This is a genomic window from Legionella sp. PATHC032 (genome assembly GCF_026191185.1).
Taxonomy (GTDB): Bacteria; Pseudomonadota; Gammaproteobacteria; order Legionellales; family Legionellaceae; genus Legionella.
The window spans coordinates 2,229,804-2,287,474 of record NZ_JAPHOV010000001.1; the positions used below are offsets into that span (position 1 = coordinate 2,229,804).

The following is a 57,671-nucleotide window of genomic DNA, read 5'->3' on the forward strand; positions in this document are numbered from 1 at the left end:
ATAATTTATCACGATTGCTGATGTGAAAAAGAACGGTATTGGGCTCAACCGCTTGACCTAAATTGATATTCCTGGCATCAATGAGGCCTGCAATCGGCGCTGTGACCGCAACACTCGGTGGTGGATTGCCCACTAATCTTGATTGGACTGTAGCTAAGCGCTGTCCTGCCTTGACTATATCGCCTAAATTCACATCAATGGCGGTGACACTGCCACTAATCCGAATACTGACATCTGCTTGCGCATCAGGTAAAAGTTGAATTTGGCCATTCAAACCCAACATTTGCTCCATAGGACGATTGGTGGCTTCTGCCACTTTAATCCCCAACATTTTGGTTTGCTGCGGTGTTAAATGCACTGGGCCTTTGGCCCCTCCTTCACTCACTTCAATTTCTTCGCCATGGGCAAAACACCCTTGCATAGAAAGAAATAAACTTAAAAAAATACTGATGAAGGCAAGCCTTCTATTTCGTTGTCGTAACATGTTGACTATCACCATTCCTTTGATAAGCTAAGTAAGGACAAAATCCTTGGGTATTCCCAGGGCCAAGGGCTGTACACAAAGCCACATACACTTGTAAATATTTTTCTCTCGTTGCGAGATAGGTCATTTGCAAATCATTTTGTTGCTTTTGCACTTGCAAGACGTTCAAAAGCGAAATTTGCCCGTTTTCATAAGAATCTTGTGCCAGTTTTATGTTTTCAACCCCTAACTTAAGAGAAACCGTTTCGGTTTCTCTAAGACTCATTTTAAGCGCTTTCAGCTGTCCGTAATTACTCGCTATTTCCGTTTCAATACTTAAATTCAAGGCGCTTAACGCCATCATCGCTTGAGTTGCCGTATGACTGGCTTCTAAAATTCGCCCCTGATTACGATTTAAAAGAGGAAGGGGTACCGAAAGTGTCACACCTAAGGTGCGGTCGGCAGGTTGAGGTGACCCCTCTTCCACCACAATTTTATCTTGTTGGACACCAAGCCCTACCGTCCAATCAGCAAAACGCTCAGCTTTTGCCAAGCGGTGGTCGGCATTGGCACGACTCATCGATAAGACAATGGCTTGGCGGTCAGGACGATGGTTAAGCGCCCATGTTTTTAGGAGGGCTAATTTCGGGAGTTGTCGTCCTGTTGCTAAATCGCCCTTAAGTGATAAAGGAGTATCTGCTTGTCGCCCCATTAATTGATTAAGGGTGGCATTTTGACTGATGCGAAGACTATGCTGTAGATGCTTTTCTTGGGCAATACGCAGGTACTCTATGCGTGCTGCATTCTCATCCAGCTTGGAAATCTCCGCCGCATTATAGCGGTTATGGATGACATTAACTAATTCTTTATTGATTTTTAATAAATAATTCAATTGTTGCAGGCGACGTTCCGTAATCACCGCTGCATAAAAGGCATTCGCTACTTTGGCACTGAGTTGGCGCTCTGCTTCCCCAATTTCGGCCATGGCTTTCAGTACATCAAGGCGTGCAACGGTTTTTTGTTTTGCAATACGTCCAGAAATGGGGAAGGCTTGACTAAAACCTGCACTGCGTGAATATTCCCCTTCATCATTAAATAAGCGATCGTCGTTATTGGAGAGATTAAGACTTGGATTAGGCCAAAGGCCCGCTTGGATTAAACGGGCCTTTGCAATCGCCACATTATAGCGAGCTGCTTTTAAATCCTTGTTATTCGCCAAAGCAATTTGGGTTATTTCTTGAAGAGTCAATGCATTAGCTAAAGAAGAATACAGCCACAAAAGCACCACCCAACAAGAAAAAAGCCAAACCCTATTGTTTTCCATAACCGTAAGACTTAAAAATGACTATTGCTTTGTCTTGCATTGGTAGGCTCTCCCCACCATCCAATGGTCCGCAACCAAATCATTTTTGGGATTGCCTTCATAAGTTTGCTGATGTTCGTTAACGAAAAGAGTATTTGCCCCTAAAAGGGCGGCTTTGTTTCTTAGGATATTCAGCTCATCCTGAATCAAATGTTCATGGGATTGATAGGATTGGCTCATGCCATTGCGATCGTACGCTCTGACTTCCCCTAAAAAAGTGCATGTTTTTAAGCGTTTTTCTGCCTTAAGAAGGATCACTTTTTCGCCTTCTGGCGTGAGTTTGGCATTGTAAGAACAACCCATAAGAACAGCAGGAACGATGAATAGCAGTGCGCTCTTCATTAAAGAGTGAGTCATGAATCAATACCTTTTTTTATTATTCTTTATTTCAGTATCTACTATCCCATAGGATTAAACAAGACGGGTAACAATAAAGACTGAAACGATATCCAGCATAGAACAGTGGCTCATTATCGCACAAGCAGGCTACTGTTGTAAGATGATTGCTTGGTGCATATTAATTTTCTATTCGGTCATTTGCTTGATACAAGAAACCATGTGATTGCTTGTTGTCGCAAGCATTGGACTGTAGACACAAACAGCACCATTTATTTTTCTTTGCTTGGCTGCATAACAGGCCAAATCCGCTTCTTTAATAGCGGCATTCACTGAGACCGAGTGACGGCTCATTTGAGTAATGCCAATAGAACAGCCTAAATCCAATGTATCCAATAGTTCTCCATTAAGGGACTGGGTAGCAGCAGTCACCAGATTTTCAGCAATCTTCTTAGCCTCACTTAAAGAAGTATTTTCCATCAATACAATAAATTCATCTCCGCCATAACGTGCTACCACATCATCTTTTCGTAAACGCTGTCTTAGGAATTGGCCAAAGGTTTGTAAAACAGTATCCCCCGTATCGTGACCAAAGCGATCATTCACTGCCTTAAATCGATCTAAATCGATAAAGAGAACAACGACTTCACCGCCATGGAGTTGTATTTGTTGGAAACGCGTATTCAACATCTCAAAAAGATATTCCCGGTTATTACACCCAGTCAGCGAATCATAAGTCGCATGATGGCGTAACGTTTCATAGCGATTTTTAAAGTCATCCATCAATTCCATTTTTTGCATCGTCTTGGTCATGAGATGACACGATGAATCAATATAGGTGGCACCCAGTAAAAACACAGTGGCGTAAAAATAATTAAGACAATGAGGATCCACCAAAAGACCATAAACAATGCTGGCCGAATAACTCAAAATAAAAACGCCGATAAAAGCAAGATAAACTAAATACTGCCGGCGATAATGATTTGTTTGTTGAAGCAGCTTATTAATCAAATAAGCTCCATTAATGAGAAAACCGATGCCAAGTAGTATCATAAAAACTGGAATAACCATGATGTTGCCTTACAAACAACCAACTACTCCCCTTAGTATAGATCTACTTTTTTTTCTTTTCTTTCATCAATAGTTTTTTTTTTCATAATATTAACCGCCGCAACCTAAGCGCATTAACAATAACTGACACGGAAGAAAGCGCCATAGCAAGTGCCGCAATGATAGGACTTAAAAGTAAGCCTGTCAGTGGATACAAAATACCAGCTGCCAACGGAACACCCAGCATGTTGTAAATAAATGCGAAGAAGAGATTTTGACGTATATTACTCATTGTACTTTCTGACAAACGACGTGCCTTGGCAATACCACGCAAATTCCCATGCAGTAAGGTAATGCCAGCACTTTCAATGGCCACATCGGTCCCAGTACCCATGGCAATACCAATGTCCGCTTTTGCAAGTGCTGGGGCATCATTGACCCCATCCCCTGCCATAGCCACAATGAGACCTTTTTCTTTTAATTCACCTACAATACGGCTCTTATCCTCCGGCATAATTTCAGCCACCACTTTTTTTATGCCCAATTGACCCGCTACCGCTTCTGCTGTTTTTTTGCTGTCTCCGGTGAGCATCACAATGTCGATACCACTTTGCTGCAGCTCGTGAATGGTTTCTGGAGTAGTCGATTTAATAGGGTCTTCTACCACCAAAAGAGCTGCTGTTTTGCCATCCACTGCTATGAACATGACTGAGGCACCTTGAGCGCGAAGCTCATCTGCTTTTTCAAGAAGGGAAGCGTCGTCACTTCCGTGATCCTGCATTAATTTCAGGTTGCCAATGGCAATGCGATGACCATTGACCTTCCCTAGGACTCCCTTGCCGGTAGGTGCTTCAAAGTCTTCAACTGAGCCAAAGGACAACTCCTTTTCTTTCGCAGCCGTTACGATAGCATGACCCAGAGGATGCTCACTTTGATGCTCAAGAGTAGCCGCAAACCCTAAAATAACCTCTTCATCAAACTCACCGTCAGTCACAATGCGGGTCAATTTAGGGCGCCCTTCCGTTAGGGTACCTGTTTTATCAACCACTAACGTATTGACCTTTTCCATGCGCTCCAAGCTTTCGGCATTTTTAATTAAAACCCCATTTTGGGCTCCTTTTCCAACCCCTACCATGATGGACATGGGTGTTGCCAAACCAAGAGCACAAGGACAGGCAATAATAAGTACTGATACGGCAGCAATTAAACCATAGCTTAATGACGGCTGTGGACCTAGCAAGGCCCATAGAATAAAAGACAATAGGGCAACCAAAATCACTGCGGGAACAAACCATCCTGAAACAGTATCCGCTAATCGCTGGATAGGAGCACGGCTTCTTTGGGCTTCACTCACCATTTGGACAATACGAGCAAGCATCGTATCACTGCCCACATGCAACGCGCTCATTACAAAACTCCCCGTCTGGTTAATCGTCGCCCCAATGACTTTGGCTCCTGTTTCTTTAGTCACCGGAATAGGTTCGCCTGTCACCATAGACTCATCGACAAAACTTCGTCCTTCCAGTACTTCCCCATCCACTGGTATTTTTTCACCAGGACGAACTCGTAATTTATCTCCAACCTGAACCTTGTCGAGCGATACTTCTTCTTCACGGCCATCTTCTTTAATAAGATGAGCACGTTCAGGAGCCAATTTCAACAAAGCACGAATGGCGCTACCCGTTTGCTCGCGCGCTTTGAGTTCTAACACTTGTCCTAATAAGACGAGCGTTGTAATCACTGCTGCCGCTTCAAAATACACAGCGACTACCCCTTCCTGATTTCGAAACGCTTGGGGAAATACCCCTGGCCAAAGGACAGCTACCACACTGTAAGCCCATGCCACACCAATGCCCATAGCAATCAAAGTAAACATATTTAATTGGTGTGTTTTTAGAGATTGCCAACCACGCTTGAAAAAAGGCCAGCCGCCCCATAACACCACCGGTGTGGCAAGAAGTAATTGAATCCAACTGGACACATCGCCAGAAATAAAATGCTGCAAACCATGCCCACCCATCTCCAATATCACGATAGGCACCGTCAAAATCAACGCAATCCAAAATCGACGTCTCATATCAAGATACTCAGGGCTCGCAGCTTCCGAAACCATCACTGTTTCCGGCTCTAGAGCCATACCACAAAGAGGGCAATTACCAGGAGCAGACTGGCGAATTTCTGGATGCATGGGGCACGTATAAACAATTGAACCTTCCCTTTTGGAGGAAGGCACAGGAGGCTTGGGGGTCTTATGCTCCTGATGACAAGAAGCATGCTCTTTACCCGAATTAGGATGTCCTTGATGAGGATTTTGTTTCATGAGTCACCTATTTTAATTATTTAATGCCCAACGCCACCATGACTGCCATGTCCACCCGCACTGTGCCCTCCATAGCCCCCATCCGTCTCTTGCGAACTCTGTTTCACAGCATGATTACAAGAGCTCAAAAAGAAAATGGCCGAAAAGCCAATGACCATTCCGATAACCCTGATTATTTTAAAAAGTGACATTTGGCGCTCCTTCGTCAATAAAACCATTTTTTCATCCCTATTTTTTTAACACTTTGGCGAGTTTGTATTTTTCTAAAGTGGTTGCAATCACTTCACTCACGTCAATCGCATTGGTGATATGACGGATGGTGTTGCACGTGATGATTTGCACACCATCCATCCCCGATAATAAAGAATAAGCCTCTTCTGCAAAAAGCGCATGCACCCCAATGCAAATCACGGACTGAGCCCCTGCCTTTTGTAAATGTGTCACCGTCTCCACCATGGTTCTGGCGGTGGAGATGATGTCATCGACTAATACGGGAGTAGACGATTCAAGGTCAGGGATAGTTGGCACAGAAATAGAAACCTCTTTATCTCCACGTCGAATTTTTTCCAAAATCACATAAGGGAAATGGCCTTTTTCAGCAATGTCGGCAACCCACTGCTGACTTTCCATATCAGGACCAATAATCACAGGCTTATTCACATGATTCTTAATCCATGTGGCAATATTGGCTGTAACATGCAAGACAAAAGTAGGTATTGAATAGATTTCATCCAAAGAGTGATAACGATGCAAATGGGGGTCGATGGTCATGAGCCAATCAAATGAAGTAGAGAGTAATTCAGCAAAATAACGCGAGGTAATCCCTTCCCCCTGATGAAAACGTTTATCTTGACGTAAATAGGGAAGATAAGGGGCAATCAAGCCGATTTTTTTAGCTCCTAATTCTTTTGCTGTTTTAGCAAAAAACAGCAAAGGCAGTATTTTTCCATCGGGTTGGTTTAAGCTATCCACTACAATGAGGCTGCGATTTTTAACTGCTGAATTAATTTTTACGTACCACTCTGTATCTGGAAAACAATGCAACGTGACATCACCCACCTCCACTTGAAGCGCTTCTTTTAAGCGTCTACTGATTCCTGAAGCATCAAATAATGAAAATAAAATGGGCTTCAAGGCTTCTCTCCTAGAACAATGGTATTTTGTTTATCGCGAATAAAATCGCGAGCATAAGTCAGTTCCCCTGAAGACTCTGAGTGGATGGTGAACAAAGGCTGCCCTTTTTCAACTTGGTCACCAACATGAACATGCAAATCAACCCCTGCTGATTTAGACTTAGGGGCCCCTGCAAGTTTAGCAATTTTTGCGAGCATTCGATTGTCAATGAGAGATACTTTACCTGCTTTCTCAGCAACCATAGGGTGAGTAAAACGTGCCACCGTCAATTCCCTCATCCCTCCTTGTGCCTCACAAATAGCCTGAAATTTTTTAAACGCTTCTCCGCTATCTAATAATTGTTTGGCTATCGATTGACCTGAGCCTGGTGGTACTGTTGATGAAAATTCCAGTACTGCTCCTGCAAGAGTTAATGATTTTTCACGCAAATCCTTTGGGGCATGAGGCAAACCTTGTAATACCGCCAACACATCGCGTGCTTCTAAAGCCGGGCCAATACCATTTCCTATCGGTTGTGCGCCATCAGTAATTAAGGTATGGACCACAAGACCTAACTGTTTTCCTACTTCTTCAAGGGATTGCTTAAGAAGTAAAGCCCTGGACTTATTCCTGACTTTGGCGGTAGGTCCCACTGGAATATCAATAACCGCATGGGTTGCTCCTGTGGCAATTTTTTTAGAAAGGATTGAGGCGACCAATTGTCCTTCACTATCTAACTCAAGAGCACGCTCCACCCGAATAAGCACATCATCGGCAGGGCTTAAGCTCACAGCCCCTCCCCAAACAATGCATCCGTTTTCCTTATCAACCACTTGACACATAGCCTCTGGGCTAAGTGACACCGGCGCTAAAGTTTCCATCGTATCTGCAGTTCCCGCAGGAGAAGTGATAGCCCGTGAAGAGGTTTTGGGGATGGTCAACCCGAAAGCCGCTACAATGGGAACCACAACAAGGGTGGTGCGATTTCCTGGTAAACCACCAACACAATGCTTGTCTACAATCAAAGGGGAAGACCAGGATAAGCGATCGCCACTGTCAATCATGGCTTTTGTAAGTTTCACGATTTCAATATTGCTTAAACGTTCCGCGGCGCTGGCCGCTAAAAAAGCTGAAATTTGCAAATCAGAAAGACGGCCACTTAAAACGTCATCCACGATGGCCTTGATTTGTTTAAAAGAGAGTTCATTACCATAAATCTTCGTATGCACATAACTTAATGATTCCAGTGGCTTAGGATGTGACAGTTGAATGTCATCCCCTTCTTTGGCATTGAGAAAATCCCACGCAAAATTGGATAAGCTCGCTTCACCAGGCCTTAAAAGCTCTGAGGTCACGACATTGAGCGTGGCAATAATCGAGCGCTGGCCCAAGGTCACTTGGATGCGCGTTTGAACCTCAAATCCCTCCGAATGACAAACATGGCAATCTTCTCGCATGTAGATAATGGCTTCATGATATGTTTTAATTCCTAGGTACTTTAAACGCAACCTATGATGTTCCTTCTGGATCACGACAAATCCTCCTCTTGCAGATAAGAAGGAATCGTACAAGGAAAACCTAATTGGCTTTCAATTTTCTCTTTTAATGATTGAGCGCTGTGGAGTTCACCATGCGTGATAAAGACCTTCTTAGGCGGATGAGTAAAATGCTTTAGCCACTCTAACATCTCGAGATAATCGGCATGAGCAGAGGTACTGCTCATAACCACCACCTGAGCGCGTATGGGAACCAAACCACCATGAATTTTAACCTCCCGCTCCCCATTAACCATCCTGGCACCACGAGTACCTCCTGCCTGAAAGCCAGTAAAAAGAAGTGTGTTTTTAGGATCAGGCGCAAAGGCTTTCAAATGATGTAAAATACGACCGCCTTGAGCCATGCCACTGGCGGCTATGATGATTTGTGGCATTTTATGCCTGTCAATCTCTTTGGACTCCTCAGGCGTATTAATGTAAGTGGCCACATTGCATAATCCACGACATTGTTCCTCATTTAAGTGATGATCCTCTTTATAAGTACAGAGTAGTTTGGTTGCATTAATCGCCATGGGACTGTCTAAAAATACTGGAATCTCTTTAGGAATTTCCCCTTTGCGTTTTAATTCATAAATAAAATATAAAAGACTTTGAGCCCGTCCCACCGCAAAGGCCGGAATAATAACAGAGCCTCCTCGTTTGATGGTGCGATTAATCACCTCACCGATTTGTGGCAAGGGATCGGTGGCATCATGCAGCCGGTCTCCGTAAGTGGATTCCATCACCAAATAATCGGTTTCTTGAATCACGCTTGGGGCTTTCATGACGGGATCATGAGGCCGGCCAAGGTCCCCGGTAAACACCATGGAACCTTTTTTTGTTTTTATTTTGACCATGGCAGCCCCCACGATGTGGCCGGCACGATGAAATTCAAAACTCAACACATTAAATAATGAATGTGGCGTATCAAAATCAATGGTCTCAAAATAATTTAAGGCAACTCGAGCTTCCTGCTCAGTATACAGTGGAAGAGCAGGCCTATGCTTGGAGAATCCATATTTGTTAGCCAATCGTGCTTCTTCCTCCTGGAGATGACCACTATCCGGTAATAAAATAGAACACAGCGCTTTGGTGCCCGTTGTTGCATAAATTTTGCCTTGAAATCCATTTTTAATGAGCAAGGGAAGATAACCCGTATGGTCAATATGAGCATGAGTGATGATGACTGCATCAATGTCGCGTGGATTGACTGGCAAGGGAGCCCAGTTACGCAAGCGCAATTCTTTATAGCCCTGAAAAAGCCCGCAATCAATAAGAATTTTTTTAGAATCTACCGTCAAAAGATATTTTGATCCGGTAACGGTCTCTGTTGCCCCTAAAAAGGTTAATTTCATTTTGCCTCCGTCAGACTTCCTTGTTGTTTCAATTCCACTTGCCAACGCCACATCACATAAACCACGGGAATGACAATGAGAGTCAGTAAAAGGGCGGAAAAAACACCACCCACCATAGGTGCTGCAAGCCTTTTCATGACATCCGCTCCAATGCCCGTGGCCCACATCACCGGCAATAACCCAATGATGTTCGCAAGACCTGCCATCACCATGGGGCGGATACGGGATATGGCACAAAGGTGTACCATTTGAATTAAATCCGGCAGGGTTTTAAGCAACCCTTTCTCTTTTTGCTCATTGTAATCCGAATCAAGGTATGCCAGCATCACCGCACTGGTTTCGGCGGCCACACCGGCTAAAGCAATCATTCCCACCCAAACGGCAATACTCATGTTGTATCCCAAAACATAAAGCAGCAAAAAGCCGCCAAATAAAGCAAAAGGAACACCGAGCATCACCATCAAAGTCTCCGTGATGGTACGAAAGGTAAAATAAAATAAAACAAAAATAATGACTAAGGTGAGTGGTACGAAAATTTTAAGTCGCTCATAAACCCGTTGCATGAATTCGTATTGACCTGACCACGCCAGGGTGTAGCCTGGAGGCAATTTGACTTTGGCCTTGACTGCTTGTTTTAGCTCCTCCACGTAGCCACCAATATCCCGACCACTGATATCAATAAACACATAACCTGCCAACATGGCATTTTCATCGCGGACCATGGCAGGTCCCGAACGAAATGTTAAAGTAACTAATTGTGCAATAGGTACTTCAGCTCCACTTGGTGTTTTAACTAAAATACGATTGAGCTTATCTGGGTCGTCACGTAGCTCCCGCAAATAGCGCACATTCACCGGATAACGCTCACGCCCTTCAATCGTGGTAGTAATGTTTTCACCACCCACGGCCGACTCAATAATGCGATTCACGTCCATAATGGTTAAACCGTAACGTGCCAGCTGGTCCCTATTGATTTGAAAATCAAGAAAATAACCTCCAGCGACTCTCTCTGCATAGACATTACTGGTCCCTTTCACTTCTTTAGCCACCATTTCAATTTCTTTGCCAATGGCTTCAATTTTTTTAATGTCGGGACCAAAAATTTTAATCCCAACGGCCGTTCGAATCCCCGTGGTGAGCATGTCATTGCGTGCTTTAATAGGCATGGTCCAGGCATTGCTCACCCCGGGAAATTGCAAGGCTTTATCCATTTCAGCCACCAAGCCTTCATAAGTCATTCCTTTACGCCAAAATTCCTTGGGCTTTAATTCAACAATCACTTCCATCATGCTAAATGGCGAGGGGTCGGTAGAGGTTTCCGCTCGTCCTGTCTTTCCAAACACATGGGCTACTTCTGGAAAGGCTTTTAATTTCTTATCCATTTCCTGCAGCAAAGCCGTTGCTTGAGTCACTGAAATACCTGGCAAAGTCACTGGCATGTACAAAATCGTGCCTTCATAAAGAGGTGGCATAAACTCAGCGCCAATGAGTTTGTAGAGAGGGATTGTGGCTAATGCCACCACTATGGCAACGCCCACGACAACCTTTCGATAGCTTAAAGCGAGCGTTAACACGGGTGCGTACATTGCTTGCATCAAGCGGGTAATGGGATGTTTTTGTTCAGGAATGATTCGACCACGCACCAAAAGAGGCAATAGTACAGGAATTAGGGTGATGGCCAACAGGGCACTCATGAAAATCGCCAAGTTTTTAGTATAAGCCAAAGGTGAAAACATCCGTCCCTCTTGGGCTTCTAGAGTAAAAACGGGCATGAACGAGATGGCAATCACAAGAAGTGATGAGAAAATCGCAGGACCTACTTCCTTGGCCGAATCGATTAACACTTGGGTACGATCGCCTGGACTTCCTTTTGCCTCCCAATCGGCTAAGCGTTTATGGGCATTATCGACCATGATGATGGCAGCATCCACCATGTCGCCAACCGCCACAATAATCCCACCAATGGACATGATATTAAGCCCAATATGCAAGAAATAAATGGGAATAAAAGAAATCAAAATCGCAAGCGGCAAGGTAATAATGGGGATTAATGCGGAACGAAAATGACCTAAAAATACGATGATGAGTAACCCAACCACCACCAGTTCTTCAATCAAATTCCAATTGGCCGTGGAGATGGCTTCTCGAATGAGATTACTGCGATCATACACAGGAACCATTTTTATTCCTTCGGGGATGGCAGTGGCCAATTCTTTTAATTTCTCTTTAATGCGACCAATCACTTGCAACACATCCTCACCAAAGCGCATGATGACAATGCCGCCCACTGCTTCTCCTTGGCCATTTAAATCGACGACCCCTCGGCGCATGTCCGAGCCAAGCTGCACGGTCGCCACATCACGCAGCAAAATCGGTGTCCCATTGGCATTAGTGCCTATGGCAATTTTTTCAATGTCCTCGGTAGACTTAATGTATCCTCGGCCACGAATCATATATTCCACGCCTGAAAATTCAACCACCCTTCCACCGGTGTCGTTATTGCTCATGCGAATTTTTTCGATGATGTCAGGAACCGACAGGTTGTAGGCAAGAACTTTGACGGGATCCAAATTGACTTGATACTGCCTGACAAACCCACCCACACTGGCTACTTCAGACACCCCAGGAACTGCTCTTAACCAATAGCGTAAATACCAATCTTGAAACGTGCGTAACTCAGCCAGATTATGTTTCCCATTCTCATCCACCAAGGCGTATTGATAAATCCAACCTACAGGGGTTGCATCAGGGCCTAATTGCGGTGTCACCCCTTCGGGCAACTTTCCTGCCAGTTGACTCATGTACTCCAAAACACGAGAACGCGCCCAATAAATATCAGTACCGTCCTCAAAAATGATGTAAACATAAGAAAAGCCAAAATCAGAAAATCCCCGTACCGCAACCACTTTCGGTGCCGACAGCAGTGCTGTCACAATAGGGTAAGTGACTTGGTCTTCCATTAAATCAGGAGAGCGTCCCATCCAGGTGGTGTACACAATCACCTGCGTGTCTGAAATATCAGGTAATGCATCCATGCGGGTATTCTTAAGAGCCATATAACCCATGAAAGAAAGCCCAAGCACAAAGAGCAACACAATAAAGCGATTGCGCGCACAAAATTCAATAATCCGTTCAACCATAAAATCCCTTTATTTCATAGGAATCTCATACATCATCCCTGTTCTTCAAAGGAAGAGCCTTACGAGATAACACTCATAAGCAATTCATCTCTTATTATTTATGCTGCATGCCTCCCATGGCTGCTTTCAACTGGCTCTCCGAATCAATGAGGAAATTGGCAGAGGTAATAATCTTATCTCCCTCCTTAACCCCTTTTACTATCTCAAGCAAATCACCGGCCCGCACTCCAAGAGTGACGTCTCGCCACTCAATTTTGCCATTGCCATGATAAATAAAGACCACCGCTCGCTCACCCGTGAGCAAAACCGCATTTTTAGGAACCACAAGACGTTCACCCAAAGGGATTTTGAGTTCCAGATTAACGTACATGCCAGGCTTTAATTGTTCTTTTGTATTGTCTACTTCGAAACGCACCTTGGCCGTTCGCGTTTTCATATCAATGGTCGGATAAATAAAATCAAGCTTGGCTTTAAATAATTCATTGGGCAAATAGGTAAGCGTCAGGTCGGCAGTTTGTCCTAGTTTAATATAGGGCAACTCGTATTCATAAATATCCCCTAAAACCCACAAGCGTGATAAATCAGCAATCGTATACAATTCATCTCCTGGCTCAATACGCATGCCGATAAGCGCCATTTTTTTAAGAACCGTACCTTGGATGGGTGAGTCAATGGTCATCGTTCGAGTAATTTTGCCAGTACGCTTTAATTGCTCTATTTCCTTTTCAGAAATCCCCCACAACAGCAACCGCTGATGAGCCGCTTGAAAGGCCCCTTGGGCACCACGGGCGGCACTGGAGGTGGTATTTTTGCTTAAGATTTTTTGAGCGTTTAAGGCAAGTAAGTATTCTTGTTGGGTGGCCACCAACTCCGGGCTATATACTGTAAAAAGGGCTTGTCCTTTTTGTACTTTTTCGCCGGTGAAATTGATGAATAATTGTTCTATCCAACCATCAAAACGCACATGAATGTGGGCAACGCGCCGCTCATCGGCTTCAACCCTTCCTACCGTGCGAATTGTTTTTTCAATGTTTTGACGGCGTACCGGCTCTGAGGTAATGCCAATGGCTTGTAAGCGGACTGGATCAATCACAATCTCATTTTTTTGCGTGGATTGTTTCATGTCCATCTTGCTATGTGTATCCGTTGCATTTTGTGCCTGGGTTAACTGCAACAAAGCCAGTAAACTCAAAACGAACACACCCCTTCTCATCACCTTCTGATTCATAAGTACGTCCCTGTGCTTTCTTCGATTTGTGCAATCGCTTTCTCATGCTCAGCGAGTTCACCGTGCCACTCCAATTCGTTTTCTTGCAGGGTCAACAAATTATTTAGCATGGTTAAAAAATCCACTTTGCCAACCCCGTAATTAGCTTGAGAAGAAGTAAACGTTAAAGTGGCTTGCGGAATAATGGTATGTTGAATCAGATGAATAAGCTTTGCCGAGCGCTCTGCTAATAAATAGGCATTTTTTACTTGAAAAGAAAGTGTGCGATAAGTCGTCTGCAAGTCTTCCATATCGGCGTTGTAACGAGCAAGTGATTCCCGTACGGCATTATTTTGTTTTTGCATGAAATAAAGGGGAACGGTTGCTTTTAACAACACTTGATAACCTTTGGTATGCATTCCCGTATCATGAAGTCGTCCCCCCTCAATTTCAACATCGGGGAAATACTCCATTTTACTTAACTTGATGGCTTGTCGTCCTTTTTGCACGTTACGCTGCTGCATGATTAATTGAGGCGCTCGCTGTTTCACGAGCGAATAAAAATACTCCAAATTGTGCCCCATTGGTGTGACAGGGAGTGTTGTTGGAGTACTGACCACCCTTTCTAAGGAACGATTCAAAAGACGGTTGATATCGGCTTGCAGGGATTGGCGTTGTTGCTTTAAGATGACCAAACGCATCTCTAGACGAGAAACTTCCGTTTGGGCGCGATAAATGTCTTGTTGGGGCGTTTTCCCCACACTGTACGTCGCTTCGGCACTTTGCTCCATTTCATGGAGAAGCTCCTGATTTCTTTGCACAATCTCGATGGATTTATTGACAAAGTAAAGGTCATAATAGAGCCGTTTTAGTTCAGCAATGACAGCAAAACAAGTGGCTTGATACTCCGCTTCTGCCCGTTTGGCCTCAAGCGTTGCTATTCTTCCTCGCACAACAAGCTTGCCAGGAAAGGGAATTTCCTGTTGGCCACCCAACATTTGTTCACGTCTTGGATCGACATCCATAGGAATGTTCTCGGACATATTGATATAACCCGCGTTCAATTTCGGGTCAGGAAGGGCTTTCGCTTGAGGAATCACGTGAATTGCAGCAAGCAGGCGGTCGCGTACCGCCCGAATTTGGGGATTGTTTTGCTTAGCTTCCTGAATTAACTGCGATAAACCAGGATTGGGCTTTGCATAAATGAATGACTCCGTAAAGCAGAAACTCAGGAGAACAATCCAAATAATTTTTCTAATACTAAAATGTCTCACCAGGTGCTTTCCTTAGCCATTTTTGAGCTTCAATTACTAACAAAGGCAACGTGCCTATCAAGATCCAGGAAATACATTGGGTAAATGAGATTTGCCCAATGCCAAACAAATCTCGCAGTACGGGAATATGATGAATCAAGACCTGTAGTGAAAAACTAATGCTAATAATTATAAATAAATGCAGATTAGAGAAAAAGCCGAGCTGAAAGATAGTCTTAGTATCACTACGAGCTCCAAATGCTATCAAAAGTCTTGCTGTCACTAATATGGAAAACGCAGCATCTTGCGCTTGAGTTAAATCCTTATAAGCTAAATATTCATAAGCAAAAACAGTTAAAGTTACTAAAGCTGTTACACAACCAATAAAACTCACTCGTTTGAGAAACGCTCTATCTATCATGGATTTTTGAATGGTTCTGGGTGGGCAATTCAAAATTCCTGGCTCTGACCTATCAGTTGCTAAACCAATGGCTGGTAAACCGTCAGTCACTAAGTTAATCCACAGTAATTGAATAGGGAGTAAAGGCAAGGGCCATCCGATTAAAAGCGCTACAAAAACAACCAGCAATTCAGCACTGTTACCTGCTAACAAATAAATGAGTGTTTTGATAATATTATCGTAAATCGTTCGACCTTCTTCAATCCCTGCTACAATTGATGTGAAGTTATTATCCATGACAATAATGTCAGAAGCTTCCTTGGTAACAGAAGCTCCTGTTTTTCCCATCGCAATACCAATAGAAGCTTCTTTTAGAGCAGGCGCATCATTCACACCATCACCTGTCATCGCAACTACTCTGTTTTGTTTTTTCCAAGCACGTACGATTTTTAATTTATGCTCCGCAGTCACACGAGCATAGACCACAATGTCTTTGACGCAATAGTTAAATTCTTCCTCTGACATGTTTTCAAGTTCATTGCCAGTAAGGAGTTGATCACCTTCGCTTAATATCCCAAGTTCTTGAGCAATGGCTCTCGCTGTAACAGGATGGTCTCCTGTAATCATCACCAGTTTGATACCCGCCTTTTTACAGCGGGAAACAGATTCTCTTGCACTGGCATGCGGTGGATCTTGCAGACCAACCAAACCTAAAAAAACGAAATTGCTTTCAATCTCATCAACTTCTTTATCCAGCCATGAAGTATCCAATGGGCGTTGTGCGAATGCCAAAATCCTTAATGCTTCACTAGCCATGAATTCACAGGATTGTCTCATACGCGCTTTATCATTCAGCGTTAATTTTTTAATACCAGTTTTTGTTAAAATATGAGTGCAGCGTTCTAAAACAATTTCTGGAGCCCCTTTTACGTAAACCATGAGCTCATCATTATCATATTGACAAACCACTGTCATTCGTTTGCGTTCGGAACTAAAAGGCAGCTCCTTAATGCGAGGATTAGAAATTTGCAGTTCACTTCGCCAAAAACCTCCTTTAGCTGCTGCAACCAAAAGAGCTACCTCAGTCGGATCCCCTGCTATTGTCATTTGCCCATTTTGTTGTCGAAATTCAGCATTATTGCAGGCTACCATAGCCTGTAATGAGGCCTGCAATAACTTGTCTTCTGAAACATTAATCTCCTGGCCTTGAAGTGAAAATTTTCCTGTGAGATTATAGCCCTCTCCATAAATACTATATACATCGCTTGCTGTCACAAATTTACGTGCTGTCATCTCACCCACAGTTAAAGTTCCTGTTTTATCAGTGCAAATGACTTGTAAATAGCCAAGTGTTTCTACTGCCGATAATCGTCTTACCAACACAGCACGCCGCACCATACGTTGTACACCCAGTGCTAAAGCCACTGTGACCACAGCAGGTAAACCCTCAGGAATCGCAGCAACAGCAAGACTAACTGAACTCATAAACAGATTGAAGATAGGAATATTACGCAGGAGGCCTAAGCCAAAAATAGCCATAACAATGAAAAAGCAAACCCATAATAAACGAGATCCCACTTGATTGAGTTTTTTTTGCAAAGGGGTTTTATCACGAGATGCTTCACCAAGCAGCTGGGCAATACGACCCATTTCAGTTTGCATGCCGGTTGCTACAACCAGTGCGCGTCCCGTACCATCGGCAATGGCCGTTCCCATAAACACCATGTTTTTACGGTCGGCTAATGGGGTTTCTTGAGTGCAAAGGTCCAGGTTTTTACCTACTGGCATGGATTCACCCGTGAGCGGTGCTTCATTGACCTTGAGTGCTGACAACTTAAAAAGACGGGCATCGGCAGCGATTAAATCACCACTTTCAAAAAGGATAACATCTCCTGGGACGATATCCGAGGCAGCAATCATTTTGGCATGGCCATCGCGCAAAACAGTCGCCTTTGGTGCGGCCATTTCCTGGAGTGCTGCCATAGCGCGATCGGCTCGATATTCTAGAGCGAAACCAATAATGGCATTTAAAATAACAATGGCAAAAATGGCAATGGCATCGGCTTTTTCGCCGAGTAAAAAAGAAACGATAACAGCACCTAAAAGCACCCAGATGACTATATTGCTAAATTGCTGAAAGAAGATAATGAGTGCTGATGTTTTTTTCTTTTGACTCAGCAAATTTGGCCCCACTTCTTTTAATCGTTCTGTGGCATATGCTTCGCTTAAACCTACAGTCAGGTCTATTTTAAACTGGGATGCGATATCCTGAATCGTTTTTTCATGCCATTGTTCTGCCATTGTAATTCATCCTTTGAATCCGCTCAGCCAGTATTTTCAAATGACCTTAATTCTTCCTAAAGTAACCTCATATTAATTACAGCATCACTGATGGCTTTCCGTTGTATTACAATCCAAAAACTATAGGGTTAGCGACCACCACCGCCACCATGCCCAACATGGCCTTGAGCCACATGACTATCTAAACTCTCTGTATTTTTAGTCGAGGTACCATTATTCATGCACGCAGCAAGTGCTAAACAACAAGCTAAAATTATCCAATGACGTTGCTTCATGAAGGTCTTTCCCCATGATTTTAAAAGGAAATATGACTACAATATAGACGGTTTCACACAATAAATCAAAGCAGATGGGGGCTGTTGATGGCCTATGAATCAAACCATGATATCATTGTACTTACTGATTTGAATCAATAACAAACAAAATCATTATAAACAATGATACTAATACATCCATGATTGTTTTGGAGACCCAAGTTTTATGAAAAAATTGACCATCACCTTAATGAGCTTATCATCAATCAATTTATATCATCCTATTGCTTTTGCTGAGAATTCCCACCATCACACAATGACCCATGTCTCGTTAGAGTCTTCACAATCAGAGGCTCGTCCTACCATGCAATTATCAATTCAAGAAGTCATGGATAAAGAAAATAAAAAATTAGTATTGATTAAGTTAAGCGATACTAAAAACAATAAACCCATCACCTTAGGCAATCTCATTGAGGCCCATACTCAGAAAATTCATTTGTTGATTATTGATGACCACCTCGTTGACTACAGCCATGTTCATCCAATAGAGACAAAAATACCCGGCGTTTATCAATTTGAATGGCAGCCTACCCTGAAAAATGCCTCCTATCGAGCATGGGCTGATCTAATACCTGCGAATACCAAAAACCAAGAATACGTTGTTGCCGATTTTCCCTCTCCAAAAATCATAAAGAGAATTGAAGATCGAATGGTTAGACAACCATTCTTTGAAAGTACCGTTGATGGTTACAAATTCAAATTAACTTTTGATAAAACACCATTACACGTAGGTCAACCCATCATGGGCAAAATTGATATTGTCGATGCTAATGGAAAGCCTGTTCATACCCTAGAGCCGATTATGGGTGCTTATGCACATATCGTTGGTTTTAATGAAGACTTTAAAACAGTAACCCATGTCCATCCAATGGGTAAAGAACCAACAAATGGCTCTGAAAGAGGTGGACCTGAATTGCAATTTCATATTGAGCCCGATAAAGCTGGTTTTATTAAAATGTTTGCCCAAGTACAAATCAATGGAAAAACACTCTTCGTGCCGTTTGGAATTCTAGTAACCCAATAATAAATTAAGAGATGAAAGTTGTAAGTATACATGCTGATTATCCCACCTGGTGATTCCATGACAACCAGTAGGCTGGTTTTCTTGAGTTTTTTCGGACAGTCTCAAATACTTCCAAGAGTTTTATAGTAAAAACAGCAAATTTAATCTCTTAGTTCCCGACATAAGCTTATCCCACTACCAACAATCAGCACTTTAAATGTGCTAGCATCAACGCGTAAATCAGCCCAATCATTATTAAGTGCAACCAACTCGAACTCTTGCTCCTTCTTGGAAAGGGACAATTGTCTATATTTCCGAACTATCACTTCATTTTCACCTTCAACCAATGCAATCACAAAATCTCCTGGCTTAGGGCATGTATCAGGATCAACAATAATCACATCATCAACTCTAAATTCAGGCATCATACTTTCATCCCTAACCTGTAAAGCAAAAGCATTTTTTCCAATTTTTTCACCAACAGCTTTACTGACCGGTACAAACTCAACTTTGCTATCGATATCATCTTTTATTTTCTGAATATAAGTAACAGGATCAGCTGCTTGTTTGTAATCTAAGACAGGAATCAATGCGCCCATGCCAAGGGATTTTGTCATCTTCCCTTCACGATTATCAGTTAAACACATCAAATAAGAGGCTGAGACTTCCAGGGCATCGGCCAGCAATTTAATTTCAGTTGGACCAGGCGTACGGTCCCCTCGTTCATAATTATTAATGCGTGAGGTTTTCAATTCGCCTGTCAATTCAGCCAATGCTTTTCTCGTTAATCCCTTAGCCTTTCGTTCATTCATAATTCTTTGGCCAATTTTCTCTTTGATGTTCATATCCATTCCACGGTGTTTGGTTAATAAATTAATTCATTTATCTATTGACTATAGCTCAATATGTGTTATTTTGAGATTTATTAACTACTCATTTCGAGTAAATATACTCAATAAGAGCTGTTTTTTATCTTAATTTCTCAAAATGTTATCACAAGTTTCATTGGGCGCTAAGATCTTTAGTTAAGGAATAACGGATTATTTATGTACTTTACAGTGAATGACAAGGAATTGGATGCGCTCTGTGGGCTTTCATATATCCAACAAATTACCTACTTAAGAGGGATTCGACCTTACATGGATCGCAATACTTTCATAGTAGGGATTAAGCGACGGATTAGTTACCAATCGCTGGCTGAGGTACTTTATATTGAACCTCATCAAGGCATTAAAGAGTCAGGAAGTCCTAGCCGTCAGCAAATTCGTCGAGCCATTAAAGGGCTTGAAAGATCAGGGCTAATTGCTATTCAGTCTTTCGATAAACATCTTATTTTAAAATGTCTTTTAGCGGATATCAGTTATTGTGTCCAAAATAAACCCGACACAAACCCGACACAGCAAGCCGACACAAAACCGCATGCTGTATTCCCTGTAAATACAAGGGTTTCTGAGGATACAGAGAGAAAAGCCGACACAGATAAAATCCTAAAAGCCGACACACCTCAAATAAAAGAAAATAATTATATTTATTTATTACGCTACTTCGACCATTTCTGGCATATGTACCCCGAGAAAAAGTCACGTGAACGTGCCTTTGAAATTTTCAAACAAATCAATCCAGATGAGCCTTTGCTGCAATGCATGTTGCAAGCCCTTGCTCAACAAATCAAAGCCCGTACAGCAAAAGAAGCACTTGGGGAATGGGTTCCAGCATGGAAATTTCCAGCCAACTGGTTGTCTCAAAAATGCTGGGAAGATGAAGTCAAAATCGAATTAACTCAGGAGAAAAGGAATGAGAAGTGCGGCACAAATACTAAAAGCAGAGCCATTGATCCATTCTGGAACCCAGAAACAGGAGATGCAAAAATCACCGGTGAAGACGAATACCAGCAATCAAACGTCGTCAACCTGCAATGCTACCGACAGTAGAAAAAAAAGTATTGAGAATCTGTTTACTCGTTTTGCGGTCTTCTACGGACATCTATGGCGCAGTCAGTTTAAAAGTGATGGATTTTTGGAGTTTGCCAAGAAGGAGTGGTTGGAGGGCTTAAATCAATTTAGTGATGAGATTTTGAATCAGGTCATTATTGATTGCCGCGATCATTGCGAAATGCCTCCAACACTGCCGCAAATGATTGGCTTTTGCCGTGATATCAAAAGACGAAATGCTTTTTATGTCGCATCAGAAAAATATCAACCAGCCCGCAAAGAAGTGGTTGAAGAGAATATCAGGCAATGCAGGGCCTATTTATTTAAATAACAGAAGGAGACGCATTATGTTGGTTTTAACAAGAAAAGTTGGGGAATCAGTTGTTATCAGTGAGGAAGTTTACTGCACTGTAGTGGGTTATCGTGACGGTGAAGTTCGCCTTGCTTTCGATGCCCCTCAATCAATCCCTGTTCACCGTGATGAAATTCAAAGACGTATTTATCGAGAACGCCAAAAAGATCAATGGTTCAGCGACTCTCCTTCCAATAAGGAAAGCATTATTGACCGTTTAATTAGCAAATTCAAACATGGCTTGAAGTCAGCTTAAAAACATAAGTAATCGAGGATTATTAGTATGAAAGCACAAGAAGAACAAGGGATAACGGTTAAAGACCGCGCCCGTGAAAAGCTAAGGCGTGACTTGGGTGGCATGATTGAGCAGGCGCTAAGTGATCCTAAAACCGTTGAAATCATGCTCAATGCAGATGGCAAACTTTGGCAGGAACGCCTAGGCGAAACCATGCGTTGCATAGGTAGTATCACTGACGCACGCGCTGAATCCATCATTAAAACTGTTGCGGGCTTTCATGGTAAGGAAGTAACCCGTTTTAATCCGATACTGGAAGGTGAGCTGCCACTGGATGGTTCACGTTTTGCAGGACAGCTGCCGCCAGTGGTCTCAAAACCAACCTTTGCGATTCGTAAAAAAGCCATTTCAGTTTTTACACTGGATGACTATGTAAAATCGGGAATTATGAAAGAAGCACAATGTGCTGTGATTAAAAAAGCCGTTATTGCACATCGAAACATTCTAGTCATTGGCGGTACAGGCTCTGGTAAAACTACTTTAGTGAACGCCATTATCAATGAAATGGTTCGTAGTTCGCCAGCTGAGCGTGTCTTCATTATTGAGGATACGGGTGAAATTCAATGCGCCGCTGAGAATTGCGTTCAATATCACACCACTCTTGATGTCAATATGACCCAGCTTTTAAAAACCACTCTAAGGATGCGGCCAGATCGAATCCTTGTTGGAGAAGTTCGGGGCAGTGAAGCATTGGATTTACTCGATGCCTGGAATACTGGTCATGAGGGTGGTGCTGCAACGTTACATGCTAATAACTGTATTGCAGGACTTCATCGTTTGAAATCACTGATTACCCGTAATCCCTCCGCCCCTGCTGAAATTGAACCTTTAATTGGTGAAACAGTTCATTGTGTGGTGCATATCGCAAGAACTCCGCAAGGGCGCCGAGTTGAAGAAATCATATCGGTCAAAGGCTATGAAAACGGTCATTACAACATCGAAAAACTGATTTAAGGAGAATAGGTATGAACCAAGCAGTCAATATAAATTATCGAAGTATATGGATGATGGGAGCGATTGTTTTATTACTTTTGTTTATAACAGATCCTGCATGTGCATCAAGTGCTGGTGGAGGATTACCTTTTGACTCCTATCTAACCAAAATACAAAAATCCATCACAGGCCCATTTGCCTTTACTGCTGCGATTATTGGTTTAGTTGGTGCAGGAGCCACGCTGATTTTTGGTGGTGAAATGAATGGTTTTTTGCGGACCCTTCTCTTTATTGTGTTGGTGCTTTCATTCTTGGTTGCAGCACAAAATACCATGACAGCGATTACAGGCAAGGGAGCTGAAATTGCTAAACCCTCAGTTTTAACGAGTGCTATGGAGTCGCAGCTATGAGCCTCCGTACCATTCCTATACGCAGATGTGGTAACCGCCCAAGCCTTTTCATGGGTGGTGACCGCGAACTGGTTATGTTTTCAGGCTTACTCTCAGCAATCTTAGTATTCGCAGCCCAGGATTGGCTTGCCGCTATTTTTGGTTTTGCCCTTTGGTTTTTATCTTTAAAAGGTCTAAGGCTTATGGCAAAAGCTGATCCTTATATGAGGGCAGTTTATCTGAGACAAAGAGGCTATCAGGCTTATTATCCAGCACGTTCTACCCCTTTTCGTAATAATAAAGGGGGTTATCTATGATTGGATTCATTACCTTTTTAATCAGTATTACTGGGCTTTTGTTGTTAGGTACATTGTTTAGCGCAGCTCAAATGAAAAGCCGTAAGCACCATGTCAGGAGACATCGAAGTCATACAGCGGGACTGGTTGATTTACTGAATTACGCAGCAGTAGTCGATGATGGTGTGATTGTAGGTAAAAATGGCTCTTTTATGGCAGCCTGGGTGTATCAAGGTGAAGACATAGCCAACACTACAGATGAAGCCCGTGAAATGATGGCTTTTCGAATCAATCAGGCAATGTCCTCATTGGGTAATGGCTGGATGATTCATGTCGATGCCATAAGACGTGCTGCTCCAGGTTACAGTGAGCAGAGTGCTTCATACTTTCCGGATCCGATATCAAAAGCTGTTGATGAAGAAAGAAGACAGTACTTTGAAGGTATAGGGGCATTGTATGAAGGTTATTTTATTATCACATTAACCTGGTATCCACCTGTATTGGCGCAAAAACGTTTTGTTGAATTGATGTTTGATGATTCAGGGGAAAAATTAAACCATAAAGCGAAAACCCATCAACTGATTGAAACCTTCAAGCAATCGTGCAGAAACTTTGAGTCACGTATGAGTGCTGCACTTCACCTTGAAAGGTTAGGCTCAGAACTAGTCATCAATGAAAATAACAAAGTCACTCAGGATAACTTTTTAAGACACATTCAATATTGTGTCACTGGGATTAATCACCCTGTGAATCTGCCCAAAAATCCAATTTATATGGATGCTTTAATAGGCGGTCAAGAATTAACTCCAGGGATTACACCTAAAATTGGCCGAAAGTTCATTCAATGTGTTGCTATTGAAGGATTCCCCATGGAGTCTTACCCAGGTATTTTAACACTGTTGACTCAACTGCCTGTGGAATATCGCTGGAACTCTCGCTTCATATTCATGGATCCCCATGAGGCTGTAGCTCATTTCACTAAATTCCGTAAAAAATGGAAACAAAAGGTCAGAGGCTTTTTTGACCAAATGTTTAATACCAACTCGGGTGTCGTTGATGAAGACGCGCTCGGCATGGTTAATGATGCGCAAGCAGCTATTGCCGAAACCAATTCCGGAATGGTAGGCCAAGGTTACTATACATCGGTTGTGGTGTTAATGGACGAAGATAGAGCGAACGTTGAAAAAGCAGCCCTATTCATCGAAAAGAATATCAATGCGTTAGGGTTTAGCGCACGTACAGAAACCATTAATACCATGGATGCCTATATGGGCAGCTTGCCAGGCCATGGTGTTGAAAACATCAGACGACCGCTGATAAATACCATGAACCTAGCGGACTTGTTACCAACATCCAGCATTTGGACTGGTGAGAATAAAGCACCATGCCCACTGTTCTCACTCCATTCACCTCCGTTGATGCATTGCGTCACAAGTGGTAACGCACCATTTCGGTTGAATCTTCATGTGAGAGATTTAGGCCATGGCATTATGTTTGGCCCCACTCGTTCTGGTAAATCAACTCACCTGGGTTTACTGGCATTGTCCTGGCGTCGATACAAAGATGCACGTATTTATTCTTTTGATAAAGGCATGTCCATGTATCCAACATGTAAGGCCACAGGTGGGGAACATTTCACCATTGCTGATAAAGACTCTCGTCTTGCCTTTGCACCCTTACAGTTCTTAGAAACTAAAGCTGATAGAGCTTGGGCTATGGAGTGGATTGATACGATTTTAGCTTTGAATGGTTTGAATACCACACCAGTTCAGCGCAATGAAATCGGCCATGCCATTTTAAGCATGCACCAAAGTGGTTCTAAAACCGTATCTGAATTTGTCATGACTATTCAGGATGAGCCGATTAGAGAGACATTAAAGCAATACACCATTGATGGATTGATGGGCCATTTAGTAGATGCTGAAAGTGATGGTTTAGGCTTGTCCTCTTTTATGACATTCGAAATTGAGCATTTAATGTGTTTAGGTGAGAAATTTGCTTTACCTGTATTGCTCTATCTCTTTAGGCGTATTGAAACCTCGTTAGATGGTCGCCCTACCCTAATCTTGCTTGATGAAGCATGGCTAATGCTGGCTCACCCTGTGTTTAAAAACAAGATTGCTGAATGGCTTGATTCCATGGCTAAGAAAAACTGTGTGGTGTTTATGGCAACCCAACATTTATCACATGCAGCCAACTCTGGAATCCTAGATATTATTGTTGAATCAACCGCTACCAAAATCTTTTTACCAAATCTGTATGCAAGAGATCCTGAAACACAAACCATTTATGAGCGTATGGGCTTAAATCCGCGTCAGATTGACATCATCGCAGCAGCCCAACCCAAGCGTGATTACTACTATGTCAGTGAAAAAGGCCAGCGTCTTTATCAATTAGCGCTTGGACCTTATGCCTTGGCGTTTGTTGGAGCTACTGATCCTGACTCCATAGCGAGAATGAAACAACTGGAGTTTAAGCATGGGGATGCGTGGGTCTCTCAATGGCTTTTAGAAAAAGGTATTCGCATGAATCAATACGGAGAAGCAGCATGAAAAAAAGTATAACGAATAATCCTTATCTCAATGCGAGACGAGCATGGAATGTTCATACCGCAGGACTGATGAAATCACTCCAAGTTTGGCAGTTGGTTGGTTTAAGTAGCCTCTTAATCGCATTGGCGGCAGTTGGTGGACTTATTGTAATAGGTAGTCAGTCTAAATTTATCCCTTTGGTGTTTCAACAAGATGCCAATGGCAATACCTTATCGGTTACTCGTGCTGATAGCGTTGGTGAGGCAAGCATCGATGATTATCGCGCTGCAGCTGCTCATTTTATTGAAAACATACGCATGGTAAGCCTTGATGTAGAACTACAAAAGAAGGCAGTGTTTCAAGTGTATTCCTATTTAAATACCAATGATGCAGCCCTTGCCAAGGTTCAAGAATTCTACAGCGACAAACAACAATCTAATCCCTTTGAAAGAGCAGCTTTTGAGATTGTGAGCATAGACATTCGTTCAGTACTTCAAGAGTCAAATGAGACCTGGCAAGTCGACTGGATTGAAACAGTGAGAAATCGTGATGGCTCACTTAAAGAAAAGCCTCGCATGATGAAAGCGATGATTACTCTGTATCAAGAGAATGAAATCAACGATGCCACCAGTGAGTCCATTTTAAAAAATCCCCACCTGATTTATGTGCGTGATTTTAACTGGTCATACGAATTAAAGCATGGAGAACAGCAATGAAAAGAATAATGCAGCTATTTTGTTTATTAACACCGCTCACAAGTTTTGCATTGGATAACACGATTCTGGCTGAGCATTATTTTTCAGATACTGTCCCCAAGCTATCGAGTCAAGAAAAACAAGGTTTAGATATTGCAGAGCGCACACAACAAGGAGAAAAAACAAGTATACCCTTTGCATCAAGCGATGGTTCAGTCAGTTTTATTTATGGATCAGGGCAAATCAGGGTAGTTTGTGCCCCTTTACAAGTGTGTGATATTGCCCTTCAACCAGGTGAGCAGTTTAACGACATGAACGTTGGTGATCCACGCTTTGTTGTTGAACCATCTCTCACAGGATCTGGAGCTATGCAACAAATCCATCTGCTAATAAAACCTAAAGATGTAGGGCTTGATTCTTCTTTGGTAGTCACCACAGACAGAAGAACATATCACTTTAGATTAAAGTCAGATAGAACCGAATTTATGCCTTACATTTCGTTTACTTATCCTGATGAAGCCAAAGCAAAATGGCAGTTACTACAACGCATTCAGGCTGAAAGAAGAAAAGTAGATACCTTACCAGAAACCAATGAATATCTAGGCGATCTTAACTTCAATTATCGAATTCAAGGCAATGCCCGATTTAAGCCAGTTAGAGTTTATAACAATGGTGTCAAAACGATTATTGAGATGCCAAGAACCATGGCTCAAAGTGAAGCGCCTGCGCTGCTGGTTTTAAGAAGTCTAGGGCTATTTAAAAAATCGGAGTCCGTCATGGTCAATTATCGTCTTCAGGGTTGTCGTTACATCGTAGATGGGGTTTTTGATAAAGCCATCTTAGTTATCGGCAGCGGTTCCTCTCAAGAAAAAATTACGATTACAAGGTGCTGAAGATGAAAAAATTAAGTGTTTTATTGGCTGCTGTCTTGTTATCAAGCTGTGCCAGCATGCGTTATGGCAATTTCACTCAAATGTCTCAAGGCAAAGATGCTTATCTGGCAGCAGATGCAGCTACTCAATTAACGCGAGTATATCCACCTGCTCAAAATACATTTTGTATTGGTCAAAGAGTAACAGATGGCTTTGGCTTAAGTCTTATTCAAAACTTGAGAAAAAAGGGTTATGGCATCAATGAAAATCAATGCCCTGGGAATAAAGCTAATTTTTTCTACGTGCTTGATGAACTTAAACCTCAAAGCTATCGAGTAAGCCTTTTTGTGGGAATACAAACATTGAGCCGTGTGTATGCAAAAAGGCATGAAAATATCATCCCTGCAAGCACATGGACTCATAAGGAGTAAGAGCTATGAATCAAAATAATGATTATTTGTCACCAGACAATTCACCCCAAAAGCTTCAAACAACAGGTGTAAAACGAGTGAATAATGTGCCACTCATAATTACAATTGGTATTTTAACTCTTTTTGTGGTGCTCATCGCATTGGTTGCCAATAAACGAGCTAATGCGCAAAACCAGCCACCAGAAATAGTAAAGGTTAAAAACCCTAAGAAAAATACCATGAGCCTTGCCAATGACGTGGTAGGAAACCATAAATCAGCAGTAATTTCGCCCCAGAGTCTCACGATAGCTAACAGTGAAACAACCCCTTTGCCCATTCCTGAGCAACTTCCACATAAAGAAGACACGCTGACACAAGATGTATCTGAAGCTGAAATCGAGCGTATTCGTCAGGAAAAAACTCAAGAATTTGAAGAGGCTGTCAAAGCTAAGACATCCGTAATGGTCGATAACCCACGATTGAATAATCGCGACACCACCAAAACGTCCATGAATAGCAATGAGATGGCATTAAACATCGACCCTTCATTAGCATTTAAAGAGCAGCTCGCATTATTACAAGGAAGACAGGCCAAACCAATGCCACAAACATTAGGTGGTGAGGAAAATGAAATGCGCTGGCATTTAAATTCAACGCTGCAAAATCCAAACAGTCGATACGAACTAAGAGCTGGCAGTGTGATTCCAGGGGTAATGATTAGTGGTATTTCTTCAGAATTACCAGGTCAAATCATCGCTCAAGTATCACAAAACGTATATGACACCGCTACCGGAAAATATCTTTTGATACCTCAAGGAACCAAGATATTGGGACTTTATTCCAGTGATGTCCCTTTTGGTCAGAACTCTGTATTAGTGGCATGGCAACGCTTGGTTTTTCCAGATAGTAAGGCTCTGGATATTGGCTCTATGCCTGGCGCTGATAGTGCTGGATATGCCGGATTTCGTGATCAGGTAGATCATCATTATGCACGAATTTATGGTTCAGCACTTTTAATGTCAGGCATTATTGCTGGCATTACCTATAGCCAAAATACGAATCAATCTAACCAATTCGGTTACGCCCAGCCCACAGCTGGCAGCGTCATGAGTCAGGCTTTGGGGCAACAGTTGGGTGAGGTCACTTCGCAACTGGTTTCAAAAAACCTGAATGTGTCCCCCACTATCAATGTTCGCCCAGGTTATCGTTTCAATATCATCGTGGTGAAGGACTTAACGTTTAAACAGCCCTATAAGCAATTTGCTTATCAATGAAGGAGAACATAATGAAATTTAAATCCATGATTATTTATTGCTTTGTTTTGCCAGTATTCGCAAGTGGGGCACCTGTGTTTGACGTTGCAAACTGGATTCAAAATGGAAAAATGATTGCAACTCAGATAAGTGAGTATAAAACCCAAGTCGATCAATATAAGAATCAGATGGACCAATATCAAAACATGCTAGAAAACACCAAATCACTGACTTCCTTTGAATGGGATAATGCCAACTCGGTTATCAATAATTTGCTTGAATCGACTGATACCATTGATTATTACAAGCAGGAGGCTGGCAGCCTCCAAGGCTACCTTGACCGATTCCAAAGCCAGGAATACTACCAAAAGACTCCTTGTTTTAATGGCAACGGCCAATGTTCTGCTGAAGAACTTAAAAAAATCAAACAAAGCAGATTAGCAGCTTCCGTTGCTGAAAAGCGCTCCAATGATGCCATGCTCAAAGGGATTGATAAACAACAACAGAGTCTAAAAAATGATTCTGCAAAGCTGCGTACTTTGCAATCTCAAGCACAAAATGCTGCAGGCCAAAAACAGGCTCTTCAAGCCGCTTCCCAATTAGCCAGCAATCAATCTCATCAATTGCTTCAAATCCGAGGTGTGTTATTAGCGCAGCAGAACGCTCAGGCGGTCAAAGATGCAGCGAGTGCCAACAAAGAGGCGATACAGACTGCTGGGGATGAGCATTTCAGATCAGGCGCATACCATAAAAGTTCAGGAAAAAAGTGGTAATCCATCATAAAAAGGAGAGGTAAATGAAGATCTTATGTTTATCAATTATGGTTGTTGCTTGTGTTTTATCAGGTTGCGACAGTGCTGAATCCAAAGCTCAGAAAAAAGCTGAGCACTTGGCCTCCCTTACCTGTAGCAGCCCAAGAGAAGGTCGAACTCAAGAAGAACTGCAGGCTATTGGTGATGCGTGTTTCCGAGGGGGTAGTTACTCCAAAAGCTCTGGTAAGAAGTGGTAATGCTATGAATAAAAAAATATTCCCCTATGTCATTGCGTTTGGTTTATTTGGGTTTTCTGCGTGCTGCCATGCCAAAGGGCATGGCATGGATAGTCGTGATTTACTGGATAATATTTTACAGCGTTTTGCCAGCACATCCGCACTATGGAGCAAAACCATGTTGAGTTATGCCAGGTATCTTTTCTGGTCCTTGGCCTCAATTAGTATGGTGTGGACATACGGCTTAATGGCATTGCGTAAAGCAGACATTCAAGAATTCTTAGCTGAAACAGTACGGTTTTTTGTAGTTGTCGGTTTTTTCTATTGGATTTTAGACAATGGACCTGCCATTGCAAAAGCAATCATAGACTCCATGCGGCAACTTGCAGCCAAGGCTTCTGGAATTAATGAACATGTCTCCCCTTCTGATATTGTGGATGTTGGGTTTGATATTGTCTCAAAAGCCATAGACAGCTCATCTATCTGGTCCCCCGCAGCAACTACAGTAGGATTGCTCGTTGCAGGGGTAATTCTGATTATTCTGGCTTTAGTCAGTATTAACATGCTCATTATCTTAATCACTGCTTGGATCTTAACTTATGGCGGAATTGTTTTATTAGGGTTTGGCGGTGGCCGTTGGACACAGGATATTGCGATTAACTACTACAAAACCGTATTGGGTATTGCATTACAAGCTTTTGCCATGATTTTGATTATTGGTATCGGTAAATCCTTTGTAGATCAATATTATGCAGCGATGTCTGAAAACATCATGCTCAAAGAAATGTTTGTCATGCTAGTTGTTGCCGTGCTGTTGCTGGTTCTTATAGATAAAATTCCACCTGCTTTAGCTGGTATTGTGTCAGGAGGCGGTTCTGGTGGTGGCGGTGGACTAGGTCTTGGTGGTGCAATGGGAGCCGCAGGAATTGCAGGTGTAGCCATGGCGGGTGCCGCAGGTAGCGTACTTGCTCAAAGCGGTGGTGGATTATCTGCACTTAATGCTGCGTTTAAAGCAGCCAGTCAATCAACCAACTCAGGTGACACCAATGCACTGTCTGGGATGGATAAAAGCTCTAAAACCGGTGGCTTAGCTGAAGCGATGGGAAGTGCTGCGAAATTTGCAGGCTCTTTTGGTTCACATTTAGCCTCAGGCACTATGGATGTAGCTCGTGAGAAAGCGAACTCGATTAAAGAAGCAGTTGCTGAAAAAATCGCTGACACAACGGGTGGAAAAATTGCCGAAGCAATTCAGAACAAGGTAGATACATCCGTTTGCGAATCGCAAGAATCTAACGCAAAAAATATTTTATCCATGGGCACACCCTCAGGTAGTCTTAGTTCAGGATTTGAGGCATCCGATGAGATTAGTCAATTTGTGAACCAAAAGGCATCTGGAGAGAGCCAATGAGCCAAAACAAACCTAATAAAGCCATAGGTCCTCAAGTCAGAGAAAAAAATCACGGCAAGATAAATAGAACGTTAATCTTGTTAGTGATTTGTTCTTTCTTAATCAGCATGCACATTGGAACTCAGTTTTTCGCGCATCAATTTCATTATTCTGATGCCCTTGGAGGGACATTCGCACCTATTTATATGCCTTGGCAGATTTTTATCTGGGCTATTAAGTATCAACCCTATTACCCAGATTCTTTTAATGCTGCCTTTGGTCTCATCGTTATGATGGGTTGTCTCTTTTTAATGATCATCGTGTTGGCTTCCAAGTATTTTAAAAAGAACAATGTGAGTGATTACCTCCATGGTTCAGCCAGGTGGGCTAATTGGGAAGACTTAAACAGTGCAAGCCTTATTGGACATGAGGAAGGAGTTTATGTTGGTGCGTTTGAAAATGACAAAGGAGCAATTCATTATCTGCGCCATAATGGGCCTGAGCATGTTTTAACGTATGCACCAACGCGCTCAGGGAAAGGTGTTGGCCTTGTGATTCCAACCCTTCTATCGTGGAAACACTCCTGTGTGATTACCGATTTAAAAGGCGAGCTTTGGGCAATGACCGCTGGATGGCGACAAAAACATGCTACCAACAAGGTTATTCGATTTGAACCTGCAACGTTAAAAGGAAGCGCACGCTGGAACCCTCTGGATGAAATCAGAGTGGGTACAGAATCAGAGGTAGGTGACGTACAAAATTTGGCAACGCTTGTAGTTGATCCCGATGGTAAGGGATTGGAAACCCACTGGCAAAAGACCTCTCAAGCCCTTCTAGTTGGTTTTATCCTGCATGCGATTTATAAATTGAAAACCCAAGGAGAACCAGCCACATTTCCCAACATTGACCGCATGCTGGTTGATCCCAATATTAATATTGCTGACCTGCTCATTGAAATGACCCAATACCCGCATGTTGAGGGTAAAACCCATCCTGTTATATCAGCGTCTGCTCGTGACATGATTGATAGGCCCGAAGAAGAAGCTGGTTCTGTATTATCTACTTTAAAATCTTATCTTGCACTATATCGTGATCCAGTGGTTGCGCATAACGTCTCTGCCTCAGATTTTTGCATCCGCGATTTAATGAACCATGAATGTCCTGTGAGCCTCTATATCGTTACTCAACCCAATGACAAGGCAAGGCTTCAGCCTCTGGTTAGAGTCATGATTAATATGATAGTGAGACTATTGGCCGACAGAATGGAATTTGAGCGTGTATCCGATGACCGAGGATTATCTTATGTAAGTGCTAAAAAAACGTATAAGCATCGATTGCTTTGCATGATTGATGAATTTCCAAGTCTTGGAAAACTCGACATACTGCAAGAGTCATTGGCTTTTGTTGCCGGCTATGGTTTAAAGTTTTACTTAATTTGTCAGGACATTAATCAGCTTAAAAGCCGTGAGCGAGGTTATGGCCCCGATGAAACCATCACTTCAAATTGTCATATCCAAAATGCTTATCCACCCAACAGAGTTGAAACCGCAGAACATCTTTCCAAGCTGACAGGTCAAACAACTATTGTTAAAGAACACATCACCACCAGTGGAAAACGCTTTTCTACGTTCTTAAATCAAATATCAAAAACCGTTCAGGAAATATCTAGACCACTCTTAACCGTTGATGAGTGTCTGCGTATGCCAGGACCTAAAAAAGATGCTAATGGTTTGATAGTTGAAGCTGGGGATATGGTCGTATATGCAGCAGGCTTCCCTGCTATTTATGGTAAACAACCCCTTTACTTTAAAGATCCGATCTTCATGGCAAGAGCATCAGTTGAGGCTCCTGTTCACTCAGATATTTTACGTACTCGTTTAAGTGACGATGAGGTCATCAGGTTATGAAAAAACTGTCAGGCATCATCTCTATGTTCTTGATAAGCCTTATTGTTGTAGGCGCACTATTTCATGGCATGGGTTTTAGGATAAATCTAACTGAATCCATTCCTATAGGCTTATATCGCATCGACAGCAAAGCCCCAATCAAAAATTCTTATGTGATTTTTTGTCCTGATGACAGGGAATCGTTTAGGTTAGCGAGGGATAGAGGTTATATAGACCATGGTCTTTACTGTGATGGATATGGTTACTTAATGAAAAAAGTGGTGGCTGTTTCTGGCGATATCCTCTCTGTGACCAATAAAGGGGTATTTGTTAATCACATACTAACCCCCTATTCAAAACCAAAAATACAGGATGGGATGAAGCGCGCCTTACCTCAATGGCAAGTAATGAATTACCAACTCCAAAAAGATGAAGTGATGACTATGACCAGTCAAAGCGAATGGTCATTTGATGGTCGATATTATGGTCTTGTTCACGCAGGACAAATCAAAGGAATGATCACACCCATATGGGTAATTAATAAACGGGAGAGAACCACATGAATCATGAAACCGAATTAATGGATGTGATTGCAGAAAAATTTGAGGATTTAGTAATCCCTGGATTTCTTCTTGAAGTCAGTCCGATAGAAGCGGACAGCATGGGAGCATTTGTAGAAGATGCACTCAATGAAAAAGATGCGATGGAGGCTATTTATGACTAAAATGCCTTACCATGAAGTCGTTGCTAATCAAATTATTGAAAGCCTAAAAGCAGGAACCGCTCCCTGGTTAAAACCATGGGAGCCAGGTGTTGGCAATGGTCAAATTCCATATAATCCAGTCACCGGGAAGCGTTATCGAGGAATTAATGCATTGTATTTGATGGTGAATCAAAGTAATGACAATCGTTGGTTAACCTACAAACAAGCACAAAGTATGGATGCACAAGTTCGCAAGGGAGAAAAAGGCACCACAATCCAATATTGGAAATTTCATGAGGAACAAACCAAACATGATGATACTGGTAAACCTGTTCTTGATGAACAGGGTAATCCATTAAAAGTGCAGGTGAATCTTGAACGACCCAAAGTGTTTTATGCAACGGTATTTCATGCCTCGCAAATTGATAATATGCCAGAACTCATTGCAAAAGAGCCAGATTGGTCCTTAATTGAAAGAGCTGAAAAACTGCTACATAACTCTGGCGCTAACATTTTTCACTCAGAAGCAGACAGAGCTTTTTACAGATTATCGACTGATAGCATTCATCTTCCCCCTAAAGAGCAATTTAAATCTGCGGCCAACTACTATGCTACTGCCCTACATGAACTAGGTCATTGGAGCGGTCATCCCTCAAGGTTGGATAGAGATTTAGGCCATCCCTTTGGTTCAGATGCCTATGCCAAAGAAGAATTAAGAGCAGAAATCGCAAGTATGCTGTTAGGTGCCGAACTGGGTATAGGCCATGACCCTTCTCAACACACAGCATATATCAAATCATGGATACGGGTTTTGGAAGATGAGCCCTTAGAAATATTCAGAGCATCCGCAGATGCAGAGAAAATAGTGAATCATCTGTGTGCTTTAGAGCAAACCCAAAACCTTCAACTGTCAGAACTTATTGAGATCAAGGATGATAAACTAAAAGAGGAAGTCTATATGGCAACTGACAACATAACTTCTGAAAAAGTCTGGTTAAGCATCCCCTTCAAACAAAAAGAGATTGCCAAATCCACAATTGGAAAACTCCCTGATGGAACGCCAGGTATCGTTTGGGATAAAGTGCAAAAGTGTTGGTATGCAAACCCTGGTGTTCCTGTTGAGAAAATCAAAGCCTGGCTTCCTGAACATCAGGTATTAACTCAGGAAAAAGCGCTTATACCCGAGGATGAATTTAAAGCGGCATTGATAAGCCTTGGTGCTATTGTTGCAGGTGGGCATCCAATTATGGATGGTAAACCTCATCGCATTCCAACGGAGGGCGACAAAAACGGTGAAAAAGCAGGATTTTATGTAGCTCATTTAGATGGTATTCCAGCAGGATATATTAAAAACAACCGAACTGGTGCGGAGCTTAACTGGAAATGTAAGGGCTACATTTTAACTGGTGAACAAAAGGCAGCGCTTAAAGCAGGAGCTCTTGAACATCAACAAACTCGCCAACGTGAGCTTGAAGTCAAACAAAAAAGTACTGCGTTAAGACTCCAACAAAAATTATCTATGATGACAGAGGTTGTTGAACCCACACCTTATATGAAATCGAAAGGTATTCAGGTTCATTCTGGAGTTTATACCGATGAAGAAAAAAAACTAACCTGTATTCCAGCAACAGATTGCGAAGGCACTATTTGGACTGTCCAATATATTTCTGAGGATGGTACTAAAAGATTTGCAAAAGACTCAAAAAAGGAAGGCTGTTTTCATGTGTTGGGTAGTTTGGAAAAGCTTGCTAATGCACCTGTAATTATAATTGCCGAAGGTTATGCTACTGCTGCAACAATAAAAGAAGCATGTGAGCTACCGGCTGTCGTTTCTGCCTTTGATTCAGGGAACCTTAAAGCAGTAGCTAAAGAATTGAATAAAAAATATCCACATAAACCAATCATCCTGGCAGCGGATGATGACAAGTATTTGGAATTATCGAAGGGTATCAACCCCGGTAAAGAAAAAGCCAGCGAAGCTGCCGAGGCTGTTAATGGTTTTATTGTTCTACCAACCTTCGCATCAAGTGAGCAGTCATCAAACCCTAAACAATTCAGTGATTTTAATGACTTGGCAAATCATAGCAAATTGGGTTTCGAAGGAGTGATACGTCAGATAAAGCCAACAGTTGAACAAATTGCTAAACGCTATAATCGTATGCGATGGTCAAAGAATAGTAACGTGATTCATATTTCCTAGTTTCAACATGATAGGTAAAGGTCAGGCTGTCAGGTTTGAACCTTTATCTATTACAAATGAAACCATTACCAACTGATATTTCTCCGTCTTCACAAAATGAATAAGTGCTCAGGAATTCTTCCAGATGTTCAATATTTAATACCAGTATTGAAATTGAGTCAAATTTTCTTTCATTTTTGGGAGCAATACATAAATTATTTTTAGTTGGTATTTTATGTAAAGCCCATTTATATTGGCTAACTTCTGGGGCCGCAGAATTATTGTAATCAATAACCCATAACTTTGCATTTGTAATAATAACGGGGATTATGATGGGGAAGTCTCTTGATTTATTTTTATCTACATCTGTTATTGATATGGCCTTTATAGCTGACAAAATTTGATTTTGAGCCTTAAAAAAATTATTTTCAAAGTCATTCTTAGATGCTTTTTTTAGTTGATTACCTGTTTTATTAAAAAAATCACCGGTAAACGTGAAAAAACACTGATTTTCGTCTGGTTTGAATTGGGCAACCCGATAGTTAGAATCTTTAATAACATGTCGCCTTGTATTATACAATTTGGGATCATTGCTATTATCTTCTTTAATCAAGATTAGATATGATGAATTGGCAGCCCCTTTACATTCGATTAGCCATTCCCTACCTTGATATTGCGCTGCTTTAATATCGATCTCTACAAATTCATCCCCATTCTTTATTAACTGATTCATTAAAACAGAAAAACTCTTTTCTTCCAGTATCTTTTTTGCTCGGAATTCCAAATTAAAACCATAGCTATTAGCCGCATCCAAAATTAATTTATTATCATCCATAGCTTTCCTTAAATTACTTAGAATACTGGTTATTCCTAATGTCAGTGTGGTTTTTCTTAATTACCCCATCTAATAACTATAGGATAGATGATAAATTAACCCCAATTTATTTATTTTTACGATTTTTCCTTTTCTCATTTATTCCAAAAATTTTCCGTCGCACATGGTTATTAAGTTTGAATCTTTTCCGCTCCAGGTAATCATGTGCATTATCCGGCAATAGCACTTGACCTCCTCCGGTGAACTGAACCAGATCGCATTGGGACAAGTTTCGCAAGCCGTTGTGATCTTTGGCTGGCGAGCCTTGTCTAATGCTGAAAGTGTTGGGCTTTGTGCCTCGCTTCTTTCTATTTTCATTGGCTGCTCCAATAGTCTCATAGCTTCCTGGAGTTCTTCCTCGATGGTTTTGTCCACTTGATCTTGATTGCTCATGAGATTTCTCCTGCTCAAAGTTTAGTTTTTGACGTTGATTTTCCAAATCCAAATCAGCAAAAGTGATCGGCATTTGGTATTGAATGACAATTTGCAAAATAATCTTTTTAAATAGTGGAGACCCGTTCACACAAATGCAGTCACCATAACGCTGCCGCGCCATCTCCAACGCTCTTTTAAGAGCCGAAATAGAACCACCTTTAGAAATGAAAATTTCCTTTCCATTATCCCTAATAACACTCATATCTTTCTTATAAATCTCAGTGCCTTCTTTGGTAACAGAGTCGATTTGTCTAAAATTGAAAATAGTAGAAACTAAGTCTTTACCTGAAATGGTGTAATCATAATTATTTTTACGATTACGATAACGCATTGCCACTAAGGCCTCCTGATCGCCCTCTTGTGCTTTTTGTTTCAACCAATCAGCCCAGGTTTTGTTCTGGTGGGAATCTAATAACCTGCTTCGTTCTTTGGCGTAATTTTTTCTTATGCTATCAATCTCATTAAGTAATGTTTTGTTGATGTGACTATATAGAAATTTTTTCTGTACTTTAGAAAGGTTCATTAATTTTAAAGTCGCTCTTTTAATTCGACCTCGCTTTTTAGCCTTTTCAATTAGTTTGGCTCTAGCCTCCCGCAAATTTTTAAGTTTGTCTGAAATAATGTGTTTATTGTGTGATTTTTCATGCTTATATGTGGCATAGAGCGCAGAGCCAAGTATCTTTTTATTTAATGGTTCATAACGGTAAATATTAGACTCAGGTGCATCGCCCTCTGAGTAGGATGGTACGAAAGGACCTAGCTTGGATTCGAGATTTTTTTTAGAAAAGGTTCTGGAAATAGAGCTAGCTTTAACAGTCATCCCTTGCGGATTGCAGAAAACAAAACCGTTGGCTTTAACACGTATCATCAACCCATGTTCTGCCAAAATACTATGAATCTCCTTCCAGCTTCTAGCTGCCTCTATTTTTTCTTTACAATGACGCTTCATCCAGTTAATTAAGCTTTCAATACCTGAATGGTGCTCCATATCATCTGCAAGATTTTCCGAACGGTTTTTCCGAGTTTGATGATTAGTTATTTGAAGACCTAATTCAATTTCGAGCTGGGATGCAGCTTGCGCAAAGATCTTATATGCCCTGTAAGGTTCAATCATATTAAAGGCTTGAGGATGAATTTTATTAATCGCAACATGAATATGAAGATTGTCTGTGTCATGATGAACAACTGAGATTCTTTGGTGTTCTTTAAATCCAATCGACAATGCGACTCTATCTTCAATTTCCCGTAAAACTTGAGGGGAAGGATTTTCTCCTGGAGCGAAAGAAATAAGCATATGGTAGGTTTTATCCCCGGTGGCTCTTTGGTTTTTAGCTTGTGTCGCTAATACCTCCTGAACAGCCCATATAGGATCGAGGCTATTACAGTTTGATAATCTGACTTTACCCACTCGCTCCTGTTTGTTTTGTTGATTACACAGGTATTGAACAAGACCCGAAAAACTACTAAGTCTAGTTTTCTTCATAGGGATATGGCGGATAATCATAGTTTTTTCACCACTTCCAACATGGCATCCTGGGTGGCTTGAATACGATTTAATAATGTTTTGACTGTGTGGAGGTCAAAATGCGCAACACGTTTATCTTGAGTCAACCATAGTTTTAGAAGTCCAGCAAGTCGTCCTAAGTCTCCATTAATTTTGGCTAGCTCCAGTACATAATCCTTATCAACACTACTTTGAATTTGATAACCGAGACTAATTCTTCTTAAATACTCGGCAATTGAAAGCCCAGCTGTTGCTGCGTTTGATTTAATCTGAATTTCTTCTGAAGGCAAAACAGGAACGCGAAGATGACGCCCATTTTTTCTGGTGGGTGTTTTAAGCTTATCGTCCATAAGGATGCCGACCTCTTAATTAAGTGGTTATGCAATCCTTTGGGTATTAAGTTGATCTCAAAACACTGGTTTTTCGTTGAGCACCGAAGGTGCGAATAAGACTTGTGAGGTTTGGTAGCCAGCTTGCTGGTTAGCTAACTTCACCTATCTTGCCCTGCGTTTTAAGTTCATCTAATAGCATACTATCAGGTAATTTTATGTAATTTCAAGGCTATTTGTTTTAAAACCAAATTAATTTCTAATAATTACCAATTATTACGATAAATTACATATTTGTGTGTTTAAGATGATGATTAATTACGCTAAAAGGAAAGAAAATAACTTAACTAATTGCACAGCAACAAAATAGTTTGTACTATCAGAAAGAGAACAATAATAAGTTGATGGTATGAGATGGAAAACTCCCTTAGCGAACGAATCGCAGCAAAGCAAATGGTAAGAAAAGCCTCTGCTAAATCTGTAAATAAAGCCGCATTTCTTGCTTTAAAAAATGATATCGCTTCAGCACTAGCTGACGGCTGGTCTATAAAGCTTGTCTGGGAAACCTTAGTTGAGGAAGGCAAAATCTCATTTTCATATAAAACTTTTTGTGGCTATGTAGCACGTTTGATTGCTGCAGAAAAAAAGCCATCTATGCAGGAAAACACCAAGGAAGATGAACAGGCTAAAAGTAAGACAAAAACCGAAATTCGGGGCTTTACTTTTAATCCCAAACCCAACTTGGAGGAACTCTTGTAATGGCAAAAATACATATCACACTGCAGGGAAAAGGCGGTGTCGGCAAATCATTTATTTCAGCAACAACTGCACAATACAAACAGCACAAAGGCCAGCCCCCGCTGTGCATTGACACCGACCCTATCAATTCAACCTTCCATGGCTTTAAAGCCCTCAACGTCGATCATATTCAAGTCATGAGCGGTGATGAAATTAACCCCCGTCTTTTTGATGCTCTCATCGAAAAAATTGCCTCAACAACTAATGATGTAGTCATTGACAACGGAGCCAGTTCTTTTGTCCCGCTATCTCATTACCTCATTAGCAACCAAGTTCCCGCATTGTTACAGGAATTAGGTCATGAAATGGTGATTCATACGGTCATCACTGGTGGCCAGGCCTTATTCGATACTATTAATGGTTTTGCACAGCTGATTGACCAGTTTGCAAATGAAGCACAGTTTGTTGTCTGGCTCAATCCCTATTGGGGAGCCATTGAACATGAAGGCAAAGCATTTGAACAACTAAAAGCCTATCGAGATAACAAAGACAGAATATCAGCCTTAATTCATATCCCCGATCTGAAAAAAGAAACCTATGGCCGGGATCTAACCGAGATGCTTCAACAGAAATTGACTTTCGATGAAGTTTTGGGTACGCCAGAAAAAAGCATTATGACCCGCCAACGCTTAAAAATCGTTCGCGATCAACTGTTCGGACAGCTGGATGGCGCCAGGGTGATCTAATGTCAGAAAAACTGGATAAAATCATTCAAGACATCACTGTCAAACATGGTGTGCTTTTGGGTAAAGACGATCCAATCCTCATGCTTCAGACTATGAATGCACAACTGATTGAGGATAATCGGAAAGCCCAACAGGATTTGCTGGTACAGTTCCGAGAGGAAATGGAAGGCATTTCCTCACAATGGAAAGATGATGCCAAAGAAAAAGCTGAAAAGGTTCTCAATGCGGCATTAGCTAGTAGTAAAGAAGCTATAACCAGATTGCTGCACGAATCTACTAAAGAATCGGTTCAAGCTATGAAGAAACTGATCTCGGATTCATTGATTGAGGCCCACTCCTTTACACAAAAGACACAGAAATTCAGTCGATTTGCATTGGTATCTTCAGCCACATTGTTTGCTGCCTCTTGTATAGTTCTCTTGCTATTTTGTAAATAGGTTTCATCGCAAAAGAATTCATAAATCTATCTATTGCCCCAGATTGGGGCTTCTTATTTTTATCAACTAAACTTAATGACATGAATATTTAAACCAATACTAGTAGAGACAGGGATGGCAACGCTACTTACTAAATCAAAGTTCAAAATGGCTTTAGAATGTCCAACTAAGCTCTGGTATTATGATCGACCTGATGAATATACAAATATACTGGATGAAGACTCTTTTCTGAAAGCATTGGCTGAAGGCGGCGCTCAAGTAGAAGCATTGGCTAGATGTTATTTTCCAGATGGCATATCAATTAAGAGCTCAAGTACAACGGAGGCACTCAACAAAACTCAAGAGTTAATTCAAAGGGATTCAATAACTGTATTTGAGGCCTCCTTTCAATATCAAAACTATTTTCTGCGTGCTGATATCCTGCAAAAAAGACCAGGGCATATCAAAATAATTGAAGTTAAAGCAAAATCAATTAGTAAAAAAGATGAATCTAAGATGGCAACTAAAAAATGGCAGCCATATATTGCTGATATCGCTTTTCAAAAATGGGTTCTGGAGCAACTCTACCCCTCCTTCACCATAAGTAGTTATTTAATGCTTGTCGATAAAGATGCTATCTGTCCAACTGATGGCTTAAATCAAAAGTTTCTGGTTCAAAAAGATAGCAAAGGTAAGGCTATTGTCACATTAACATCACCAATAACAGAAGAAGATTTATCGATAAAAATCCTAAGAGAAATAAATGTTGACCATCATATCGAATTATTTTGGCAAGAAAAAAATGACGAAGAACAAACGGTAAAAGACCAGTTTCACAATTTCAGCAAAATATATTTTAGTGGGCAGAGGTTTCCCCCTAAAGCAAAAAGCGAATGTGGTGATTGCCAATTTAATACAAATGAATCAGACAAATTCCTATCTGGTTTTAAAGAATGTTGGCGTGAATCACTAGGGTACAAAGAAGCAGATTTTAATGACCCTACAATTCTCGATTTATGGGATTGCCGAGATAAACCGAAATATTTTCAGCAAGGGCTAATTAAGCTAAAAGATATTAACGAAACGGCTTTCAAAATAAACGAATCGGATAAGTCAGGTATTTCTAGAACAGAAAGGCAATGGCTGCAGATAGAAAAAATTAAAACTCAAGACAATAGTGTCTGGATTGATAAAGAAAACCTAAAGACTGAAATTGATTCTTGGCGATATCCCCTTCACTTTATAGACTTTGAAACAGCTATGCTGCCAATTCCTTTTAATAAGGGTTCTCATCCTTATCAAGGTATCGCCTTTCAATTCTCACATCATACACTCAATGAAAACGGTCAAGTTGCCCATGTTGGCCAGTATCTTAATTCTGAGCCTGGAGTTGATCCAAGCATCGAATTTGTGCGTTATCTAAAAAAGGAATTAGAAAATGATGATGGAACAATATTTAGATATAGTAACCATGAAAACACCTATCTTAATTCTATTCTTGAACGACTAGAACAAATGATTGAACCTCCTAATGATAAAGAAGATTTATGCTCCTTTATACGCTCCATCACAAAGTCACCATCTGATAGCAAGGTAAAATGGGAAGGACCGCGTTGTATGGTTGATATTTTGGAATTAGTTAAACGTTTTTATTATGATCCTCTAACTAATGGTTCTAATTCAATTAAACAAGTATTCCCTGCGATTTTAAATCGCTCAGAGTTCCTTCAAGAAAAATATAACCAACCAATTTATGGTACTGTAAGTGGAATTCAAAGCCATAACTTTATAAATCAATGCTGGATAGTCAAAGAAAATAATCGAATAAAAGATCCCTACCACTTGCTACCACCAATTAATAAAGATATCTCTGATGAAGATGCTCCACTTTTATTCGATAGCGAAGACTTAAAAGAAGGTGGTGCCGCAACAATAGCTTATGCAAAATTACAGTTTACAAATATGAGTGATTCTGAGCGAGAAGAACTTAGAAATGCCTTATTGAGATATTGCGAATTAGATACATTGGCCATGGTTATGATCATTGAAGCATGGCAACATATGCTTCAAATTTAAATACTCATTATGAAGTCTCATCGAAAGTCCCGCACCCTACACATAATAACTTTAAAAAAGTAATTAGTTTACATTTATTAATATACTTACACCTATAGTTTAATTGTACATAAAAATATAAACCAAATAATACTAATTAAGCCAATGTCCCATCGTTCTTTGTAGCAAGCTAACTGAATCCATGAGTTTTTGTTTGGGCATTTTGCGAATATTTAAAAGCTTCCATTGTACTGCTGGGAGATATTGAATCTGATCGCTACATGCAAGAGACCACTCAGGCTCGCCCCTTTTAAAAGAGACTAAAAAATCATAATCCTGCTGAGTAAAATTATCTTTAAGACCCTGAATCATTTTTCCTGGTATTGCTGTTAGCTCTTCCAGGGTAACTGGTTCAGCAGTCATTCCTTTAAATTCACGTTCAAAAACTTGAGTTATATCTTTCCATCGTGGATTCATTATTTCTGAAATAGGCCTTTTGTGACTTAAAAGATAAGTAAGAAACCCATTAAAAAGCTCTCGGTCAATCTTTTGATTTTCTAACAAAACCTTAACATCAAAAAGATCTCTAGGATGCTGGCGATCTAAAGCAGCGCATAATTTACCACCATAGAGATCAGGCAAAGAAACGACTTTCATTGACGCAAAACCAAACTCATTTTCCACCGAAGCAACAACATCAAGCTCAACTGGCGGCAAAAGAGTTCCACGCGCAACAGGTGAAACTTCTATCTTGATTTGGGTCCCCCTATTTAGAGAAGAATGATCTTCAACAATAATTCGCATTTCATCTGGTTTGTTATCTTGCAAAACTGCATTCAAATCTGGAATTTTATTAATATTTGCCGCAATACCCGCTAATGCATTACGCACATTGGCTAAAGCAATCTCACGTGGCTCGAGGGGTAAATACGCTAGATCTATATCCACAGATAACCTCGGGAAATCTCGCACAAATAAATTAATGGCAGTACCTCCCTTTAAAGCAAAACAAGTTTCCTTTTCGACGAGTGGAATTAAACGAATGAGCAACAAAACCTGTTTATAATATGGTGACTGTTTATTCATATTTTAATCGCTACTTATAAATTGTTCTGGAACGGTGATTTGATATTGTTTTTCTAATTTTCCATCAGGGACTATTTGACGCTTACCTGCACCAAGATTAATTAAGGACTCATTCACCCGTTCAGCCCATGGATGTTTATAGAAATGACCCAAAAATAAAAAAAGTCGGTTCGTTTGAATAGATCCGCTTCTTTTTAAAATATGTTCTACTTTTCGTGGACTTAAGTTTACCAATCCTTGAAAAAGCTCTGCTGCATGCTCAAATGACAAAGTGGAAGGTACAGCCTCCAGCACCTCGAATGCGGCTAACTCTTGATTACTTGCTTTTAACTTAATCCCATCTACTTCTATAGTAGTTAAGTCATTCTCATCCTGAGCATTTAACTTGGATGTTTTAATGATTTCCCAATTTGGTATTAGTTCATCAGAAATAACTAATTCTGGAAAATTTTTAAACCACTTTGGTAAAATCGTTTTTGCTTGAACGTTTATCCAAATAGAGTCTGGTGCAAACTGTAGGTAATGCGATTTGCCCTGCTGAGCCAAACTGGTTAAACCAGCAAGATGAATCATGTACCGACTCTGATTCTGAAGACAATAAACTGCATTTTGCCATCTAGGTTTACGCCCTGCACGATAATAAACCCCTACCCCCAATTTTACCAACCATTGGCTTTGACAATATTTTCTTGCTAATTGTGGAGTAATTCCATGGCTTGATAACCAAGACTGGAGCAAGATTTCACCTGAGGCAATATTATTCAGAAGCCAGTTTATTTTTGATGACATAAATATACTTATAGTTTAACTATATTATTAATATTAAACTACCCAAGCTGTTTTTTGTCAATATTGACCTTTGACCATAGTCCTCAAGGAGCTTATCAATTCTTGCTCCATAGAAATGGGGTTGTACTATAATTTCCAATTTGGAAACCAGAAATTGTGTTGTTCAAGTTTTGCATTAAGAAAATCCTTTTACCCTAATAAAAAAATAACACATTGAAGTTAATTTATGACAAAATGACTAATTTTTTTCTGTGACCAAAACGTGTCTCAACTGTGGCGGCACTACGCTGTAATAGGCAGTTTTAGGCAGTTCCTGGTGAATTTGACGCTTCACAAGGTATTGATTTATAACGAATTTAAAACTAGAGCATCAGGCTTCGAACCAAGGTGTCGGGGGTTCGAGTCCCTCCGAGCGCACCATTTAAACCCTTTAAAATCAGGTAGTTAACGGTTGCCTGGATCGAAACGTGCCGTAAAAACCAAGTTACAGTGACGAAAACGTGCCAGAATTTTTTGTAATTCTTTCCGCTGCCACCTTTAAATGGTCACTTGAAAGATGCGCGTAACGTAACACCATTTCATATTCTGACCATCCACCTAATTGCTGTAATTCTTGCAATGAGGTACCATTTTGCACATGCCAACTTGCCCAAGTGTGACGCAAGTCATGCCAGCGAAAATCTTTGATTCCTGCCCGAATCAACGCTTTTTGCCAAGCATGATTATTACATCGCGTAACAGGCTTACCAAAATAGGTAAATACAAATGTGGGATGTAAGCCCACTTGTTTTTCTATAATGACAATTGCCTGAGAGTTTAAAGGAACAGGGATAGCCTTCTTTGTTTTAGATTGATCAGGGTGAATGAGTGCATGTTTTCTAATTAAATCCACTTCACTCCACTGCAATTGAGTAACATTAGATTGGCGTAAACCAGTTGCCAAAGTAAAAGCTGCCATATCTTTCAAATGATTTGGTAGCTCCTGAATCAATTTATTAGCCTGTCCCCTACTCAACCAACGTATACGTTTATTTTCAACTTTTCTCATTCTGAATAATGGCATGGTGTTTATCCACTGCCATTCCTTATGAGCTTTGTTTAAAATAGCACGTATAATTTCCAACATTCGGTTGACCGTCGTTGGAGTAACATTAGTCCGCTCTTTTTCTTGCGCAATAAATTCAATTAATTCGGCGTTAATTTCATCTAACGTTTTCTGGCCAAGATAAGGGTCCAGAAAGGCCAAATGAAATTTATCCGTAACTAAACTTCGTTTATGCGCTGATTCCTCTAACCATCGCACAACAGCATCTACCCACGATTTCTGTTGGGGTAATTTGGTATGCTTGTTACTCCATAGATCTTGTAGAAAATTATCATGGAATTGTTGCGCTTGTTGTTTTACTTTAGTCCTAGTGCTTCTGCGTATACGCTTGTCACCGAAGGTGACGTCGATCCACCAAAACCCATTTTTTTTCGTGAGTGCCATTTATTATCTCCTATATCGACACCCCACGATGCATCGCAAGTAGAGTACTTGTTTCGCATATACATCGCAAGATCTTGTTCTATAAAACGCCAACCTCGCCCTATCTTTACTCCAGGTAGTTCACCTGATGCAGCCATTCGTCGGATAGTTTCCCTGTGGGCGCCTAGAAACTTTGAAGCCTCTTCAATATTAAAAGTATTCATAAGCAACCCCATTTATAACCCTGGTGCACATATTTATTAGTATTGAGTTCAAGAATTAAATGATAAAGCCTCACAAGATCCCGTTCGCAATATAGATTAGTTGGCATTAACTCATCGAAATAAATAGAACGTAATTGTCTTATTGAGCAATTTAGTAAAGCAGCAATGTCTTTTAGAGTATAGTTAGTTGACTCTAATAGATAATTAATGATGTTCTTACAGATTTGTAGCCTAAAGTTATTTTCCACAACGAATACTCCTTTTCAACTTATTCTGTAGATAGCTACAGAAAACGCCTAAACATATTTTTTTATCTAAATCGGTTTGTTTATTTGTTACTGTTCATTCAACTTATGTGTATAATAAACGCTAGGTAAACAATACACACAAATATAAACGATAACGTTTATAATAAACAATTATGTTTATTTTGCAAGGTATTTATATGGATATAAAATTAAAAATAGGGTTAAGAATTAAAGAGTCGCGAAAAAACAAAAAATTCACTGCAGTGCAGTTGGCTGAAGTCACTGGTTTTTCAGCGCAACGAATTAGTAATTGGGAACGAGGAACAAGAACGCCCAGGTTTAAAGATGCAGAAATACTCGGTAGTGCATTGGGTGTTTCTCCAACATGGTTATTATTTTTAGATATTGACCACAAACCTATGAAGGATCATCCCTTCCAAACGATCCCTATAATCAATGCCTCATCTAAAATTGAAGGTTACCTCCCAATACCTTCATCAATTCAAGACAACATAACGCATGATGATTTTGCTTTTATTGTGCACGATAAAAGTATGTCTCCTATTTATAATGCAGGTGACCTAGTTACTTTCTGTAAAGAAAAACAGAACCACTGCGATTTAGTACTGATTCATATTAACGCTACAGAAGAGAACTTATTTAGAAAAATAAGCTCAGAAGACAATACGTTTATATGCTCACCTATCAATCCGGACTGGCCACAAATTCGATTTGAATCAGCATCAATGTTTCAAATAATAGGTTGGGTAAAGAATGGGGCTAAAGTATTTTATTAATTAATGAATAAAGAATTTCCTATCTTTACAATCATTAAGATCTCATCATTTGAAAACCCCTTTTTCAGAACAAGCTTATTTAAAGATATCCCAAATATATCGGATAATGTAACAAGATTGTGTTCTGTACTGCTTAAGATTGTATCAATAACCTGAGTCGCAATACGCTCTCCATTAATAACCTGTTCACTTACAATCTTCATGATTAAAATCCTTATTACGACAACAACAACGTACTTTACTTATTTGACAAGCTTGATTTGATTAGAGCATAATATGTTTGTCATTTATATCACTAAAATCTTTGGCAAATACGCATTTTAATTCAAAATAAAAAGCAAATTAATTAACAAAAAGACTAATATGGAATTTTGTAGGAATTTTACTAGAGTTTGTTGGGATGAAATTAGAGAGGAAGTAAAACGCTCTAATCCTGAGTTTTTTTTCTTAGTTGATGAAATTGCGCCAGGAAAAGATTTCCCACTATATGTTTTTAACTTTGGATATGGTGATTTAATTGGTGATTCTGAAACCTTTTATATTCCGCACCAAGGAAAGCTTCAAACTCTTAATAATTTTTCATCTCAAGAACCAATTACTAAAGACCTCTTTTATGGATTTCACAGTTGTCCATTAGGTCTTGTATTAGATAAGTGCTTTGAATGGTACTTAAGAGGTGATTCAGAAAATGAAACGCATCCTGTTTACATAGATAAGAAAGGGGATTTTTTTAACATTGGACATGTAACCCAGATAAAACCACTTAAACGATACTTGCCTAATGGCATACTGTCTGTAAAAGCTGGGGCACAAACCACTCTTGTAATACAAAATATTGGATGCAAAAGAAGCCATAATCGTCTTATTCGATCTGGAATTGATTGCACCATCCCCAATTCATACCATGATCACAGTGAATTTTTTAAACGAATTTACCAATCTTGCCCTGCTGAAAGTAAATGGAGGGCCTCTATTGTTTACTTCTCTGAAAAATGGATAGATAACATTGTTAATAATCCTGAGTGGATCAATATTAATAAATATTTCTTTAAGTATTATCTACATTATTATGCTTACACCTACTATGGGGACTATTATCAACATATTTTTAGGGTTGCTTTTGATAAGTCAAATTTAGAACGAGATTTTTTTATTCAAGATACCGCTAAATATATCTTTGAAATTCTCATAGGTGAAAAATATGGGTTTTCGTTTACCAATACCGATGAGTTCTTGCCTGCATCATGGATAGGCTACGTTTTAAAAGACATTTATAAGCTAAAAACAGAACCGTCTATATTAATACCTAAAAAACATGTTGAAAAAAATCCAGTATATTTTTCGCTTCAACATCCTATTTTTCGACCATATCAAGGGTTGTCCAGAAAAAGAGCGACTCTAATTTCTGAGCTTGAAAATATGAAAATCGTTACAAATAAATATAAAGAACTATTTTCCTCTAATCATGAAGAATGGGCTGGTACAATTCTTGAAGAAAAAGCCAAAAAAGCTCAATTTGTTTATTACCATGGGTTTGAGAATAAAAAAAATTGGCTTTCGGACATTCATCATTTATTAAAAAATGATTCTGGAGTGCATCATTTAAGCAATGACACTTTTTGTCAAGATGCGCCTTTTTTTAAAGGATGCATCTCAATAAACAGCTTCTAATCGCTGTGCTCTTTTAGAATTAAATACTAAGAAGGCACTCATGAAACAAAGCAAAGAAGATATTGTCCAAGCACTTTGGGCATTGAAATAATACATTGCTACTCCTGATATGAGAGGGCCAATCATCATGCCTAATGCATATGCGCTGCGCCACGCCCCTATACCTAGGCCACTGTGGTTAGAGCTTCCATATTGATGACATAATGCAACGGAGTACGCCATAAACAACATTTCACCAAGAGTAAATACTAAAAGCGAACAAAACATTCCTTGTATTGTAGAAGACAGGCCCATAGCAAACGTTGACACCCCTAATAAAATACAGCCGATACAAGCAACTATATGTTTATTGAATCGCTCAATCCTTTTTGATAATTTTACTTGAAATAATGCGATTAAAATGGGATCAGTTGCGAAAAAAAATCCAATGATTAAAGAATTTCCTATTGTTTCGTTTAAGTGAATGCCTAGTACTGTTTTTTGTATCCCATAAGTTAAACCGATGCAAAATACTGAAAATAACATTGGAATAAGCGAGCTATAGACTGACTCAATTTCTTCTTTATTACTGGGTTTTGCGGCCACATCCTGATTACTGATTTCTAATTTTAGAAAAATAACTATTGAAAACAATATCAAAGTAACGCCGACCAAAGTCATTGCTAATTTAAAATGATTTTGCGCTAAAAGCATTATCAAAACCATTGCCACAATACCACCAGTATTTTCCAGTGCATTTTTATAGGATTGGGCAATCGTTAAACTGTGATTGGTATTTTTTGAAATCTGCAAGAAAGATGAGTTACTGCAAGTGATGAACAAGTTGATCCCAAATCCCATTAACAATACAAAGACAACAGATAAATGAAAAGAACTCACTTTTGCTAGAATAACAAATGCGACGCCCATGAGTAAGAAACTTGCCCCAATTATACCCTTTGCTTGTGCTTTTCCCGTAACGTATCCACCACATATACTGCCCAAAATAGCTCCAATCCCCATTGAAAAGCCTAAGAAGCCTATATTTAATTTATTAAAATTGGTGCTTACACTAAAAAAATACGCAATATGGTAAGATAGGCCGCCTCCAATAGCCTCTATAAAAGAAAGAGCCAATAATAATTTACAAGTGACTGGTAAATCACTAAAAGAGAACCCTACTTTAGAAGAGCTGACTGTTGAGCTCATTGTAATCCCTCACATTAAATAAAAATTAGATACATCCACTAAACTATGCCACTTGATTTAATAACCTTAATGCATCAGAACTCGGCATTCGTTGTATTTTATCGGGAGGAATATACAAAGTAGACAGTGTTGTTAACTCTTGCCTATCAAGTTGCTCTAAATCAAATTCAGATATCTTTGGATGAGTACCAGGATAAAGAGCGGCTTCGTAAATAACCGCTTTTTTTTCTTTTTTATAGAGTTCGATTAATTTTTTTTTAATAAAATTAAGAGCCTCAAAATTGATTTTATTTGTTGGTAAACCCAGATTTCCAACCATACCAATCTGGTAAATTACTACATGAGAAGAAGGATCTACTACTTTATCATATAGAAGATATTCCGTAGCATCAAAGGATTGGATACCTCCAGATGCGGGATCAAACCTAAGATCGGCATATAAACAATCTTGAGTTGAAATACCAGGGCACACCACTGTTTTAATGCTATCATCAAGCATAGACAAAGCGAGCAAGCCAGGAGTAGCAAACACACATGGATGACCATATATAACAACACATAATGATCGTACATCTTCTATCGCGCTATAAATATATTGTGCAATATTATTATAAGCACTTTCTCTTGATTTAGAGTTAAAGTATATTTCATCCAGTGACTCTGATGATTTCGCTAATTTACGAATATAGCGCTCTAGCAAGGGTTCATTAACTAAGTAGATTACCTTATCACAAGTAGAAATATATCCTTTTGCTTCTTCTGTAATATGAGCTATTGTTTTAATTCCAGTACCAACTAACGCTACAACTTTCACTTAAATCCTTATTTGGTCACTGGAAAAACATGGCTCATATCCGGATACGGGATCACATGGCTCATATCCGAAAAATTCTTTTTATCAGTGATTAACTCCCTGATCTTATGTGTATCTGAGTTTTTATATGATTCAACCAAGCTTTTACTTAAAACCCAATCCTCTAAAGCCACTGTATCAAGGAGTGGATTTTTCACCAATGCCTCAACTGCATCTAATAATTCCATAGTCCCTCCAAAATTTGGCAATCAAAATTTTGCACTATTTATTTTATAAAAATTTAAATCATTATCCTATCAAAAATCAATCATTATCAAGAAATCTTTTATTTCAAATAACATGTCCGTGCATAGAATATCATTACGGATTGACTCATATTATTCCACAAATGTATGTTTTTTTGAACACAAATTATTTTGCGCTTGCCTCAATGTCTACGGTTTTTTTACTTCCTAAATTATTTAATGTTATCCTCCTCAATCATATGATAATAATCAATAAGGACTCTATTTGACGAGTTTACAGATAATATCCCATTTTTTTCCATTTTTTTGGCCGAAAAATAATTTTAAAAAAAAGTTTCGGGTCATATTTTCATTATTTTTGGTTTTCACAACACTCGCCTTAAATTTAATTGTACCCATTTTTTTTAAAGATATAGTAACTGCATTATCCGGTACGATAAGGACATCGAGCATGATGATTATCTCGCTGATCTGCTGTTATGGATTACTCTGGATGCTGGCAAGATGCAGTGAAAAAATTCGCGAGATGCTTTCTTTTGTAAACATAAGTACAACAATTGCGGATTATAGTACTCATGTCTTTGCACACCTTCATGCTTTAAATTACAAATTTCATCTGGATAAGGAAACCGGAAAAATAACCAGCGCTATCAGTCGCGCACAGCTTGCAATCGCGATGCTTATCTCGAACATATTGTTTCGGATTGTGCCTGTTTTTTTAGAAATTCTCTTCGCTTTTTTAATCATTTGGCACTTCTATGGCTTAAGCTATGGCCTCTATCTAATTATTATTTTGGGAATCTATCTTGTTTTTAATGGACTCACTCAAAAAAAATCCACAGTCCTGCAAAAAAATTGTAGCATTGCTGAATTAAATGTAAGTTCCGCAATTACCGACAGCCTACTCAACACAGAAACTGTAAAATACTACAACAGTCAAACCGTAGAACATAAAAAAATAGACCAATTTTTACAAGAAAGCGTTCATGCAAATACAGCATTATTTAGTGGAAACGGTACATTTTTGGTGATACAAACACTCATTATTGCGGGGGGTCTTGCCTTTTTGTCCTATAAAGTAGGGTACCAAATTTTAATTGGACAGTTAAAAATTGGTGACTTTGTCCTGATTAATGGCTATTTATTACAGTTATTTGAACCTTTAAGCGAAGCTAGTGTGCGTTGGCGAGATACCAAAAATGATTTATCCAAAATAGAATATTCAGCCTATTTATTAGATCAAACCGATGAAGTTGAACAAGACCATCCTGATGCAAAACCTTTATTCATTACCGGCCCGCATGTTCACTTTAAAAACGTCACTTTCGGTTACCAACCAGAACACCCCATTTTAAAAAATGTAAGCTTCGAAGTTCCACCCGCAAAGATGACAGCTATTGTGGGACCCAGCGGATCGGGTAAATCAACGATTGCACGATTATTGCTGGGATTATTTGAAGTCACTCAGGGACAAATACTCATAGATGACCAGGATATTACTGCTGTGAGCAAGCATTCATTACGCCAACAAATCGGAATTGTTCCACAAGAAGTTCTACTCTTCAACAATACGTTGAGGTTTAATCTCTGCTACGGTGCTCTAAATATCTCCGAGCGTGAAATCAATAACGTAATCCAACTGGCGCACTTGGAAGAGATGGTAAAAAACCTCCCCAAAGGAATTGAAACCAACATCGGTGAAGGGGGTTTTAAATTATCAGGAGGAGAACGCCAGAGGATTGGAATAGCAAGATGTTTATTACGCAACCCGAGTATTTTGTTATTTGATGAAGCAACCGCATCGCTCGACACGCAGACTGAAAAAAATATCCAGGAAAATATTGAGGAAGTTACAAAACATACCACCAGTATAGTCATTGCACATCGTTTGAGTACGATTATTCATGCTGACAACATTCTTGTTTTACAAGACGGAGAAATCGTAGAAGCTGGAACGCATCAAGAATTAATCGAGAAAAAGGGATTATATTACTCCATGTGGAATAGCCAGCAGCAAAAGAGTGCATCATGATGAATGAAAGTTTACCCAGCATTAAAGAAACTATCTACTATCTTTGGCCTTGCGTTTGGACAAAGAACAGCCTAAGAGGAAAAATTCACGTTGTCTTGGCTCTCTTATTTATATTGATTTCCATTGCACTAAATTTGTGTGTCCCCATTTTTTTAAAAGAAGCCATTAATGCACTCTCTGGACATGCCCTATTTTTAAACAGCACCCCTTTAGTCATCATTCTGACTTATGCATCGGTTTGGGGTGCATCCAAAGCTTGTATCACCCTCAGTCAAGTAATAGCTTTTCCTGTAGAATTAGAAGGGGCGAGAAAATTTTGTTTAGAACTTTTTGATCACGTACAAGCGCTTTCCACAAAATTTCATAGAGAACGTAAATCAGGCGAAATTCTTACAATCATAGAACGTTCACACTCGTCTGCTGTTGATCTTATTGGTCGACCTATTGTGATGATATTGCCGGTTCTTATAGAAATAATTTTTGCTATGATTTTTTTGAGCTATTTTTATGATCTTTTTTTTGGATTGGTTCTATTGTTGATGCTGGTTTCTTATATCTTGCTAAGCTATTACACCGCTCAATGGATTGTAAAATGCAGAATGAAGCAAAACAATGAAGATGCATCTGCAAACGCCTATCTGGTGGAAAGCCTGTTGCATGCGGATACCGTGAAATATTTTAATACCCAACAGGATGAAATCAATACAGCTGCTCAAAAATTACAAGAAAAGGCCTGTGCAGATACTCGAGCATTAAATGCCGATGCAAAAATTCATCTTATGCAAAATGTCATTGTCGGTATGTGTGTTATTATTATGCTCTTACTTGCTGGCAGCCGAGTCATTGCAGGGAGCATGAATGTCGGAGATTTTGTACTGGTCCATGGCTATTTATTCATGTTCATGCTGCCATTATCCATGCTAGGCTATCGAATTCGTGTTACCCGAGATGATTTAGCTCGTTTTCAAACCGCGATTCAGTTGCTGAAAATTCCTATCGATATTCAAGACCAACCCAATGCCAGAACACTTAAGTACAAAGAAGGAAAAATCCAATTTGATCACGTCCATTTTACTTATAATGAACATCGAAAAATTCTTGATGACGTTAGCTTTATAGTTGAACCCGGTACCACTACTGCAATCGTTGGATCCTCAGGATCCGGCAAATCCACTCTCGCAAGATTAATCTTTCGGCTTTACGATTTGAATTCGGGGAGTATTCAGATTGATGGGCAAAATATTAGCAATATCCAACATGCATCACTCAGAGCAATACTCGGTATTGTTCCTCAGGAAACTGCTTTATTCAATGATACCTTAAGAAATAACCTGATATATGGAAATCCGCATGTCACTCATGATGAATTGGCGGATGCAATACAAGCAGTACATCTTGACAGGTTCGTGGCAAAACTGCCTGATGGGTTAGAAACCAGAGTTGGTGAGCGCGGATTAAAATTGTCTGGTGGCGAAAAACAGCGAGTGGCCATCGCTAGAATGCTGCTTAAAAAACCTAAAATTTTTATTTTTGATGAAGCAACATCTTCACTGGATATGAAAACAGAGAAAGACATTCAGACCTGTCTCAAACAGATATCGATCAACACAACAACACTTATTATTGCACATAGACTTTCTACAGTAACGCATGCAGATAATATTCTGGTACTCGCTAAAGGTGTGATTATTGAGCAAGGTACCCACAATGAACTACTAAATCAAAATGGTGCCTATGCTCAATTGTGGAAAGCTCAAAGTCAAAATAAAATTGACACAGGGTCTATTAATGGCTTTGTTCCTTAGCTCATTATCCTCCGAAAAATACCTCTATATTTTGAGGAGGATAATGCTTGGTTATGCTGTGACACCAATGGAGGCGGCATTATGAATATAAAACAAAACGACACATCAACCACTCCCCCTATTTTATATGGTACAGCATGGAAAGAAGATGACACAAAACGTTTGGTGCTCCAGGCACTCAACTCAGGATTTCGAGGGATTGATACTGCCAATCAACGTAGGCATTATTTTGAAGAAGCCGTGGGTGATGCAATTGATCAATTTTTAACAACTAGTCAAAAAACACGCAGTGATTTATTTCTACAAACAAAATTTACCTCTGTACATGGCCAAGATCATAGAAAACCTTATGATGAATTTGATTCATTGACCAACCAGGTCAAGCAATCCTTTGCAAGCTCACTAGAACATTTACAGACAGACTACATTGACGCCTATATACTTCATGGCCCTTCACTATCTCATGGAATAATCGATGCAGATTTAGAAATTTGGCAGGCCATGGAAGAGCTGGTGTGTAGTAGAAAGGTAAAGTTTCTCGGCATTTCTAACGTTAATATGGTACAAGTTGAAGAACTATATAGAAAAGTCTCTATAAAGCCGTCGTTTATACAAAATAGATGTTTCGCCATAACACAATGGGATCAAGACGTTAGGACATTTAGTCAAAAAAACAAGATTATCTATCAAGGATTTTCTTTGCTCACTGCGAATCAGCGGTATTTATTAAACCCTCACATGCAATCACTTGCTGTAAAATATGATAAAACCATCCCGCAAATTATATTTCGCTTTGCAAACCAAGTGGGGATATTGCCTTTAACCGGCACTACAAATCAACAACACATGGATAATGATTTAAACATATATGACTTTGAGCTTACACAAGAAGAAATTCAATATATAGAAAATATAGGATTATAAGTGAACCAATATGACCATTAAAATTGAAACACCAAGGATGCTTTTGCGTTTAATTAAGGATGAGGACTTAGATCAAGTTGCTCAGCTTCATGCAGACCGAGAAGTTAGAAAATTCTTTCCTGATGGAACACAAGATCGCGAGCAGACTAAGCGAAGAATAAAACAGATTATGAACCTTTATGGAGATAAAGGATTGCCTGGTTTTGTTATATTCAATAAGGTGACTCATGAATTCATTGGACGATGTGGATTTGGGCCAATTGAAACAGGGGAAATTGAAGTTGGATACCTTATTGTAAGAAAATTTTGGGGTATGGGTTATGCATCTGAAGCACTAGAGGCACTTCTTGAATGGAGTAAAATAAATATCAATTCTGATTATATTATTGCTTTTGCGCCACTCAAACATAGTGCATCACATCGAGTAATGGAGAAGTGTGGTATGGAATATTATAAAGATGAACTTGGTCATGGTGTTGAGTGTAAATTTTATCGTTCCAAAAATAAATAATTTATAAAACAGGTCAATTAGCATGACAAAAATTACAACAGATGAAGCCGCGTTAAAATTAGCTGTACTTATTGATGCTGATAATGCTCGAGCAGTTATTATTGATGGTCTTTTAACTGAGATTGCTGGTTATGGAGATGCTATCGTAAGGAGAATTTATGGCGATTTCACCTTACCATCTAGCGCACAATGGAAAAAGGTATTGCATAAATACGCTATAAAACCAGTACAGCAGTTTGCTTTTACTTCTGGAAAAAATGCAACAGATAGTGCACTTATTATTGATGCTATGGATCTACTTTATACGCATCGTTTTGGTGGTTTTTGTATCGTGTCAAGTGATAGTGATTTTACAAGTCTTGCTAACCGTATTCGTGAAGAAGGGTTGCAAGTTTTTGGATTTGGAGAAAAAAAAACACCAGAGGCATTTCGTAATGCCTGCAATAAATTTATTTTCACTGAAGTACTACGCCCTGTAGCACCACCTGATCAATTAATTAGCCAGTCAAAAAAGAGAAA

General features: G+C 40.1%; 56 protein-coding genes (2 of these 56 cut by a window edge). 30 read left to right on the forward strand and 26 right to left on the reverse strand.

Annotated features, from left to right (window positions below):
- The 14 genes from OQJ02_RS10035 to OQJ02_RS10100 form a co-directional block, all read right to left on the reverse strand.
- Positions 1 to 484: the 5' portion of an efflux RND transporter periplasmic adaptor subunit gene (locus tag OQJ02_RS10035; RefSeq protein ID WP_015444294.1), read on the reverse strand. 482 nt of this gene lie to the left of the window's left edge; 484 of the gene's 966 nt are visible here — the first part of the coding sequence; it begins with the start codon at positions 482 to 484; the stop codon falls past the left edge of the window.
- Positions 465 to 1,787, reverse strand: a complete 1,323-nt coding sequence (locus OQJ02_RS10040) for a TolC family protein (protein ID WP_015444293.1) — start codon at positions 1,785 to 1,787, stop codon at positions 465 to 467. The genes OQJ02_RS10035 and OQJ02_RS10040 overlap by 20 nt, the downstream gene beginning before the upstream one ends.
- Positions 1,788 to 1,808: 21 nt before the next feature.
- Positions 1,809 to 2,183, reverse strand: coding sequence for a DUF4156 domain-containing protein (locus OQJ02_RS10045; protein ID WP_015444292.1), 375 nt, complete (start codon positions 2,181 to 2,183; stop codon positions 1,809 to 1,811).
- Positions 2,184 to 2,351: 168 nt separating this feature from the next.
- Positions 2,352 to 3,233, reverse strand: a complete 882-nt coding sequence (locus tag OQJ02_RS10050) for a GGDEF domain-containing protein (RefSeq protein ID WP_015444291.1) — start codon at positions 3,231 to 3,233, stop codon at positions 2,352 to 2,354.
- 82 nt (positions 3,234 to 3,315) lie between these two features.
- Complete coding sequence (locus OQJ02_RS10055) at positions 3,316 to 5,532, reverse strand: copper-transporting P-type ATPase (RefSeq protein WP_015444290.1); 2,217 nt, start codon at positions 5,530 to 5,532, stop codon at positions 3,316 to 3,318.
- Positions 5,533 to 5,552: 20 nt separating this feature from the next.
- A complete protein-coding gene (locus tag OQJ02_RS10060; RefSeq protein WP_015444289.1) occupies positions 5,553 to 5,723 on the reverse strand; it encodes a hypothetical protein in 171 nt (56 codons plus the stop codon).
- Positions 5,724 to 5,760: 37 nt separating this feature from the next.
- Positions 5,761 to 6,666, reverse strand: coding sequence for a ribose-phosphate pyrophosphokinase (locus OQJ02_RS10065; protein ID WP_015444288.1), 906 nt, complete (start codon positions 6,664 to 6,666; stop codon positions 5,761 to 5,763).
- Positions 6,663 to 8,216, reverse strand: coding sequence for a thymidine phosphorylase family protein (locus OQJ02_RS10070; protein WP_072363962.1), 1,554 nt, complete (start codon positions 8,214 to 8,216; stop codon positions 6,663 to 6,665). The genes OQJ02_RS10065 and OQJ02_RS10070 overlap by 4 nt, the downstream gene beginning before the upstream one ends.
- The gene (locus OQJ02_RS10075) at positions 8,174 to 9,535 is read right to left on the reverse strand and encodes an MBL fold metallo-hydrolase RNA specificity domain-containing protein (RefSeq protein WP_015444286.1); all 1,362 of its coding nucleotides are present in this window, start codon (positions 9,533 to 9,535) and stop codon (positions 8,174 to 8,176) included. The genes OQJ02_RS10070 and OQJ02_RS10075 overlap by 43 nt, the downstream gene beginning before the upstream one ends.
- Positions 9,532 to 12,675, reverse strand: a complete 3,144-nt coding sequence (locus OQJ02_RS10080) for an efflux RND transporter permease subunit (RefSeq protein ID WP_015444285.1) — start codon at positions 12,673 to 12,675, stop codon at positions 9,532 to 9,534. Before OQJ02_RS10080 ends, OQJ02_RS10075 begins: the two co-directional genes overlap by 4 nt.
- A 94-nt stretch (positions 12,676 to 12,769) precedes the next feature.
- Positions 12,770 to 13,903 carry an efflux RND transporter periplasmic adaptor subunit gene (locus OQJ02_RS10085; protein WP_015444284.1) on the reverse strand — a complete coding sequence of 378 codons (1,134 nt, stop codon included), beginning with the start codon at positions 13,901 to 13,903 and terminating at the stop codon, positions 12,770 to 12,772.
- Entirely contained in the window at positions 13,900 to 15,156 is a 1,257-nt protein-coding gene (locus OQJ02_RS10090) for a TolC family protein (protein WP_015444283.1), read from the reverse strand. The genes OQJ02_RS10085 and OQJ02_RS10090 overlap by 4 nt, the downstream gene beginning before the upstream one ends.
- Positions 15,143 to 17,836 (reverse strand): cation-translocating P-type ATPase, encoded by a 2,694-nt coding sequence (locus OQJ02_RS10095; protein ID WP_015444282.1) that lies wholly within the window; start codon positions 17,834 to 17,836, stop codon positions 15,143 to 15,145. The genes OQJ02_RS10090 and OQJ02_RS10095 overlap by 14 nt, the downstream gene beginning before the upstream one ends.
- Before the next feature lie 128 nt (positions 17,837 to 17,964).
- On the reverse strand, positions 17,965 to 18,111 hold the full coding sequence (locus OQJ02_RS10100; protein WP_015444281.1) for a hypothetical protein: 147 nt from the start codon (positions 18,109 to 18,111) through the stop codon (positions 17,965 to 17,967).
- Positions 18,112 to 18,316: 205 nt separating this feature from the next.
- On the opposite strand from OQJ02_RS10100, the gene OQJ02_RS10105 reads away from it, so the two are divergent.
- On the forward strand, positions 18,317 to 19,174 hold the full coding sequence (locus tag OQJ02_RS10105) for a hypothetical protein (protein WP_015444280.1): 858 nt from the start codon (positions 18,317 to 18,319) through the stop codon (positions 19,172 to 19,174).
- 140 nt (positions 19,175 to 19,314) lie between these two features.
- Here the strand turns inward: OQJ02_RS10105 and OQJ02_RS10110 are convergent, their stop codons facing one another.
- Positions 19,315 to 20,004 (reverse strand): LexA family protein, encoded by a 690-nt coding sequence (locus OQJ02_RS10110; protein WP_015444279.1) that lies wholly within the window; start codon positions 20,002 to 20,004, stop codon positions 19,315 to 19,317.
- A gap of 195 nt (positions 20,005 to 20,199) precedes the next feature.
- Between OQJ02_RS10110 and OQJ02_RS10115 the strand changes: the two genes are divergently transcribed.
- From OQJ02_RS10115 to OQJ02_RS10200, 18 genes are read left to right on the forward strand one after another with little or no spacing between them, the layout of a single operon-like run.
- Positions 20,200 to 21,084, forward strand: a complete 885-nt coding sequence (locus OQJ02_RS10115) for a hypothetical protein (protein ID WP_015444278.1) — start codon at positions 20,200 to 20,202, stop codon at positions 21,082 to 21,084.
- A 19-nt stretch (positions 21,085 to 21,103) separates the two neighbouring features.
- The gene (locus tag OQJ02_RS10120; RefSeq protein WP_038839102.1) at positions 21,104 to 21,415 is read left to right on the forward strand and encodes a hypothetical protein; all 312 of its coding nucleotides are present in this window, start codon (positions 21,104 to 21,106) and stop codon (positions 21,413 to 21,415) included.
- A gap of 16 nt (positions 21,416 to 21,431) precedes the next feature.
- Positions 21,432 to 21,692 carry a carbon storage regulator CsrA gene (gene csrA, locus OQJ02_RS10125; RefSeq protein ID WP_015444276.1) on the forward strand — a complete coding sequence of 87 codons (261 nt, stop codon included), beginning with the start codon at positions 21,432 to 21,434 and terminating at the stop codon, positions 21,690 to 21,692.
- A gap of 27 nt (positions 21,693 to 21,719) precedes the next feature.
- Positions 21,720 to 22,685 (forward strand): P-type conjugative transfer ATPase TrbB, encoded by a 966-nt coding sequence (gene trbB, locus OQJ02_RS10130; protein WP_015444275.1) that lies wholly within the window; start codon positions 21,720 to 21,722, stop codon positions 22,683 to 22,685.
- A gap of 11 nt (positions 22,686 to 22,696) precedes the next feature.
- On the forward strand, positions 22,697 to 23,074 hold the full coding sequence (locus OQJ02_RS10135) for a TrbC/VirB2 family protein (RefSeq protein ID WP_015444274.1): 378 nt from the start codon (positions 22,697 to 22,699) through the stop codon (positions 23,072 to 23,074).
- A complete protein-coding gene (locus OQJ02_RS10140) occupies positions 23,071 to 23,370 on the forward strand; it encodes a conjugal transfer protein TrbD (RefSeq protein ID WP_038839093.1) in 300 nt (99 codons plus the stop codon). Before OQJ02_RS10135 ends, OQJ02_RS10140 begins: the two co-directional genes overlap by 4 nt.
- Positions 23,367 to 25,901, forward strand: a complete 2,535-nt coding sequence (locus OQJ02_RS10145) for a hypothetical protein (RefSeq protein WP_015444272.1) — start codon at positions 23,367 to 23,369, stop codon at positions 25,899 to 25,901. Before OQJ02_RS10140 ends, OQJ02_RS10145 begins: the two co-directional genes overlap by 4 nt.
- On the forward strand, positions 25,898 to 26,596 hold the full coding sequence (locus OQJ02_RS10150; RefSeq protein WP_015444271.1) for a conjugal transfer protein TrbF: 699 nt from the start codon (positions 25,898 to 25,900) through the stop codon (positions 26,594 to 26,596). The genes OQJ02_RS10145 and OQJ02_RS10150 overlap by 4 nt, the downstream gene beginning before the upstream one ends.
- Positions 26,593 to 27,468: a P-type conjugative transfer protein TrbG gene (gene trbG / locus OQJ02_RS10155; protein ID WP_015444270.1), complete on the forward strand. Its 876-nt coding sequence runs from the start codon at positions 26,593 to 26,595 to the stop codon at positions 27,466 to 27,468. Before OQJ02_RS10150 ends, trbG begins: the two co-directional genes overlap by 4 nt.
- A gap of 2 nt (positions 27,469 to 27,470) precedes the next feature.
- Positions 27,471 to 27,878, forward strand: coding sequence for a hypothetical protein (locus OQJ02_RS10160; RefSeq protein WP_015444269.1), 408 nt, complete (start codon positions 27,471 to 27,473; stop codon positions 27,876 to 27,878).
- Positions 27,879 to 27,883: 5 nt separating this feature from the next.
- Positions 27,884 to 29,131, forward strand: coding sequence for a TrbI/VirB10 family protein (locus OQJ02_RS10165; RefSeq protein WP_015444268.1), 1,248 nt, complete (start codon positions 27,884 to 27,886; stop codon positions 29,129 to 29,131).
- An 11-nt stretch (positions 29,132 to 29,142) separates the two neighbouring features.
- Complete coding sequence (gene trbJ / locus OQJ02_RS10170; protein ID WP_015444267.1) at positions 29,143 to 29,883, forward strand: P-type conjugative transfer protein TrbJ; 741 nt, start codon at positions 29,143 to 29,145, stop codon at positions 29,881 to 29,883.
- 23 nt (positions 29,884 to 29,906) lie between these two features.
- The gene (locus tag OQJ02_RS10175; protein ID WP_038839095.1) at positions 29,907 to 30,119 is read left to right on the forward strand and encodes a hypothetical protein; all 213 of its coding nucleotides are present in this window, start codon (positions 29,907 to 29,909) and stop codon (positions 30,117 to 30,119) included.
- A gap of 4 nt (positions 30,120 to 30,123) precedes the next feature.
- On the forward strand, positions 30,124 to 31,506 hold the full coding sequence (gene trbL / locus OQJ02_RS10180) for a P-type conjugative transfer protein TrbL (protein ID WP_015444266.1): 1,383 nt from the start codon (positions 30,124 to 30,126) through the stop codon (positions 31,504 to 31,506).
- Positions 31,503 to 33,392 carry a type IV secretory system conjugative DNA transfer family protein gene (locus OQJ02_RS10185; protein WP_015444265.1) on the forward strand — a complete coding sequence of 630 codons (1,890 nt, stop codon included), beginning with the start codon at positions 31,503 to 31,505 and terminating at the stop codon, positions 33,390 to 33,392. Before trbL ends, OQJ02_RS10185 begins: the two co-directional genes overlap by 4 nt.
- Positions 33,389 to 33,934: a conjugative transfer signal peptidase TraF gene (gene traF, locus OQJ02_RS10190; RefSeq protein WP_015444264.1), complete on the forward strand. Its 546-nt coding sequence runs from the start codon at positions 33,389 to 33,391 to the stop codon at positions 33,932 to 33,934. Before OQJ02_RS10185 ends, traF begins: the two co-directional genes overlap by 4 nt.
- Positions 33,931 to 34,095: a hypothetical protein gene (locus OQJ02_RS10195; protein WP_015444263.1), complete on the forward strand. Its 165-nt coding sequence runs from the start codon at positions 33,931 to 33,933 to the stop codon at positions 34,093 to 34,095. Before traF ends, OQJ02_RS10195 begins: the two co-directional genes overlap by 4 nt.
- On the forward strand, positions 34,088 to 36,274 hold the full coding sequence (locus OQJ02_RS10200; RefSeq protein WP_015444262.1) for a zincin-like metallopeptidase domain-containing protein: 2,187 nt from the start codon (positions 34,088 to 34,090) through the stop codon (positions 36,272 to 36,274). The genes OQJ02_RS10195 and OQJ02_RS10200 overlap by 8 nt, the downstream gene beginning before the upstream one ends.
- 43 nt (positions 36,275 to 36,317) lie before the next feature.
- On the opposite strand, the gene OQJ02_RS10205 is transcribed toward OQJ02_RS10200, so the two are convergent.
- The 3 genes from OQJ02_RS10205 to traJ all read right to left on the reverse strand — a co-directional run bounded on the left by OQJ02_RS10205 (position 36,318) and on the right by traJ (position 39,416).
- Complete coding sequence (locus tag OQJ02_RS10205) at positions 36,318 to 37,088, reverse strand: hypothetical protein (protein ID WP_015444261.1); 771 nt, start codon at positions 37,086 to 37,088, stop codon at positions 36,318 to 36,320.
- Between the two features lie 106 nt (positions 37,089 to 37,194).
- The gene (gene traI / locus OQJ02_RS10210; RefSeq protein WP_038839096.1) at positions 37,195 to 39,066 is read right to left on the reverse strand and encodes a TraI/MobA(P) family conjugative relaxase; all 1,872 of its coding nucleotides are present in this window, start codon (positions 39,064 to 39,066) and stop codon (positions 37,195 to 37,197) included.
- Positions 39,063 to 39,416: a conjugal transfer transcriptional regulator TraJ gene (traJ, locus tag OQJ02_RS10215; RefSeq protein WP_015444259.1), complete on the reverse strand. Its 354-nt coding sequence runs from the start codon at positions 39,414 to 39,416 to the stop codon at positions 39,063 to 39,065. The genes traI and traJ overlap by 4 nt, the downstream gene beginning before the upstream one ends.
- 393 nt (positions 39,417 to 39,809) lie before the next feature.
- On the opposite strand from traJ, the gene OQJ02_RS10220 reads away from it, so the two are divergent.
- The 4 genes from OQJ02_RS10220 to OQJ02_RS10235 all read left to right on the forward strand — a co-directional run bounded on the left by OQJ02_RS10220 (position 39,810) and on the right by OQJ02_RS10235 (position 43,371).
- Complete coding sequence (locus OQJ02_RS10220; RefSeq protein ID WP_015444258.1) at positions 39,810 to 40,154, forward strand: TraK family protein; 345 nt, start codon at positions 39,810 to 39,812, stop codon at positions 40,152 to 40,154.
- Positions 40,154 to 40,879 (forward strand): ArsA-related P-loop ATPase, encoded by a 726-nt coding sequence (locus OQJ02_RS10225; protein ID WP_015444257.1) that lies wholly within the window; start codon positions 40,154 to 40,156, stop codon positions 40,877 to 40,879. Before OQJ02_RS10220 ends, OQJ02_RS10225 begins: the two co-directional genes overlap by 1 nt.
- Positions 40,879 to 41,316 carry a conjugal transfer protein TraM gene (locus OQJ02_RS10230; RefSeq protein WP_015444256.1) on the forward strand — a complete coding sequence of 146 codons (438 nt, stop codon included), beginning with the start codon at positions 40,879 to 40,881 and terminating at the stop codon, positions 41,314 to 41,316. Before OQJ02_RS10225 ends, OQJ02_RS10230 begins: the two co-directional genes overlap by 1 nt.
- A 114-nt stretch (positions 41,317 to 41,430) precedes the next feature.
- Positions 41,431 to 43,371, forward strand: coding sequence for a DUF2779 domain-containing protein (locus OQJ02_RS10235; protein ID WP_038839098.1), 1,941 nt, complete (start codon positions 41,431 to 41,433; stop codon positions 43,369 to 43,371).
- A 132-nt stretch (positions 43,372 to 43,503) separates the two neighbouring features.
- Here the strand turns inward: OQJ02_RS10235 and OQJ02_RS10240 are convergent, their stop codons facing one another.
- From OQJ02_RS10240 to OQJ02_RS10255, 4 genes are all read right to left on the reverse strand, one after another.
- Positions 43,504 to 44,436, reverse strand: a complete 933-nt coding sequence (locus OQJ02_RS10240; protein ID WP_038839099.1) for a nucleotidyl transferase AbiEii/AbiGii toxin family protein — start codon at positions 44,434 to 44,436, stop codon at positions 43,504 to 43,506.
- 3 nt (positions 44,437 to 44,439) lie between these two features.
- A complete protein-coding gene (locus OQJ02_RS10245) occupies positions 44,440 to 45,225 on the reverse strand; it encodes a type IV toxin-antitoxin system AbiEi family antitoxin (RefSeq protein ID WP_015444253.1) in 786 nt (261 codons plus the stop codon).
- A gap of 484 nt (positions 45,226 to 45,709) precedes the next feature.
- Positions 45,710 to 46,714, reverse strand: coding sequence for a tyrosine-type recombinase/integrase (locus OQJ02_RS10250; protein WP_010947770.1), 1,005 nt, complete (start codon positions 46,712 to 46,714; stop codon positions 45,710 to 45,712).
- A complete protein-coding gene (locus OQJ02_RS10255; RefSeq protein ID WP_025862379.1) occupies positions 46,627 to 46,917 on the reverse strand; it encodes a helix-turn-helix domain-containing protein in 291 nt (96 codons plus the stop codon). The genes OQJ02_RS10250 and OQJ02_RS10255 overlap by 88 nt, the downstream gene beginning before the upstream one ends.
- A gap of 445 nt (positions 46,918 to 47,362) precedes the next feature.
- Between OQJ02_RS10255 and OQJ02_RS10260 the strand changes: the two genes are divergently transcribed.
- Positions 47,363 to 47,962, forward strand: coding sequence for a helix-turn-helix domain-containing protein (locus OQJ02_RS10260; RefSeq protein WP_015444252.1), 600 nt, complete (start codon positions 47,363 to 47,365; stop codon positions 47,960 to 47,962).
- Here OQJ02_RS10260 and OQJ02_RS10265 read toward each other — a convergent pair.
- A complete protein-coding gene (locus tag OQJ02_RS10265; protein WP_021436844.1) occupies positions 47,959 to 48,165 on the reverse strand; it encodes a hypothetical protein in 207 nt (68 codons plus the stop codon). The genes OQJ02_RS10260 and OQJ02_RS10265 overlap by 4 nt on opposite strands.
- Before the next feature lie 160 nt (positions 48,166 to 48,325).
- Here OQJ02_RS10265 and OQJ02_RS10270 point away from each other — a divergent pair, with 160 nt between their 5' ends.
- Positions 48,326 to 49,633, forward strand: coding sequence for a hypothetical protein (locus OQJ02_RS10270; RefSeq protein WP_010947773.1), 1,308 nt, complete (start codon positions 48,326 to 48,328; stop codon positions 49,631 to 49,633).
- Here the strand turns inward: OQJ02_RS10270 and OQJ02_RS10275 are convergent.
- From OQJ02_RS10275 to OQJ02_RS10285, 3 genes are read right to left on the reverse strand one after another with little or no spacing between them, the layout of a single operon-like run.
- Positions 49,616 to 50,821, reverse strand: a complete 1,206-nt coding sequence (locus OQJ02_RS10275) for an MFS transporter (RefSeq protein WP_010947774.1) — start codon at positions 50,819 to 50,821, stop codon at positions 49,616 to 49,618. The genes OQJ02_RS10270 and OQJ02_RS10275 overlap by 18 nt on opposite strands.
- Before the next feature lie 43 nt (positions 50,822 to 50,864).
- Positions 50,865 to 51,635, reverse strand: a complete 771-nt coding sequence (locus OQJ02_RS10280; protein ID WP_010947775.1) for an SAM-dependent methyltransferase — start codon at positions 51,633 to 51,635, stop codon at positions 50,865 to 50,867.
- Between the two features lie 8 nt (positions 51,636 to 51,643).
- A complete protein-coding gene (locus OQJ02_RS10285; RefSeq protein WP_015444251.1) occupies positions 51,644 to 51,862 on the reverse strand; it encodes a hypothetical protein in 219 nt (72 codons plus the stop codon).
- A 283-nt stretch (positions 51,863 to 52,145) separates the two neighbouring features.
- Here OQJ02_RS10285 and OQJ02_RS10290 point away from each other — a divergent pair, with 283 nt between their 5' ends.
- From OQJ02_RS10290 to OQJ02_RS10310, 5 genes are all read left to right on the forward strand, one after another.
- Positions 52,146 to 53,912, forward strand: coding sequence for an ABCB family ABC transporter ATP-binding protein/permease (locus OQJ02_RS10290; RefSeq protein WP_010947776.1), 1,767 nt, complete (start codon positions 52,146 to 52,148; stop codon positions 53,910 to 53,912).
- On the forward strand, positions 53,909 to 55,717 hold the full coding sequence (locus tag OQJ02_RS10295; RefSeq protein ID WP_010947777.1) for an ABCB family ABC transporter ATP-binding protein/permease: 1,809 nt from the start codon (positions 53,909 to 53,911) through the stop codon (positions 55,715 to 55,717). Before OQJ02_RS10290 ends, OQJ02_RS10295 begins: the two co-directional genes overlap by 4 nt.
- An 81-nt stretch (positions 55,718 to 55,798) precedes the next feature.
- On the forward strand, positions 55,799 to 56,641 hold the full coding sequence (locus tag OQJ02_RS10300) for an aldo/keto reductase family protein (RefSeq protein ID WP_010947778.1): 843 nt from the start codon (positions 55,799 to 55,801) through the stop codon (positions 56,639 to 56,641).
- Between the two features lie 10 nt (positions 56,642 to 56,651).
- Positions 56,652 to 57,152, forward strand: a complete 501-nt coding sequence (locus tag OQJ02_RS10305; RefSeq protein ID WP_010947779.1) for a GNAT family N-acetyltransferase — start codon at positions 56,652 to 56,654, stop codon at positions 57,150 to 57,152.
- Positions 57,153 to 57,174: 22 nt separating this feature from the next.
- Positions 57,175 to 57,671, forward strand: partial view of an NYN domain-containing protein gene (locus OQJ02_RS10310; protein ID WP_010947780.1) — the 5' portion only. 286 nt of this gene lie beyond the right edge of the window; only the first 497 of its 783 coding nucleotides appear in the window; it begins with the start codon at positions 57,175 to 57,177; the stop codon falls past the right edge of the window.

Excerpts from the sequence above, each read along its gene's own strand:
- OQJ02_RS10040 (WP_015444293.1), bottom strand. The coding sequence starts at position 1,787 with ATGGAAAACAATAGGGTTTGGCTTTTTTCTTGTTGGGTGGTGCTTTTG.
- OQJ02_RS10045 (WP_015444292.1), bottom strand. The coding sequence starts at position 2,183 with ATGACTCACTCTTTAATGAAGAGCGCACTGCTATTCATCGTTCCTGCT.
- OQJ02_RS10050 (WP_015444291.1), bottom strand. The coding sequence starts at position 3,233 with ATGGTTATTCCAGTTTTTATGATACTACTTGGCATCGGTTTTCTCATT.
- OQJ02_RS10055 (WP_015444290.1), bottom strand. The coding sequence starts at position 5,532 with ATGAAACAAAATCCTCATCAAGGACATCCTAATTCGGGTAAAGAGCAT.
- OQJ02_RS10060 (WP_015444289.1), bottom strand. The coding sequence starts at position 5,723 with ATGTCACTTTTTAAAATAATCAGGGTTATCGGAATGGTCATTGGCTTT.
- OQJ02_RS10075 (WP_015444286.1), bottom strand. The coding sequence starts at position 9,535 with ATGAAATTAACCTTTTTAGGGGCAACAGAGACCGTTACCGGATCAAAA.
- OQJ02_RS10080 (WP_015444285.1), bottom strand. The coding sequence starts at position 12,675 with ATGGTTGAACGGATTATTGAATTTTGTGCGCGCAATCGCTTTATTGTG.
- OQJ02_RS10085 (WP_015444284.1), bottom strand. The coding sequence starts at position 13,903 with ATGAATCAGAAGGTGATGAGAAGGGGTGTGTTCGTTTTGAGTTTACTG.
- OQJ02_RS10095 (WP_015444282.1), bottom strand. The coding sequence starts at position 17,836 with ATGGCAGAACAATGGCATGAAAAAACGATTCAGGATATCGCATCCCAG.
- OQJ02_RS10100 (WP_015444281.1), bottom strand. The coding sequence starts at position 18,111 with ATGAAGCAACGTCATTGGATAATTTTAGCTTGTTGTTTAGCACTTGCT.
- OQJ02_RS10105 (WP_015444280.1), top strand. The coding sequence starts at position 18,317 with ATGAAAAAATTGACCATCACCTTAATGAGCTTATCATCAATCAATTTA.
- OQJ02_RS10110 (WP_015444279.1), bottom strand. The coding sequence starts at position 20,004 with ATGGATATGAACATCAAAGAGAAAATTGGCCAAAGAATTATGAATGAA.
- OQJ02_RS10115 (WP_015444278.1), top strand. The coding sequence starts at position 20,200 with ATGTACTTTACAGTGAATGACAAGGAATTGGATGCGCTCTGTGGGCTT.
- csrA (WP_015444276.1), top strand. The coding sequence starts at position 21,432 with ATGTTGGTTTTAACAAGAAAAGTTGGGGAATCAGTTGTTATCAGTGAG.
- trbB (WP_015444275.1), top strand. The coding sequence starts at position 21,720 with ATGAAAGCACAAGAAGAACAAGGGATAACGGTTAAAGACCGCGCCCGT.
- OQJ02_RS10135 (WP_015444274.1), top strand. The coding sequence starts at position 22,697 with ATGAACCAAGCAGTCAATATAAATTATCGAAGTATATGGATGATGGGA.
- OQJ02_RS10140 (WP_038839093.1), top strand. The coding sequence starts at position 23,071 with ATGAGCCTCCGTACCATTCCTATACGCAGATGTGGTAACCGCCCAAGC.
- OQJ02_RS10145 (WP_015444272.1), top strand. The coding sequence starts at position 23,367 with ATGATTGGATTCATTACCTTTTTAATCAGTATTACTGGGCTTTTGTTG.
- OQJ02_RS10150 (WP_015444271.1), top strand. The coding sequence starts at position 25,898 with ATGAAAAAAAGTATAACGAATAATCCTTATCTCAATGCGAGACGAGCA.
- trbG (WP_015444270.1), top strand. The coding sequence starts at position 26,593 with ATGAAAAGAATAATGCAGCTATTTTGTTTATTAACACCGCTCACAAGT.
- OQJ02_RS10160 (WP_015444269.1), top strand. The coding sequence starts at position 27,471 with ATGAAAAAATTAAGTGTTTTATTGGCTGCTGTCTTGTTATCAAGCTGT.
- OQJ02_RS10165 (WP_015444268.1), top strand. The coding sequence starts at position 27,884 with ATGAATCAAAATAATGATTATTTGTCACCAGACAATTCACCCCAAAAG.
- trbJ (WP_015444267.1), top strand. The coding sequence starts at position 29,143 with ATGAAATTTAAATCCATGATTATTTATTGCTTTGTTTTGCCAGTATTC.
- OQJ02_RS10175 (WP_038839095.1), top strand. The coding sequence starts at position 29,907 with ATGAAGATCTTATGTTTATCAATTATGGTTGTTGCTTGTGTTTTATCA.
- trbL (WP_015444266.1), top strand. The coding sequence starts at position 30,124 with ATGAATAAAAAAATATTCCCCTATGTCATTGCGTTTGGTTTATTTGGG.
- OQJ02_RS10185 (WP_015444265.1), top strand. The coding sequence starts at position 31,503 with ATGAGCCAAAACAAACCTAATAAAGCCATAGGTCCTCAAGTCAGAGAA.
- traF (WP_015444264.1), top strand. The coding sequence starts at position 33,389 with ATGAAAAAACTGTCAGGCATCATCTCTATGTTCTTGATAAGCCTTATT.
- OQJ02_RS10195 (WP_015444263.1), top strand. The coding sequence starts at position 33,931 with ATGAATCATGAAACCGAATTAATGGATGTGATTGCAGAAAAATTTGAG.
- OQJ02_RS10200 (WP_015444262.1), top strand. The coding sequence starts at position 34,088 with ATGACTAAAATGCCTTACCATGAAGTCGTTGCTAATCAAATTATTGAA.
- OQJ02_RS10205 (WP_015444261.1), bottom strand. The coding sequence starts at position 37,088 with ATGGATGATAATAAATTAATTTTGGATGCGGCTAATAGCTATGGTTTT.
- traI (WP_038839096.1), bottom strand. The coding sequence starts at position 39,066 with ATGATTATCCGCCATATCCCTATGAAGAAAACTAGACTTAGTAGTTTT.
- traJ (WP_015444259.1), bottom strand. The coding sequence starts at position 39,416 with ATGGACGATAAGCTTAAAACACCCACCAGAAAAAATGGGCGTCATCTT.
- OQJ02_RS10220 (WP_015444258.1), top strand. The coding sequence starts at position 39,810 with ATGGAAAACTCCCTTAGCGAACGAATCGCAGCAAAGCAAATGGTAAGA.
- OQJ02_RS10225 (WP_015444257.1), top strand. The coding sequence starts at position 40,154 with ATGGCAAAAATACATATCACACTGCAGGGAAAAGGCGGTGTCGGCAAA.
- OQJ02_RS10230 (WP_015444256.1), top strand. The coding sequence starts at position 40,879 with ATGTCAGAAAAACTGGATAAAATCATTCAAGACATCACTGTCAAACAT.
- OQJ02_RS10235 (WP_038839098.1), top strand. The coding sequence starts at position 41,431 with ATGGCAACGCTACTTACTAAATCAAAGTTCAAAATGGCTTTAGAATGT.
- OQJ02_RS10240 (WP_038839099.1), bottom strand. The coding sequence starts at position 44,436 with ATGAATAAACAGTCACCATATTATAAACAGGTTTTGTTGCTCATTCGT.
- OQJ02_RS10245 (WP_015444253.1), bottom strand. The coding sequence starts at position 45,225 with ATGTCATCAAAAATAAACTGGCTTCTGAATAATATTGCCTCAGGTGAA.
- OQJ02_RS10250 (WP_010947770.1), bottom strand. The coding sequence starts at position 46,714 with ATGGCACTCACGAAAAAAAATGGGTTTTGGTGGATCGACGTCACCTTC.
- OQJ02_RS10255 (WP_025862379.1), bottom strand. The coding sequence starts at position 46,917 with ATGAATACTTTTAATATTGAAGAGGCTTCAAAGTTTCTAGGCGCCCAC.
- OQJ02_RS10260 (WP_015444252.1), top strand. The coding sequence starts at position 47,363 with ATGGATATAAAATTAAAAATAGGGTTAAGAATTAAAGAGTCGCGAAAA.
- OQJ02_RS10265 (WP_021436844.1), bottom strand. The coding sequence starts at position 48,165 with ATGAAGATTGTAAGTGAACAGGTTATTAATGGAGAGCGTATTGCGACT.
- OQJ02_RS10270 (WP_010947773.1), top strand. The coding sequence starts at position 48,326 with ATGGAATTTTGTAGGAATTTTACTAGAGTTTGTTGGGATGAAATTAGA.
- OQJ02_RS10275 (WP_010947774.1), bottom strand. The coding sequence starts at position 50,821 with ATGAGCTCAACAGTCAGCTCTTCTAAAGTAGGGTTCTCTTTTAGTGAT.
- OQJ02_RS10285 (WP_015444251.1), bottom strand. The coding sequence starts at position 51,862 with ATGGAATTATTAGATGCAGTTGAGGCATTGGTGAAAAATCCACTCCTT.
- OQJ02_RS10295 (WP_010947777.1), top strand. The coding sequence starts at position 53,909 with ATGATGAATGAAAGTTTACCCAGCATTAAAGAAACTATCTACTATCTT.
- OQJ02_RS10300 (WP_010947778.1), top strand. The coding sequence starts at position 55,799 with ATGAATATAAAACAAAACGACACATCAACCACTCCCCCTATTTTATAT.
- OQJ02_RS10305 (WP_010947779.1), top strand. The coding sequence starts at position 56,652 with ATGACCATTAAAATTGAAACACCAAGGATGCTTTTGCGTTTAATTAAG.